The 53,667-nt window shown below is 68.4% G+C and carries 60 protein-coding genes, 1 tRNA gene and 1 pseudogene (1 of these 62 only partly in view); 22 read left to right on the top strand and 40 right to left on the bottom strand.

The genetic code is table 11. From position 1 onward, the window contains the following. Positions 1-604: the 3' portion of a LysE family translocator gene (locus tag FFK22_RS19460; protein WP_138889061.1), read on the top strand. Its footprint begins 29 nt before the window's first position; the window shows 604 of its 633 coding nt (coding positions 30-633); the start codon falls outside the window, past its left edge; its stop codon occupies positions 602-604. Between the two features lie 224 nt (positions 605-828). After that, positions 829-1,122 (top strand): hypothetical protein, encoded by a 294-nt coding sequence (locus FFK22_RS19455; RefSeq protein WP_138889062.1) that lies wholly within the window; start codon positions 829-831, stop codon positions 1,120-1,122. Between the two features lie 10 nt (positions 1,123-1,132). Here FFK22_RS19455 and FFK22_RS19450 read toward each other — a convergent pair whose 3' ends face one another. After that, positions 1,133-2,173, bottom strand: coding sequence for a zinc-dependent alcohol dehydrogenase family protein (locus FFK22_RS19450; RefSeq protein ID WP_138889063.1), 1,041 nt, complete (start codon positions 2,171-2,173; stop codon positions 1,133-1,135). 173 nt (positions 2,174-2,346) lie between these two features. Next, on the bottom strand, positions 2,347-3,561 hold the full coding sequence (locus FFK22_RS19445) for an adenylate/guanylate cyclase domain-containing protein (protein ID WP_186002545.1): 1,215 nt from the start codon (positions 3,559-3,561) through the stop codon (positions 2,347-2,349). Positions 3,562-3,769: 208 nt separating this feature from the next. On the opposite strand from FFK22_RS19445, the gene FFK22_RS19440 reads away from it, so the two are divergent. The 3 genes from FFK22_RS19440 to FFK22_RS19430 all read left to right on the top strand — a co-directional run bounded on the left by FFK22_RS19440 (position 3,770) and on the right by FFK22_RS19430 (position 6,795). Then, positions 3,770-5,437 carry an acetolactate synthase large subunit gene (locus FFK22_RS19440; RefSeq protein ID WP_138889065.1) on the top strand — a complete coding sequence of 556 codons (1,668 nt, stop codon included), beginning with the start codon at positions 3,770-3,772 and terminating at the stop codon, positions 5,435-5,437. Between the two features lie 405 nt (positions 5,438-5,842). Further along, positions 5,843-6,361, top strand: a complete 519-nt coding sequence (locus FFK22_RS19435; protein WP_138889066.1) for a hypothetical protein — start codon at positions 5,843-5,845, stop codon at positions 6,359-6,361. A gap of 122 nt (positions 6,362-6,483) precedes the next feature. After that, positions 6,484-6,795 carry a hypothetical protein gene (locus FFK22_RS19430; RefSeq protein WP_138889067.1) on the top strand — a complete coding sequence of 104 codons (312 nt, stop codon included), beginning with the start codon at positions 6,484-6,486 and terminating at the stop codon, positions 6,793-6,795. Positions 6,796-6,809: 14 nt separating this feature from the next. On the opposite strand, the gene FFK22_RS19425 is transcribed toward FFK22_RS19430, so the two are convergent. From FFK22_RS19425 to hisS, 4 genes are all read right to left on the bottom strand, one after another. Next, entirely contained in the window at positions 6,810-7,076 is a 267-nt protein-coding gene (locus FFK22_RS19425) for a toxin-antitoxin system HicB family antitoxin (RefSeq protein ID WP_138889068.1), read from the bottom strand. Then, complete coding sequence (locus FFK22_RS19420) at positions 7,073-7,492, bottom strand: putative toxin-antitoxin system toxin component, PIN family (RefSeq protein WP_221938703.1); 420 nt, start codon at positions 7,490-7,492, stop codon at positions 7,073-7,075. The genes FFK22_RS19425 and FFK22_RS19420 overlap by 4 nt, the downstream gene beginning before the upstream one ends. Positions 7,493-7,545: 53 nt before the next feature. Next, positions 7,546-8,517: a small ribosomal subunit Rsm22 family protein gene (locus FFK22_RS19415; protein WP_138889070.1), complete on the bottom strand. Its 972-nt coding sequence runs from the start codon at positions 8,515-8,517 to the stop codon at positions 7,546-7,548. A gap of 251 nt (positions 8,518-8,768) precedes the next feature. Further along, positions 8,769-10,112 carry a histidine--tRNA ligase gene (gene hisS / locus FFK22_RS19410; protein ID WP_138889071.1) on the bottom strand — a complete coding sequence of 448 codons (1,344 nt, stop codon included), beginning with the start codon at positions 10,110-10,112 and terminating at the stop codon, positions 8,769-8,771. Positions 10,113-10,241: 129 nt separating this feature from the next. Between hisS and FFK22_RS19405 the strand changes: the two genes are divergently transcribed. Continuing rightward, on the top strand, positions 10,242-11,345 hold the full coding sequence (locus tag FFK22_RS19405) for a peptidoglycan-binding protein (RefSeq protein ID WP_138889072.1): 1,104 nt from the start codon (positions 10,242-10,244) through the stop codon (positions 11,343-11,345). Here FFK22_RS19405 and FFK22_RS19400 read toward each other — a convergent pair. The 3 genes from FFK22_RS19400 to FFK22_RS19390 are packed head-to-tail and all read right to left on the bottom strand — an operon-like array spanning position 11,342 to position 13,366. Beyond that, the gene (locus FFK22_RS19400) at positions 11,342-11,950 is read right to left on the bottom strand and encodes a 2-hydroxychromene-2-carboxylate isomerase (protein ID WP_138889073.1); all 609 of its coding nucleotides are present in this window, start codon (positions 11,948-11,950) and stop codon (positions 11,342-11,344) included. The two genes, FFK22_RS19405 and FFK22_RS19400, sit on opposite strands and share 4 nt — an antisense overlap. A 59-nt stretch (positions 11,951-12,009) precedes the next feature. Further along, positions 12,010-12,912: an NAD(P)/FAD-dependent oxidoreductase gene (locus tag FFK22_RS19395; protein WP_138889074.1), complete on the bottom strand. Its 903-nt coding sequence runs from the start codon at positions 12,910-12,912 to the stop codon at positions 12,010-12,012. Then, a complete protein-coding gene (locus tag FFK22_RS19390; protein ID WP_138889075.1) occupies positions 12,902-13,366 on the bottom strand; it encodes an Rrf2 family transcriptional regulator in 465 nt (154 codons plus the stop codon). The genes FFK22_RS19395 and FFK22_RS19390 overlap by 11 nt, the downstream gene beginning before the upstream one ends. A 101-nt stretch (positions 13,367-13,467) precedes the next feature. Between FFK22_RS19390 and FFK22_RS19385 the strand changes: the two genes are divergently transcribed. Continuing rightward, positions 13,468-15,276 (top strand): ABC transporter ATP-binding protein/permease, encoded by a 1,809-nt coding sequence (locus FFK22_RS19385; protein WP_221938702.1) that lies wholly within the window; start codon positions 13,468-13,470, stop codon positions 15,274-15,276. A 4-nt stretch (positions 15,277-15,280) separates the two neighbouring features. Here the strand turns inward: FFK22_RS19385 and FFK22_RS19380 are convergent, their stop codons facing one another. Further along, on the bottom strand, positions 15,281-16,177 hold the full coding sequence (locus FFK22_RS19380) for an NAD(P)-dependent oxidoreductase (RefSeq protein WP_138889076.1): 897 nt from the start codon (positions 16,175-16,177) through the stop codon (positions 15,281-15,283). Positions 16,178-16,210: 33 nt separating this feature from the next. Next, positions 16,211-17,404, bottom strand: coding sequence for an acetyl-CoA C-acyltransferase (locus FFK22_RS19375; protein ID WP_138889077.1), 1,194 nt, complete (start codon positions 17,402-17,404; stop codon positions 16,211-16,213). A gap of 114 nt (positions 17,405-17,518) precedes the next feature. Here FFK22_RS19375 and FFK22_RS19370 point away from each other — a divergent pair, with 114 nt between their 5' ends. Both FFK22_RS19370 and FFK22_RS19365 read left to right on the top strand, forming a co-directional pair. Beyond that, positions 17,519-18,652 (top strand): cupin domain-containing protein, encoded by a 1,134-nt coding sequence (locus tag FFK22_RS19370; protein WP_138889078.1) that lies wholly within the window; start codon positions 17,519-17,521, stop codon positions 18,650-18,652. A 95-nt stretch (positions 18,653-18,747) separates the two neighbouring features. After that, on the top strand, positions 18,748-19,143 hold the full coding sequence (locus FFK22_RS19365) for an OmpA family protein (RefSeq protein ID WP_138889079.1): 396 nt from the start codon (positions 18,748-18,750) through the stop codon (positions 19,141-19,143). 62 nt (positions 19,144-19,205) lie between these two features. Here the strand turns inward: FFK22_RS19365 and mscL are convergent, their stop codons facing one another. Next, on the bottom strand, positions 19,206-19,625 hold the full coding sequence (gene mscL, locus FFK22_RS19360) for a large conductance mechanosensitive channel protein MscL (RefSeq protein WP_138889080.1): 420 nt from the start codon (positions 19,623-19,625) through the stop codon (positions 19,206-19,208). Positions 19,626-19,884: 259 nt separating this feature from the next. Here mscL and FFK22_RS19355 point away from each other — a divergent pair, with 259 nt between their 5' ends. Continuing rightward, positions 19,885-20,418: a gamma-glutamylcyclotransferase family protein gene (locus FFK22_RS19355; protein ID WP_186002544.1), complete on the top strand. Its 534-nt coding sequence runs from the start codon at positions 19,885-19,887 to the stop codon at positions 20,416-20,418. A gap of 1 nt (position 20,419) precedes the next feature. Here the strand turns inward: FFK22_RS19355 and FFK22_RS19350 are convergent, their stop codons facing one another. Further along, the gene (locus FFK22_RS19350) at positions 20,420-20,917 is read right to left on the bottom strand and encodes a DUF1003 domain-containing protein (RefSeq protein ID WP_138889082.1); all 498 of its coding nucleotides are present in this window, start codon (positions 20,915-20,917) and stop codon (positions 20,420-20,422) included. A gap of 142 nt (positions 20,918-21,059) precedes the next feature. Here FFK22_RS19350 and FFK22_RS19345 point away from each other — a divergent pair, with 142 nt between their 5' ends. Together FFK22_RS19345 and FFK22_RS19340 are read left to right on the top strand one after the other, a co-directional pair. Next, positions 21,060-21,326, top strand: coding sequence for a hypothetical protein (locus FFK22_RS19345; protein WP_138889083.1), 267 nt, complete (start codon positions 21,060-21,062; stop codon positions 21,324-21,326). 36 nt (positions 21,327-21,362) lie between these two features. Beyond that, positions 21,363-22,232: a metallophosphoesterase gene (locus FFK22_RS19340; RefSeq protein ID WP_138889084.1), complete on the top strand. Its 870-nt coding sequence runs from the start codon at positions 21,363-21,365 to the stop codon at positions 22,230-22,232. On the opposite strand, the gene FFK22_RS19335 is transcribed toward FFK22_RS19340, so the two are convergent. From FFK22_RS19335 to tsaD, 7 genes and pseudogenes are all read right to left on the bottom strand, one after another. Continuing rightward, a complete protein-coding gene (locus FFK22_RS19335; RefSeq protein WP_138889085.1) occupies positions 22,198-22,908 on the bottom strand; it encodes a 4'-phosphopantetheinyl transferase superfamily protein in 711 nt (236 codons plus the stop codon). The genes FFK22_RS19340 and FFK22_RS19335 overlap by 35 nt on opposite strands. 13 nt (positions 22,909-22,921) lie before the next feature. Continuing rightward, on the bottom strand, positions 22,922-23,338 hold the full coding sequence (locus FFK22_RS19330) for an EVE domain-containing protein (RefSeq protein WP_138889086.1): 417 nt from the start codon (positions 23,336-23,338) through the stop codon (positions 22,922-22,924). Positions 23,339-23,435: 97 nt separating this feature from the next. Continuing rightward, entirely contained in the window at positions 23,436-23,759 is a 324-nt protein-coding gene (locus tag FFK22_RS19325; RefSeq protein ID WP_138889087.1) for a BrnA antitoxin family protein, read from the bottom strand. Then, on the bottom strand, positions 23,740-23,922 hold the full coding sequence (locus FFK22_RS44800) for a BrnT family toxin (protein WP_373683754.1): 183 nt from the start codon (positions 23,920-23,922) through the stop codon (positions 23,740-23,742). Before FFK22_RS44800 ends, FFK22_RS19325 begins: the two co-directional genes overlap by 20 nt. A 7-nt stretch (positions 23,923-23,929) precedes the next feature. Further along, a pseudogene (locus FFK22_RS44795) lies at positions 23,930-24,040 on the bottom strand (BrnT family toxin); the annotation flags it as partial. Between the two features lie 60 nt (positions 24,041-24,100). Beyond that, positions 24,101-25,078: an NAD(P)H-dependent glycerol-3-phosphate dehydrogenase gene (locus FFK22_RS19315; RefSeq protein ID WP_138889088.1), complete on the bottom strand. Its 978-nt coding sequence runs from the start codon at positions 25,076-25,078 to the stop codon at positions 24,101-24,103. Further along, on the bottom strand, positions 25,075-26,130 hold the full coding sequence (tsaD, locus tag FFK22_RS19310; RefSeq protein WP_138889089.1) for a tRNA (adenosine(37)-N6)-threonylcarbamoyltransferase complex transferase subunit TsaD: 1,056 nt from the start codon (positions 26,128-26,130) through the stop codon (positions 25,075-25,077). Before tsaD ends, FFK22_RS19315 begins: the two co-directional genes overlap by 4 nt. Positions 26,131-26,506: 376 nt before the next feature. Between tsaD and hemC the strand changes: the two genes are divergently transcribed. The 3 genes from hemC to FFK22_RS19295 are packed head-to-tail and all read left to right on the top strand — an operon-like array spanning position 26,507 to position 31,258. Then, entirely contained in the window at positions 26,507-27,451 is a 945-nt protein-coding gene (gene hemC / locus FFK22_RS19305) for a hydroxymethylbilane synthase (protein WP_138889090.1), read from the top strand. A gap of 25 nt (positions 27,452-27,476) precedes the next feature. Continuing rightward, entirely contained in the window at positions 27,477-29,864 is a 2,388-nt protein-coding gene (locus tag FFK22_RS19300) for a uroporphyrinogen-III synthase (protein ID WP_138889091.1), read from the top strand. After that, positions 29,861-31,258: a heme biosynthesis protein HemY gene (locus tag FFK22_RS19295; protein ID WP_138889092.1), complete on the top strand. Its 1,398-nt coding sequence runs from the start codon at positions 29,861-29,863 to the stop codon at positions 31,256-31,258. Before FFK22_RS19300 ends, FFK22_RS19295 begins: the two co-directional genes overlap by 4 nt. A gap of 54 nt (positions 31,259-31,312) precedes the next feature. Here the strand turns inward: FFK22_RS19295 and FFK22_RS19290 are convergent, their stop codons facing one another. Next, a complete protein-coding gene (locus FFK22_RS19290; RefSeq protein WP_306770136.1) occupies positions 31,313-32,332 on the bottom strand; it encodes an RICIN domain-containing protein in 1,020 nt (339 codons plus the stop codon). Between the two features lie 390 nt (positions 32,333-32,722). On the opposite strand from FFK22_RS19290, the gene FFK22_RS19285 reads away from it, so the two are divergent. After that, positions 32,723-32,797, top strand: a tRNA-Thr gene (locus FFK22_RS19285). Here the strand turns inward: FFK22_RS19285 and FFK22_RS19280 are convergent. The 19 genes from FFK22_RS19280 to FFK22_RS44470 form a co-directional block, all read right to left on the bottom strand. Beyond that, a complete protein-coding gene (locus FFK22_RS19280; RefSeq protein ID WP_186002543.1) occupies positions 32,776-33,870 on the bottom strand; it encodes a tyrosine-type recombinase/integrase in 1,095 nt (364 codons plus the stop codon). The genes FFK22_RS19285 and FFK22_RS19280 overlap by 22 nt on opposite strands. Positions 33,871-33,916: 46 nt before the next feature. After that, positions 33,917-34,183, bottom strand: coding sequence for an AlpA family transcriptional regulator (locus FFK22_RS19275; RefSeq protein ID WP_138889095.1), 267 nt, complete (start codon positions 34,181-34,183; stop codon positions 33,917-33,919). Continuing rightward, positions 34,183-34,401, bottom strand: a complete 219-nt coding sequence (locus FFK22_RS19270) for a hypothetical protein (RefSeq protein WP_138889096.1) — start codon at positions 34,399-34,401, stop codon at positions 34,183-34,185. The genes FFK22_RS19275 and FFK22_RS19270 overlap by 1 nt, the downstream gene beginning before the upstream one ends. A gap of 680 nt (positions 34,402-35,081) precedes the next feature. Then, positions 35,082-35,417 carry a DUF736 domain-containing protein gene (locus FFK22_RS19265; protein WP_186002542.1) on the bottom strand — a complete coding sequence of 112 codons (336 nt, stop codon included), beginning with the start codon at positions 35,415-35,417 and terminating at the stop codon, positions 35,082-35,084. A gap of 273 nt (positions 35,418-35,690) precedes the next feature. Further along, a complete protein-coding gene (locus FFK22_RS19260) occupies positions 35,691-36,266 on the bottom strand; it encodes a hypothetical protein (protein ID WP_138889098.1) in 576 nt (191 codons plus the stop codon). A gap of 1 nt (position 36,267) precedes the next feature. Next, positions 36,268-36,549 carry a hypothetical protein gene (locus tag FFK22_RS19255; protein ID WP_138889099.1) on the bottom strand — a complete coding sequence of 94 codons (282 nt, stop codon included), beginning with the start codon at positions 36,547-36,549 and terminating at the stop codon, positions 36,268-36,270. Then, positions 36,546-36,947 carry a hypothetical protein gene (locus tag FFK22_RS19250; protein ID WP_138889100.1) on the bottom strand — a complete coding sequence of 134 codons (402 nt, stop codon included), beginning with the start codon at positions 36,945-36,947 and terminating at the stop codon, positions 36,546-36,548. Before FFK22_RS19250 ends, FFK22_RS19255 begins: the two co-directional genes overlap by 4 nt. Next, positions 36,944-37,831 (bottom strand): TrbI/VirB10 family protein, encoded by an 888-nt coding sequence (locus FFK22_RS43070; protein ID WP_186002541.1) that lies wholly within the window; start codon positions 37,829-37,831, stop codon positions 36,944-36,946. Before FFK22_RS43070 ends, FFK22_RS19250 begins: the two co-directional genes overlap by 4 nt. After that, the gene (locus FFK22_RS43065) at positions 37,828-38,295 is read right to left on the bottom strand and encodes a hypothetical protein (RefSeq protein ID WP_186002540.1); all 468 of its coding nucleotides are present in this window, start codon (positions 38,293-38,295) and stop codon (positions 37,828-37,830) included. Before FFK22_RS43065 ends, FFK22_RS43070 begins: the two co-directional genes overlap by 4 nt. A gap of 2 nt (positions 38,296-38,297) precedes the next feature. Then, a complete protein-coding gene (locus FFK22_RS19240) occupies positions 38,298-39,188 on the bottom strand; it encodes a TrbG/VirB9 family P-type conjugative transfer protein (RefSeq protein ID WP_138889102.1) in 891 nt (296 codons plus the stop codon). Further along, complete coding sequence (locus FFK22_RS19235; protein WP_138889103.1) at positions 39,188-39,904, bottom strand: hypothetical protein; 717 nt, start codon at positions 39,902-39,904, stop codon at positions 39,188-39,190. The genes FFK22_RS19240 and FFK22_RS19235 overlap by 1 nt, the downstream gene beginning before the upstream one ends. Continuing rightward, the gene (locus tag FFK22_RS19230; protein WP_138889104.1) at positions 39,901-41,427 is read right to left on the bottom strand and encodes a hypothetical protein; all 1,527 of its coding nucleotides are present in this window, start codon (positions 41,425-41,427) and stop codon (positions 39,901-39,903) included. The genes FFK22_RS19235 and FFK22_RS19230 overlap by 4 nt, the downstream gene beginning before the upstream one ends. Before the next feature lie 9 nt (positions 41,428-41,436). Continuing rightward, positions 41,437-41,865, bottom strand: a complete 429-nt coding sequence (locus tag FFK22_RS19225) for a hypothetical protein (protein ID WP_138889105.1) — start codon at positions 41,863-41,865, stop codon at positions 41,437-41,439. Continuing rightward, positions 41,862-42,866 (bottom strand): hypothetical protein, encoded by a 1,005-nt coding sequence (locus FFK22_RS19220; RefSeq protein ID WP_138889106.1) that lies wholly within the window; start codon positions 42,864-42,866, stop codon positions 41,862-41,864. Before FFK22_RS19220 ends, FFK22_RS19225 begins: the two co-directional genes overlap by 4 nt. A gap of 28 nt (positions 42,867-42,894) precedes the next feature. Then, a complete protein-coding gene (locus FFK22_RS19215) occupies positions 42,895-43,518 on the bottom strand; it encodes a hypothetical protein (RefSeq protein ID WP_138889107.1) in 624 nt (207 codons plus the stop codon). Continuing rightward, positions 43,484-44,314, bottom strand: coding sequence for a hypothetical protein (locus FFK22_RS19210; protein WP_138889108.1), 831 nt, complete (start codon positions 44,312-44,314; stop codon positions 43,484-43,486). The genes FFK22_RS19215 and FFK22_RS19210 overlap by 35 nt, the downstream gene beginning before the upstream one ends. Next, entirely contained in the window at positions 44,311-46,767 is a 2,457-nt protein-coding gene (locus tag FFK22_RS19205; RefSeq protein ID WP_138889109.1) for a VirB4 family type IV secretion system protein, read from the bottom strand. Before FFK22_RS19205 ends, FFK22_RS19210 begins: the two co-directional genes overlap by 4 nt. Positions 46,768-46,844: 77 nt before the next feature. Continuing rightward, positions 46,845-47,180 carry a hypothetical protein gene (locus FFK22_RS19200; RefSeq protein WP_138889110.1) on the bottom strand — a complete coding sequence of 112 codons (336 nt, stop codon included), beginning with the start codon at positions 47,178-47,180 and terminating at the stop codon, positions 46,845-46,847. A 13-nt stretch (positions 47,181-47,193) separates the two neighbouring features. After that, positions 47,194-47,499 carry a VirB3 family type IV secretion system protein gene (locus FFK22_RS44470; RefSeq protein WP_138889111.1) on the bottom strand — a complete coding sequence of 102 codons (306 nt, stop codon included), beginning with the start codon at positions 47,497-47,499 and terminating at the stop codon, positions 47,194-47,196. 405 nt (positions 47,500-47,904) lie between these two features. On the opposite strand from FFK22_RS44470, the gene FFK22_RS19190 reads away from it, so the two are divergent. The 6 genes from FFK22_RS19190 to FFK22_RS19165 all read left to right on the top strand — a co-directional run bounded on the left by FFK22_RS19190 (position 47,905) and on the right by FFK22_RS19165 (position 53,529). Next, a complete protein-coding gene (locus FFK22_RS19190; RefSeq protein ID WP_138889112.1) occupies positions 47,905-48,276 on the top strand; it encodes a hypothetical protein in 372 nt (123 codons plus the stop codon). A gap of 197 nt (positions 48,277-48,473) precedes the next feature. After that, on the top strand, positions 48,474-49,121 hold the full coding sequence (locus tag FFK22_RS19185) for a response regulator (protein WP_186002538.1): 648 nt from the start codon (positions 48,474-48,476) through the stop codon (positions 49,119-49,121). Then, positions 49,122-49,823, top strand: a complete 702-nt coding sequence (locus FFK22_RS19180; RefSeq protein WP_138889114.1) for an FkbM family methyltransferase — start codon at positions 49,122-49,124, stop codon at positions 49,821-49,823. Next, positions 49,816-50,361 carry a hypothetical protein gene (locus tag FFK22_RS19175; RefSeq protein ID WP_138889115.1) on the top strand — a complete coding sequence of 182 codons (546 nt, stop codon included), beginning with the start codon at positions 49,816-49,818 and terminating at the stop codon, positions 50,359-50,361. The genes FFK22_RS19180 and FFK22_RS19175 overlap by 8 nt, the downstream gene beginning before the upstream one ends. Before the next feature lie 2 nt (positions 50,362-50,363). Then, positions 50,364-51,698, top strand: coding sequence for a sensor histidine kinase KdpD (locus FFK22_RS19170; protein WP_138889116.1), 1,335 nt, complete (start codon positions 50,364-50,366; stop codon positions 51,696-51,698). 13 nt (positions 51,699-51,711) lie between these two features. After that, entirely contained in the window at positions 51,712-53,529 is a 1,818-nt protein-coding gene (locus FFK22_RS19165) for a diguanylate cyclase domain-containing protein (RefSeq protein ID WP_138889117.1), read from the top strand. The last annotated feature ends 138 nt before the right edge of the window (positions 53,530-53,667 follow it).

Genomic DNA, 53,667 nt, shown 5'->3' with positions numbered 1-53,667 from the left:
TCTCGGCGCCATCGTGGTCGGCGCGGCCAGCCCGGGGCCTAGCTTCGTCTTCGTCACCCGCACCGCCATCGCCCTGTCGCGCCGCGACGGGCTGGCCGCCGCGCTGGGCATGGGCGTGGGCGGGGTGGTCTATGGCGGGCTCGGCCTGTTCGGCCTGCAGGCGATCCTGGCCCAGGTGGAATGGCTGTACCTGATCCTGAAGGTGCTGGGCGGCCTGTACCTGCTGTGGCTCGCTGTCGCCCTGTGGCGCACCGCGGCCCAGCCGATCACGGTGCCGAAGACGGCGGAGGGCCGGCCGCGCAGCGTCCGGCGGTCCTTCACCCTGGCCGCCGTCACCCAGCTGAGCAACCCCAAGGCCGCGGTCGTCTATGGCAGCATCTTCGCCGCCTTCCTGCCGCCGCAGGTGCCGGGCTGGACCTTCGCCGTGCTGCTGCCGGCGATCTTCGCCATCGAGGCCGGCTGGTACACCATCGTCGCCCTGGTGTTCTCCGCCGACCGGCCGCGCGCCGTCTATCTGCGCTGGAAGCGCTGGTTCGACCGCGCCGCCGGCTCGGTCATGGGCGCGCTGGGCATCCGCCTGATCCTGGGGGCGGGGCGGGTGTGATACCAACAGCCGAAATAGCGCCCCGTCATGGCGAGTTTAGCACCGGCCGGAGGCCGACCCGCCCTTGATGTAACGAGCCGCCTGAGCGGTCAGTTACTTGTTAGCGAAGCGTGGCCATCCAGTCCCTCAGCCACCGCGCTCGATGGCGATAGGCTGGATGGCCACGTCGCTTCGCTCCTCGCCATGACGGAAGAACTGGAGCGTCGATCTGGCATGAGAGGAAGATGAGCGAAGCGCAGCCGGACAGCGATGGATCGATCCCCCTGTCACTCACGCGGGATGAAGCCGTCGTGCTGTTCGAGTTTCTGGCACGGACGCTGGACGACGAGAACGGCGAGCGGCTTCGCGAAGCAGCCCAGCATGATGGCGAGCTCTGGGGTCTGACACGGCTGCTGGGCTACCTCGATCGCACCCTTTCCGAGCCCTTCCTCCCGGATTACCAAGCCCGGGTCGAGGCTGCACGGCAACGCTTGGTCGAGAAATGCGGTCCATGGCCCTGGGATGAGAGCAAGGCCTGATCCCCCCTCCTCAGAACCGCGTCACCACGCTGATGCCGGTGCCGTCGAAGCGGTCCATCTGGGTCAGCGCCACCGCCGCTTCATCGAGGCTGATGCGGCTGCCGATCAGCTGCTGCGGCGCCAGGGTGCCGGCGGCGATCATGTCCAGCATCGCCTGGTAGCGGAACGCCTGCATGCCGTGGCTGCCCAGGATCTCCAGCTCATAGGCGATCACCCGGTCCATCGGCACCGGCGACCGGGCGTGGTCGTCCAGCATCAGCCCGACCTGGATGTGCCGGCCGCGCCGACGCAGGCAGCGGATTGAGTTCATGCAGGTCGCCGGGTGGCCCAGCGCGTCGACCGAGACATGGGCGCCGCCCCCGGTCAGGTCGCGGATCGCGTGCACCACATTGGCCGAGCCGCCGGCATTGACTGTCGCCGTGGCGCCGAGCCGGCGGGCGAGGTCGAGCTTCTGCTCGGTCAGGTCGACGGCCACGACATTGGCCCCGAGCGCGCGGGCGATCATGATCGCCGACAAGCCGACGCCACCGCAGCCATGCACCGCCACCCACTCCCCGCCCCGCACCCGGCCCTGGTCGACGATGGCGCGGAACGAGGTGGCGAAGCGGCAGCCCAGGCTGGCCGCCGTGGCCGAATCGATCTCGTCTGGCAGGGCGACGAGATTGGCGTCGGCAAAGTCGAGCGCAACGTATTCGGCGAAGGAGCCCCAGGCGGTGAAGCCGGGCTGGAACTGCCGCTCGCACACCTGCTGGTTGCCGCTGGCGCATTCCGGGCAATGGCCGCAGCCGGCGACGAAGGGCACCGTCACCCGCTGGCCAGTGCGCCAGCGCCGGACCTGCGCCCCGACCGCGACGATGGTGCCGGCCAGCTCGTGCCCGGGCACATGCGGCAGCACGATGTCGGCGTCGTGCCCGACCCAGCCATGCCAGTCGCTGCGGCACAGCCCGGTCGCCTCGACCTTGACCACCACGCCCTCGGCGGACGGCGTCGGATCCGGCACGGTCTGCACGGTCGGCATCTGGCGGAACTGTTCGAAAACGACGGCTTTCATCGGGGTCGGCCTGTGGCTGTTGTCGGCGAGACCTTATCGGAACGATCGAAGGGTCCCAACACCGTCATGGCGAGCGAAGCGTGGCCATCCAGTCCTTCAGCCGCCGCTGTCGGTGGCAACAGGCTGGATGGCCACGCCCCTTCGGGGCTCGCCATGACGACAAGGGACTGCCTCTACCCGATCCCAAAGATCCGGTGCGTGCCTTCGACGTCGCGCAGGACGTGGCGGCCGAGGTCGAGCAGCGGGCGGCCGCAGGCGTCGCGGAATGGCTCGGACACCAGCACCCGGCGGCGCAGGGACTTGGTCAGCTCCTCCAGCCGGCTGGCGCGGTTCACCGCCGGGCCGATCACGGTGAAGTCCAGCCGCCGGGCGGCGCCGATATTGCCGTAGGCGATCTCGCCGAGATGCAGGCCGATGCCGAAATCGACCGCATCCGGCCCGGCCAGCCCACGTTCGGCATTGGTGGCGTCGACCTTGGCGCAGAACGCCTCGGCCGCGGCCAAAGCGGCGGCGCAGGCGGTGCCGCGGTCGGTCTCCGGCGTCACCGGGAAGATCGCCAGCACGGCGTCGCCGATGAATTTCAAGATCTCGCCGCCCTCGGCCTCGATCGCCACGCCCATGTCGCCGAACCAGCCGTTCAGCATCGCCACCACATCGCGGATGGCGTTGGTCTCGCTGCGCCGGGTGAAGGCGCGCATGTCGGCCAGCCAGATCGCCGCCTCGATCCAGTCGACCTCGCCGCGCTCGATCTGGCCCTCGACGATGCGCTGGCTGGTGCGGGCACCGACATAAGTGTCGAGCAGGTCGAGCGCGATGCGCTTCCACACCTGGCGCTCGGCATAGGGGCTGAACAGCCGGGATGCAGTGTCCAGCGCCTTCAGATCGTCATCATCGAAGCCGCCCGGCTGGCGCGTGGCGAAGGACAGGAAGCGGGTGCGGCTGGTGTCGAGGAAGGGCAGTGGCGTGATGAAATAATCGGTGGAGCCCATCTGCTGCAGCTCCTGCAGCAGCGGCATGTCGCTGACATCGCCGTCGAGCTTCCGGCGATAGGCCCGCTCGGTGTCGTCGACGATCTTGGTCGGGCTGTTGAGATAGCCCGGGCTCTGCAGCACGCCCTGCCGGGCGCGCTCCCCGAACTCGATGGTCTCGTCGCTCCACACCAGCATGGTGCCGCTGATCTCGGGATGCAGCACCTCGAGCCCGATATGGATCCGCCAGGCCGGGACGATGGTCTGCGCCACCCGCTCGCAGAAGCCCGGGAACAGGCCCTTGAGCGGCACCGGCTGCCGCGTCGCGTCGACCAGCCAGAGGCCGAGCGCCTGCAGCCCGGCACGATGCCGTTCGGCGATCGGTCGGCAGTCCCAGTCCGGCGGCAATCCGTCTTGCATGGCGGGAGAAGACCCTTTCGGCGGGTCGCGGTCAATGCGGCGCTTGGCGCGGACAGCATCGCATTGCCGGGGCGGCCATGGCCACCGCCGCGGCCATGCCGTGCTTGCGCGGGGTGTCCGTCTGCCCTGCGGCACGATCATGTCATCGGCGCCGCTTCCAGCCTATCTTTGCAGGGCACAACGCACCGCCCAGCAGGAGAGGACCATCATGGCTGCGCAACGGACCGGCTCCGACCTTCTCGTCGAGGCCCTGGTCAATGAGGGCGTGGACCGCGTCTTCGGCGTGCCCGGCGAGGAGAATCTCGACATCGTCGAATCGCTCCGCCGCTCCGGCATCGACCTCGTCGTCACCCGGCACGAGCAGTCGGCCGCCTTCATGGCCGCGACCTATGGCAGGCTGACCGGCAAGGCCGGCGTGTGCCTGACCACGCTCGGGCCTGGCGCGCTCAACCTGACCACCGGCGCGGCCTATGCCCTGCTGGGCGCCATGCCGATGGTGATGATCACCGGGCAGAAGCCGATCCTGAAGAGCCGCCAGGCGCAGTTCCAGATCGTCGACATCGTCGCCACCATGCGGCCGCTGACCAAGTCGTCGCGCCAGATCGTCAGCACCGGCGCGATCCCGACTTTGGTGCGCAACGCCTTCCGCATCGCCCAGGAGGAGCGGCCGGGCCCGGTGCATCTGGAGCTGCCGGAGGACATCGCCGCCGCCCCGGCGCCCGACGGACTGGGGCCGGTGCCGCTGCACCCGCTGGAGCTGCCGGTGGCCAATGACGAGGCCGTGGCCAAGGCCGCCGCGATGCTGCGCGCGGCCGAGCGCCCGCTGGTGATGATCGGCGCCGCCGGCAATCGCCGCCACCTGGTGCCGGCACTGTCCGACTTCGTGCGGCGGATGGGCATCCCGTTCTTCAACACGCAGATGGGCAAGGGCGCGGTCGACGGCAATTCCGGCCTCTATATCGGCACCGCCGCCCTGTCCGAGGGCGACTATCTGCACGACGCGGTGACAAGCGCCGACGTGATCCTGGCGATCGGCCACGACGTGGTCGAGAAGCCGCCCTTCATCATGGAGCAGGCGGGGCAGACCGTGATCCATGTCGGCTACCAGCCGGCCGACATCGCCGAGGTGTATTTCCCGGACCATGAGGTGGTGGGCGACATCGGCGCCTCGCTGGCCCGCATCGCCGAGGCGGTCGGCGGGCCGCATCCGACCGCGACCGAGGCCTTTGCCGGGCTGCGCCGCAAGATCCTGGAAAAGGTGGCGGCGGACGGGACCAGCGAGAAATTCCCGCTGCTGCCGCAGCGCATCGTCCACGACGTGCGCGCGGTGATGCCGGAGGACGGCGTCGTCGCCCTCGACAACGGCATGTACAAGATCTGGTTCGCCCGCAGCTACCGCACCCACATCGCCAACACCATCCTGCTGGACAACGCGCTGGCGACGATGGGCGCCGGCCTGCCCTCGGCCATGGTGGCGGCGATGCTGCATCCGGACCGCCGGGTGATGGCGGTGTGCGGCGACGGCGGCTTCATGATGAACTCGCAGGAGCTGGAGACGGCGATCCGGCTGAAGCTGAACCTCGTCGTGGTGATCCTGGTCGACAACGCCTACGGCATGATCCGCTGGAAGCAGGAGGCGCAGGGCTTCGCCGATTGGGGCCTGACCTTCGGCAACCCGGATTTCGTGACCTACGCCCAGGCCTATGGCGCCACCGGCTGGAAGGTGGAGTCGGCCGAGGATTTCGCGCCGACGCTGGAGAAGGCCTACGCCCAGGGCGGCGTGCACCTGGTCAGCGTGCCGGTCGACTACGCCGAGAACAGCCGGGTGTTCATCGAGGAGCTGCGTTCCCACGCCTCGGCGGTGGAGGCGGATTGAGGCAAGGGGCGCTGCAAGATTCGGCGCCAGAGCCGACATTCATGCGACGGCTGGCGCCATAACACCGATGCATTGGGCAGCCCGCGGTCGGCGCGGCAGGATGGGGCGTGTCTCAGACTCGGACGACCTGCCTGACGATGCCCTGATACGGCATACGTTCGCCGCCGCCGCAGATCGGGCTTGGTCCCGCGGGTTGCGACGCCGGCGGCGTCGCGGCGCCGGCCTGAGGCTTTGGACTCGGATGTTCGACTGCGAGAGGTCCGATCGATGAATCTCACCGAGTGGCTGGCCCGGGCCTGTGGATGCAGTCCATCGGAATTGGAGTCGGACCATGTGGACGCACCCCGACTCACACAGCAGACGGCACCCCAAGACGAGCCGCCGCCAACCCATCACGAACCGCCGATGCCGCTCGCCGACCTGCCGGGCCCGAGCCGTCAGGCCCGGTCGCACGTCAACTTTGAGCGCAAGGAGCTGGGGTCGAAGGCATATCAGCTGAGTCATCGCCGATATGGCACGGTCACGATCCAGCGAGGGGAGAAGTCTGCGGACAGACGCGAGATCCCCTTCACCATCACGCTGACGCCTCCGAGTGGCGCCTCGATCGAATACACACACAGGATGTACGTGCAGGATCAGGACAACCTGACTCCTGGCTCGTCTCTCGGCTACGGCTTCATCGATTTTCCGGATGAGCTTGGCGGGATCGGAATTGGATACATCTATCACCGTGTGGCTGCAGCAGCTGCGCAGGAGCTGGGTGTCGCTAATCTGGTGATCGACAGTGTGGGCGTCGACGGTCCGATGGAGCGGCTGTGCCAGGGTCTCGGCATGACCCCTGTGCGCGGTGGATATGCTTTTCCGCCGGCGGGCATCATTGCTGCGGCAGGGGCAAAGAGCGTCAGCAGGGGTTGGACGCGGTAACCCGACCTCGGGGTGATGGCTGTCCGCGGGAGGCCCTTGAATGGCGAAGACGGCGATGAGCCGAAATCGGGAGCCAGGGTGTTGTCCCCATAGGACTGCCCCAGCAACCAGGAGGGACCGGCATGTATATCGCCCGCTTCTCGTACGATGTTCAGCCCGTCAACCGCGAGAGCGCGATCGACTTCATCCACCGCGAGGTCGAGGCGGCCCGGCGCAACCGGCTCAAGGCGCGGCTGCTGGTGCCGTTGACCCGCGGCCAGGGCGGGGCGGCGCTGCAGTTCGAGGTCGAGCTGACCAGCCTGGATCAGTTCGACCAGTTCCGCGAACGCGGGGTGGGCGATGACGAGGAGACGGGCCGCTGGATGCATGCCTTCAGCGATATCCTGACATCACCGCCAGTGGTCGAGTTGCTGCGCGTCGAGGACGCCCGGTAGTCACGGCAAGCGGATCATTGGCGTTTCCGGCCCGGAGGCAGGGCATCGCCTTTCATTGGAGGATTGCCGACGCCGGCACGATCGAGGATGCCCAGCGCCTTCGGAATGTCCGCCCGCGCCGCGCGCTCGGCGAAGTAGCTCTCGGTGCGAAGCGCCGAGAGCTTTTCCGCCACCGCAACGTTGATGAACTGGTTCAAGGCCACGCCTTCCGTCTCGGCCACCTTGCGCGCCTCGTCCAACAGCGACGGCTGCAGGCGCAGAGCGAAGTTGCTTTTCCTCATTTCCGTTCCTCCAGTCGCCGGAGGGCATCTCCGGGAGTCAGGACCGCCAGCCCAAACGCCTTTGCTCCCTGGGCGAAATCTCGGCGGTTGAATGTCACCACTGCGTCTGCGGCGCCGTTCACGGCCACTTCAAGAACCATGTCGTCGTCCGGATCACGAAGGGCGGGCCGCCACAGAAAGGCCAGACGAACCGGTTCCGCAATCGCAACGACCGCATCCAGAACCGCGTTGACGTCCGCGGCAGTCAGGCCCGATGCCTGCAGATGCTCCGGCCTCGTCAAGACCGCCTCGTATTCGATCACAAGCGGCACCGAGACCAGCAGCCCGATGCGCCGCTGCAGCGACGCGACGAGGAGACGGCGGGATGCGCCGACATCGCTGCGGATTGCGGCGACCATGACGTCCGTATCGAGCACCCATCTCATATCGTGAGTTAGATATCACATGCGATATTGCAAGATCGAGATCCTTAGAAGTCCTCGACGCCCAGCGCATCGCCCCAGCGCAGCCGACGCGCCGTCTTGAGCAGGGCCCCGTCGCGCCTGGTCACGGTGCGCTCGACCAGCCCCTCCGGCGCGCAGAGCCTGAGGTCGATGCGGGAGCCGGCGCCACGCGGCGGGACGATGACGCGGCCGATGATTGGTGCGGCCGGACGGCGCGAGACCGCGACATAGGCGAACTTCTCGTCCTCCCACGGCACCTCGCCGCCCTTGGCCTGGCGGTGCAGGCGCGAGCGGGCGACGCGCCGGGCGAAATGGCACCAGTCGGGATCGACCAGCGGGCAGGCGCCGTCATGCGGGCACGGCGCCACGACATGGCCGCCGGCGGCGATCAGCCGGGCCCGGGCGTCGAGGATGCGGCGATACCCGGCCGGGGTGCCGGGCTCGATGATCAGCAGCAGGTCACCGGTGGCCGCCCACAGCCCATCGACCAGGGCGCCGCGCCGGTCGGGCGCCAGCTCGTCCAGCACATAGGATAGGATCACGAGGTCGTGCGCCGGCAGCTCCGGCAGCGGCTTCGCCAGGTCGGCGGTCCGCCAATCCGCCGGCGGCAGCGCGTCGCCGGCCAGCCGGGCACCCCAGTCGCGGAAGGCGGCGCTGCCCTCCAGCAGGGTGGCGGCGGCAAGCCCGGGCCAGGTCTCGGCCGCGGCCCAGAGCGCGGTGCCCGGCCCGGCACCGGCATCGAGCAGGCTGGCGGGGGCGAAGTCCGGGCGACGCTCGGCCATCGCCTCGAGGCAGGCGCGGATCGCGGCATAGGTGGCGGGCAGCCGGGTGGCGAGATAGGCCTGCACCGCCCGGTCGTCCGCGACATGGAAGCGGCCGTCGCGCAGCTCGGCCCGGTAGCGCTGCGACAACCGCGACGCCGCGGCCGACAGCTCGGCCAGGGCAACGCCCTCCAGCGCCCGGTCGACCGCGACGCGCAGGGCGGCCGGCAGCTCCATGGGTCAGGGTCCTCGCTTGGTCGGCCAAGCCTTGCTTTCCCTCTCCTCGGGGAGAGGGAGGGGCCCGACCGCGAAGCGGGCGGGAGGGTGAGGGGGTAGCGCAGGCCTGGACGTTGAATCAGACCGTTCCCATCGGCTCGACACCGGATGGGCCGGGGCTACCCCCTCACCCGAAATCGCCAGGGCGATTTCGACCTCTCCCCTGGGGAGAGGTGAAGAGGTGCCCTCCCAGGCCAGAGCGCTCACCCGGACTACCCCGCCAGCGCCTGCCGCACGGCGTCGGCCAGGCCGGACTGCGGGTGGGTGGATTGGTCGCCCGAGGCCAGGTGCTTCAGCACCGCCATCCCCGCCGCGATCTCGGTCTCTCCGGCGATCACGGCCAGGCGGAAGCCCTTCTTGTCGGCGTATTTCAGCTGGTCGCCGACCTTCTTGCCCTCGGTGAACAGCTCGGTGGCGATGCCGGCGGCGCGCAGGGTCGTGGCCAGGCCGAGATAATAGGGCAGCTGCGCCCGGTCCATCACCGTCACCAGCACCGCAGCCGGCGTGGCGGCGCCGGGCTTCAAGAGACCGGCATCGAACAGGCGGGACAGCAGGCGGGTGACGCCGATCGAGATGCCGACGCCCGGCAGCTTCGCCTTGGTGTAGTTGCTGGCCAGATCCTCGTAGCGGCCGCCGGAGCAGATGCTGCCGACCTCCGGATTGGCCACCAGCTGGGTCTCGTAGACCGTGCCGGTGTAGTAGTCGAGGCCGCGGACGATGGCGAGGTCGATGCGCCAGCGATGCGCCGGCACCTGGAAGGCGGCGAGGCCGTCGGCCACCTGGCCCAGCTCGTCCAGCCCCTCGCGATACAGCGCGCCGCCCTCGATCGCGCGCAGCTCGGCGATGGTCACCGGCCGGGTGACGAGGTCGACGATCCGTGCGGCCGTCGCCGCGTCGATCCCGGCATGGGTGGCGAGGTCGGCGAGGGTGCGCTCGCGGCTGACCTTCTCGATCGCGTCGATCACCTTCAACGCCGCGCCGACGCCCTCGGCCGTCAGCCCCTGGTCGAGCAGATAGCCCTGCAGCAGCTTGCGGTTGTTGATGCGGATGACGAATTCGCCGATGCCGATGCGGGCGAAGATGGCGTTGATGACGCAAGGGATCTCGGCGTCGTTCAGCAGGCCCAGCGAGCCGTTGCCGATGACGTCGATATCGGCCTGGTAGAACTCCCGGAACCGGCCGGCCTGGGGCCGCTCGCCGCGCCACACCTTCTGGATCTGGTAGCGCCGGAACGGGAAGGTCAGCCGCGCCGCGTTCTGCGCCACGTAGCGCGCCGTCGGCACGGTCAGGTCGAAATGCAGCGCCATGTCGGTCGAGGGATCCTCCCCCTCCCCCGCCGCCAGGCGGGACAGGGCGTAGATCTCCTTCTCGACGATGCCCTTGGCGGTCAGGATCTCGCGCCGCTCCACCGCCGCCGTCTCGATCGGGGTGAAGCCGTAGCGCTCATACTCCTCGCGGATGATGCGCAGGACGTGGTCCTCGACCAGCTTCTCCTCCGGCAGCCATTCCGGGAAGCCGCTGATCGGCTGGGGCTTGATGATTCGGGTCTCGGACATGACGGTCATCTTCCTAGGGAGTGTGGCGGTTTAGCCGATCGCGCCGCCGCCGTCACCCGCGGGGAATCGGAACCGGATCTGCGCCCCGGACGTTTCGCTGAGCGACCGAGACGACACGGAGAACCCCGGATGCGTTCCTTCCTTGCCCTGGCCTGCCTGGCCGCGACTGCCGGCTGGGCGGGCTCCGCTTTTGCCGCCAACATCGAGGGCGGCACCTATGTCGCCGGCGGCGGCGCGCCGATCCGGCTTCTGGTCCAGCCGACGCAGGACGGCAACGTCGCCTTCCTGCTGCACCGCTCCAGCCGCGGCGGCATCTGCCTGATGTCCGGCATGGCGAAGCCGGTGGGCGACACCATCACCTGGACCAGCAACAGCGGCGCCGCCCTGGCGATCCGCTTCGACGGCCGCGGGGCATCGGTCGACACGGCGAACGCCCTGCCGCAGAACTGCGACGGCGCGCCCCGCATCGCCGGGTCCTATGTCTATGACAGCCCGACGGTCGAATTCGACCGGGCCGAGATCGGCGCGGTGCAGAGCGCCCTGAACGGGGCGGGCTACCGGCTGGGCACGGTCGACGGCATCCTGGGCCAGCGCAGCCTGGCGGCGGTGCAGGACTACCAGCAGAAGTACAACCTGGCCTCGACCAATGACGGGCTGACGGTGGAGACCGTGGCCCATCTCGCCAGCGGCGGCCGGGCTGTCGAAGCGACTCCGGGCGCGCCGACCCCGATCGCGCCGTCCACGGCGCCGGCCACGGGCGCCGCCCCGCCGGTCGCTCCCGCCGACACCGCCGAGGCGACGCCGCCGAGCGTGCCCACCCCGGGGAGCCCGCCGCCGCCCCTGCGCTGGCTGAGCCCGGTCCCCGACCGGCTGATTCCGATGCTGGAGGCGCGCTATGCGCCGATGGTGGCGCCGGCGGTGATCAACTGGCGCGACGCGCCGTTCCAGATCGCCGAGATGGAACTGGACGAGAAGCCCGGCCAGCTGACCCCGGACGTGATCGTGTTCTGGAACGACGCCAAGCACTGCGACACCAATGGCTGCCCCTGGGAGATCCTGGCCGAAGGCTCGCAGTCGCTGACCCCGGTCGCCGACGGCAAGGCCCACGACCTGGGCCTGGCGCCGAGCTACAGCGCCGGCAAGCGCGACCTGCTGATCGACGGCAGCCGGCTGTTCCGCTGGACCGGCAAGGGCTGGGCGCCGGAGTATTACAAGCCGGAGAAGGTTCGCTAACCCGAGCGCGGGCTGCCCTGGAGGCGCCATGCCAGCTGGTCCAGCCGGTCGGCGCCCCAGAAGCCCTCGCCGTCGAGCAGGAAGAAGGGCGAGCCGAACACGCCTTTCGCCGCCGCCGCCTCGGTCTCGGCCCGCAGCCGGTCCTTGACCTCCGGCCGCTGTATCGCCGCCGCGGTCTGCGCCGGGTCGAGTCCGAGCCCGGCGGCGATGCGCAGCACCGCCTCGGGCGCCGCGATGTCCTCGCCGCGGCCCCAATGCGCTGCGTAGAGCGCGACGGCGAGGTCGTGGGCCAGCGCCGGCCGGTCGTCGGCCAGCCACCACACCGCGCGCGACGGCGCCAAAGCCGCGATCGGCCATTGCGCCGGCAGGGTGAAGGGCACACCGAGGAAGGCCGCGAAGCGCTCCGCATCCTGTTCCAGATAGGGCCCGCGCACCGGCAGGTCGCGGATCGGCCGGGTGCCGATCTGCTTCATGATCGGGCCCAGCAGCACCGGCTTCCATCGCACCTCGCGGCCGTGCCGCGCGGCCAGCGCGTCGATCCGCGTGGCGCCGAGATAGCCATAGGGGCTGGCGAAGTCGAAATAGAACTCGATCGGCGATGGCATCCTGGTCTCCTCCCGGCCGGGCGACAGCCTCGCCCAGCCGGGGTCGCTCTGTCGATATCTCAGGCAGCCATACCCATCAGCGCGCGGTGCGCACACACCCCGGCCATCACCCCGGAAGCCGAGGCCAGAGTAGCGTTGTGCATCGGGGTCGCCGCGTCGCCGGCGGCGAAGACGCCTGGAATCGTCGTCTGCTTGAAGTCGTCGACCCGCAGGCGCGGACCGAGCGGGCCCTCGTCGAAGGCGCAGCCCAGCTGCTCCGCCAGCGGGCTGGCCATGCGAATCCGGGCCGCGGTGAACAGCGCGGCGACCGGCACCACCCGGCCATCGGCCAGCCGCACCGCCTCGAGATCCGGGGCGGTGCCCAGCAGCTCCACCACCGGGCTGCGCTCGACCGTGACGCCGCGGCTGGCCAGATATGCCGCCTGTGCGGCATCGGGCTCGAACACGCCCTGGGTGAAATAGGTGGTCGGCCCCCAATCGGGCAGCATCCCGCCCTGATGGGCGGAGAGCGTGTGGTTGGCCAGCACGCCGAGGGGGCGGCCAGCGACCTCGTAGCCATGGCAGTATGGGCAATGCAGCACGGTGGCGCCCCAGCGCTCCTGCAGCCCCGGGATCGGCGGCGGCTCGTCGGCCACGCCGGTGGCCAGGATCAGGTAGGACGCTGCCTCCTCGCCGCCATCGGCCAGCGCCACCGCGAAGCCGCTGTCGGTGCGGCGGGCCGACACCACCTCGTCCTCGATCAACGCCACGGTCGGATAGGCGAGCAGCTGCCGCAGGCCCTCCTGCCGGATTGCCAACGGCGCCTTGCCGTCCTGGCCGAGGAAGCCGTGCGACGCGGCGGCGAAGCGGTTGCGCGGCCGGCCGGCGTCGATCACCAGCACCCGGCGGCGGGCGCGGGCCAGCTGCATCGCCGCGGACAGGCCGGCGAAGCTGCCGCCGACCACGATGACGTCATGAGCCATGATGGGAGTCTCCGTAAGGCAGGCCGCGGCCGCCATTCAGCCGCCGGGCATCGGCCGCGAGGTCGGCCAGGGTCAGGGTGGCGAGGCGCCGGTCCAGCGCGCGTTCGGCGTCCTGCATCGCCTCGTCCAGCGCGGCGGTGACCGCCCGCAGGATCAGGCAAGTCGGCTGGCCCACCTCGAAGGCGGTGAGCGAGACCACCCGCTCGCCCAGGGCGTGCTGGATCTCGGCCAGGGTGACCGCTTCCGCCGGCCGCGCCAGGCGCCAGCCGCCGCCATGGCCCTTGACCGAGGTGACGATGCCGGCCTGGCGCAGCCCGGCGAAGCCGCGCCGGATCACCACGGGGTTGGTGCCGACGAAGGCCGCCATCTCGGCCGAGGTCAGAGCCGCGTCGGGCCGCTCGGCCATGTGCACCAGCACATGGAGGGCGGCGGAAAGGCGTTCGCTGTGTTTCATGTAACTTTGAAAGTTACATGATTCGGTCCGCGAGGCAAGTGCGACGGGATGCCGGCCCCGGCCGTGTATTAGGATGGGAGACTGACGATGCGAGTCCGGCCATGTCGATGACACCGCCCCGGGGGGACCACAGCGCGCGCGGCGACCTGGCCACGCTGGGCCGGGTCATGCCCTATCTGTGGCGCGGCGAGAGCTGGGGCGTGCGGCTGCGCATCCTGGCCTGCGTCGCCCTGGTGTTCCTGTCCTCCTTCGCCGTGGCGCTGGTGCCGCTGCTGTTCTCGCTGGCGATCGATGCCTATGCCGGCAAGGCCAATGCCTGGGCGATCGGGGCGATGGGCGTGATCACCGCCTATGCCGTCGCCTCCTGGGTCGGGCGCATCTTGGGCGAGCTGCAATACGCCGCCTACGGCCCGATCGAGCATCGCCTCGTCAGGCGGCTGAGCCGCACCTTCTTCACCCATCTGCACGGGCTGTCGCTGCGCTTCCATCTCGGCCGCCGCACCGGCGCGGTCAGCGAGGATCTCGGCCGCGGCCTGGCCGGCATCCGCGAGCTGATCTACGACGTCGCCTTCCGCATCCTGCCGCTGCTGATCGAGATCGCCGCCACCTGCGCCATCCTGCTGGCGCATCTGCCGCCCTTCTACGCCCTGGTCACCGCCGCCACTCTTGCCGCCTTCGCCTGGGCCATGACGCTGGGCGCCGACAGCCTGCGCAGCACGATCCGGACCATGAACCGGGAGAGCAGCAGCGCCCATGCCGTCGCCATCGACAGCCTGATCAACTACGAGACGGTGAAGTATTTCGGCGCCGAGGGCGCGATCGGCCGCCGCTACGACGAGCGGCTGGAGGAGGTCGAGCGGCTGGCCGCGCGCGGCCTGGCCCTGCGCAGCCTGAACGGCATCGCCCAGATGACGGTGCTGAGCCTGGGCCTCGCCATCCTGCTGATCCTCGGCGGCCAGGCGGTGCAGGCCGGCACCATGTCGGTCGGCGACCTGGTGCTGCTGAACACCTATTTCGTCCGCCTGGCCCGGCCGCTGGAGCAGCTGAGCCGGCTGTACCGGGTGATCCGCAACTCGCTGGGGTCGGTCGAGCAGATGTTCGCGCTGCTGGACGAGGCGCCGGAGGTGACGGATGCGCCGGGCGCGATGCCGCTGCCGCCCGGCCGTGGCGACCTGGTGTTCGAGCACGTCTCCTTCGCCTATGATCCGCGCCGGCCGATCCTGCGCGACGTCTCCTTCACCCTGCCGGCCGGGCGGACCGTGGCGGTGGTCGGCGCCTCGGGCGCCGGCAAGTCGACCATCGCCCGGCTGCTGTTCCGCTTCTACGACCCGTCCGCCGGCCGGATCCTGATGGACGGCCAGGATCTGCGCGCCATCACCCAGGCTTCGCTGCGCGGCGCCATTGCGGTGGTGCCGCAGGACACGGTGCTGTTGAACGAGACGCTGTTCGACAACCTCGTCTTCGGCCGGCCGGAGGCGACGCGCGAGGAGGTCGAGGCGGCGGCGCGGATCGCCCAGCTCGACCGTTTCGTCGCCGGGCTGCCGGATGGCTGGGACACCCGGGTCGGCGAGCGCGGGCTGAAGCTGTCGGGCGGCGAGAAGCAGCGCGTCGCCATCGCCCGCGCCGTCCTGAAGCAGCCGCGGCTGTTCATCTTCGACGAGGCGACCTCGTCGCTGGACAGCGCCACCGAGCAGGCGATCCAGGAGCGCTTGGCCGAGGCCTCGCGCGGCACCTCGACGCTGATCATCGCCCACCGCCTGTCGACCGTGGTCAATGCCGACGAGATCCTGGTGCTGGACCGCGGCCGGGTGGCGGAGCGCGGCAGCCACGCGGCCCTGCTGGCCCGGGATGGACTCTACGCCGCGCTATGGCAGCGCCAGCACCGGGTGGCCGAGCCCGCCGCGGAATAGCGCCTCAATCCACCTTCAGCCCTGCCGCCTCGGCGGCATCGAGGGCTATGGCGGTCCAGTCGAGGTCGCCGCGGCCGCGGGCGATCGAGCCGATGAAGCGCTCGCGCAGCACCGCGGCGAAGGGCAGCGGCACGCCCGCCTTCTCTCCCGCCGCCATGGCCAGGCCGACATCCTTGAGGCCGAGAGGCATGCGGAAGCCCGGCGGCGAGAACTTCCGGTCGACGATGAAGCCGCCGTAGTTCTTGTAGATCGGCGCCGCGAAGATCGAGCTGGAATACAGCTCATGCGCCTGGCGGGCGGAGACGCCGTGCTTCTCCAGCAGGGTGAAGGTCTCGGCCATTGCCTCGATCGCTGCCGCGATCATGAAGTTGCCGCCGATCTTGACGACGTTCGCCGCCTCCGGCGCCTCGCCGAAATCATGCACCGACTGGCCCAGCGCCTCCAGCACCGGCCGGGCCTTGTCCTTGGCCGCGGCCGGGCCGGAGACGGCGATCCAGAGCTGGCCGGAGCCCGCCGCAGGCGGCCGGCCGAACACCGGCGACCCGACATAGGCCGAGCCGGCCTCCGCATGCGCCTTCGCGAGATCGGCGGCGATCGACGGGCTGACCGTGCTCATCGACAGGTGCACGCCGCCCTGGCCGAGGCCGGACAGGATGCCGCTGTCGCCCGTGGTCACGCTCTTCAGCGCCGAATCGTCGGCCACCATGGACAGGACGATGCCGCCGGCCGCGGCCTCGGCCGGGGTCGCCGCCCGGACCGCGCCCTTGGCCAGCAGCGGCTCCTCCGCCCCGGCGCTGCGGTTCCACACCGCGACCGGCCAGCCCTGGTCGAGCAGGCGCCCGGCCATCGCCGCGCCCATGCTGCCGAGGCCGACCACGCCGATCTGCGTCTTGTCCGTCATCGTCCTGTCCTCTCGTTCCGACGGGGCTGGCCGCTAGGCCGCCGCCCGCTCGATCGCCACCGCCGTGGCTTCGCCGCCGCCGATGCAGAGCGCCGCGACGCCGCGCTTGAGGCCGTGGGTCTGCAATGCATTCAACAGGGTGACGATGATCCGTGCTCCCGACGCGCCGACCGGATGGCCGAGGGCGCAGGCGCCGCCATGGACATTGACCTTGTCATGCGGCAGGTCGAGGTCGCGCATGGCCGCCATGGTGACCACGGCGAAGGCCTCGTTGATCTCGAACAGGTCGACATCCTTCGCCGCCCAGCCGGTCCGCTGGAACAACGTCTCCATCGCCCCGATCGGCGCGGTGGTGAACCAGGCCGGCGCCCGGGCGTGGCTGGCATGGCCGATGATCTGCGCCAGCACCGGCAGGCTGCGCCGCTCCGCCTCCGACCGGCGCAGCAGCACCAGTGCCGCGCCGCCGTCGGAGATCGAGCTGGAATTCGCCGCCGTCACCGTGCCGTCCGGGCGGAAGGCGGGCTTCAGCGTCGGGATCTTCTCGGGCCTCGCATTGCGCGGCTGCTCGTCGGTCGCAATGCTGACGTCGCCGCCGCGGCCCTTCACCGTCACCGCCGCGATCTCGCGGGCGAAGGTACCGTCCTCCGACGCCTTGCGCGCCCGGTCCAGGCTGGCCAGAGCGAAGCTGTCCTGCTGTTCGCGGGTGAACTGGTAGTGCTGCGCCGTGTCCTCGGCATAAGTGCCCATCAGCCGGCCCGGCTCATAGGCGTCCTCCAGCCCGTCGAGGAACATGTGGTCCAGCACCCTTCCGTGGCCCATGCGGTAGCCGCCGCGGGCGCGGTCCAGCAGGTAAGGGGCGTTGGTCATGCTCTCCAGCCCGCCGGCGACGCCGATGCCGATCGACCCGGCAGCGATCGCGTCATGGATCTGCATCACCGCCTTCATGCCGGAGCCGCACATCTTGTTGACCGTGGTGCAGGGCACCGCGTCGGGCAGGCCGGCGCCGCGGGCGGCCTGGCGCGCCGGGGCCTGGCCCAGGCCGGCCGGCAGCACGCAGCCCATCACCACCTCGTCCACCGCGTCGGCGGCGAGGCCGGCGCGCTGCAGCGCCGCGGCGATGGCGACGGCGCCGAGCTGCGGCGCCTTCACATCCTTCAGCTCGCCCTGGAAGCCGCCCATCGGGGTGCGGGCCGCGCCCGCGATGACGACGGGATCATTCGCGCTCATGACATCCTCCGGTGTCTCGTTGGGCAGATGCTAGCACGGGCAGGCGGCCCCTGGGCGAGGACGGATCGACCCGGTAGAGTGCGCCGTCATTCCCTGGGCAACACCGCGGCCTCCATGACCGATCCCCTGCTCGGCGGCCTGTCCGCAGCCGATTTCCTGGCCCGCCACTGGCAGAAGGCGCCGCTCTTGATCCGCCAGGCGATCCCGGGCTGGGCCAGCCCGGTCACGCCGGACGAGCTGGCCGGCCTGGCCTGCGAGGACGGGGTGGAGAGCCGCCTCGTGACCCGCCGCCGAGGCAAATGGGCGGTGCGGCACGGGCCGTTCGACGAGGCCGATTTCGGCAAGCTGCCAGCCACGGACTGGACGTTGCTGGTGCAGGGTGTCGACCTGTGGGAGCCGGACGTGGCGGCACTGCGCGACCGCTTCCGCTTCGTGCCGGACTGGCGGCTGGACGACGTCATGGTCAGCTATGCCCCGGCGGGCGGCGGCGTCGGCGCCCATGTCGACCAGTACGACGTGTTCCTGCTGCAGGGCCTGGGCCACCGGCGTTGGCGGATCGGCAGCGCGGCCGAGATCCGGCCGGCCTGGGTGCCCGACCAGCCCCTGAAGCTGCTGGCCGATTTCCAGCCCGCCGAGGAATGGGTGCTGGAGCCGGGCGACATGCTGTACCTGCCGCCGGGCTGGGCCCATGACGGCGTCGCCGAGGATGACTGCCTGACCTTCTCGATCGGCTTCCGCGCCCCGAGCGTGGCCGAGCTGGCCGGCCGCTTCGCCGCTGCCGTGGCCGATGCCGAGGATGAGGAGCGACGCTATGCCGACCCCGACCTGGCACCGCCGGCCAACCCCGGCGAGATCCCTGAGGCGGCGATCGAGCGGGTGCGCGCGTATCTGGCCGAGAAGCTGGACGACCGTGGCTTCCTGGCCGGTTGGCTGGGCGGCCTCTTGACCGAGCCGAAGGAGGAGCGCGAGGCGCCGCCGCCGCGCAAGCGCCGTCCGGCCGGAGCGCTGCGCCGGGCGATCGGCAGCCGCCTGGCCTTCGCCCGCGACGGAGACGGGCTGGTGCTGTTCGCCGATGGCGAGGCGCATCCGGCGCCGGCCGGTGCCGCCGCCGAGGCGGCGCTGCGCCTGTGCGGCGACGGTCGGCTGACGGCTGAGGAGGCCAAGTCGGCCTGGGCCGATCCGGCGGCGGCGGCGCTGCTGGATGCGCTGCTGGCCCAGGGCGGGATCGAGCCGGCCGGCAAGAGGTGAGCGCTTTCGGCAACGCAGCGAAGCGGAAGCGCTTCTATCGGCCGTGCCGGTCAGGTAAGGATTCCCGACCAACAACAAACCCGAACAGGTCGATCATGCCGATTGCAAGCCGTCGTGCGCTCCTGGCCCTGGTTCCCGTCCTGGCAATCGCCGCCTGCGCCCCCAAGGCCGGCGGCGCCTACGACATCTTCTTCACGGATGAGAGCGCCACGCTGACGCCGGATGCGCGGGCGCTGGTCGCCAAGGCGGCGTCGGAGGCCAAGAACTGGGGCGCGAAGTCGATCAGCGTCGACGGCTTTGCCGGCAAGGCCGGCCCGCGCGACACCCATGAGGCGTTGTCGGTCAAGCGGGCCGAGGCCGTCGCCGGGGCGCTGGTGGCGGACGGCGTCCCGCCGACCCTGATCCACCGCGTCGAGGGCCATGGCGACGCCGGCGCCTTGCCGGACGTCACCGTCGGCGAGCGCCGGGTCGAGATCCGGCTCGCCTACTGAACCAGGGGCTGGACAAGGTTGGGTTCGCCCTTGCGAACCCAACCTACGAAGCTTTTCCTGCCTCAGCGCTGCGCGCGCAGCGTGTCGCGGATTTCCTCCAGCAGCACCTCGCTGCGCGGCGGCGCGGCCGGGGCGGCGGGAGCGGGCTCGGGCTTCTTCATGAAGCGGTTGACCTGCTTCACCAGCAGGAACACGGCGAAGGCGATGATCAGGAAGTTGATGATCGCATTGATGAAGACGCCGTAGTTGATCGTCGCGGCACCGGCCGCCTTGGCCGCGGCCAGACTGTCGTAATGGGTCCCCGACAGGTTGATGTAGTAGTTCGAGAAGTCGACACCGCCCAGCATCACGCCGATCGGCGGCATGATGATGTCGTTGACCAGCGAATTCACGATCGTGGTGAAGGCCACGCCCATGATGATGCCGACCGCCAAGTCGATCACATTGCCGCGGGCAATGAAGGCCTTGAACTCCTGTAACATCCGCTGCCCCCACATCTCTGTTGGTGGCCGATGCCGGCCGCGACATAAAAATATACATCTGATTTGCACCGGATCACAGAAAAACCTGCAAACATCCTGACAAAGCAGGGAAATGGCCGGATCCGCAGCTTCAAGAAATGCCGGTGAATCGACTTGACTTTCGGCGCGGCAGGATCAAATTGCGCCGCCTCGCACCACCACAATGACGGGCGGCCGACCCCGCCGTCGGAACCGCCCGGGCCGGGAAGGAAAACGACCGATGCGCCTGTTCTTCTTCGGCACGCTGCAGGATCCCGACCTGTTCGCGCTGGTGATCGGCCGGCCGATGGCGGCCCTGGCGACGCAGCCGGCGACCCTGCTGGGCCGGCAGAGCCGCAAGGTGAAGGGCGAGAGCTATCCGATCCTGCTGCCGCATCCCGACGGCCGGGTCGACGGGCTGCTGGTCGAGGGCTTCACCGGTGACGAGTTGGACCGGATGCAGTTCTTCGAGAGCGACGACTACGCGCTGCAGCCGGTGGACGTGGCGCTGGCCAACGGCAGCCGAGCCGAGGCGCAGATCTACGCCTCGACCGGCGCGCTCGAGGATGCCGGCGAGCCCTGGCATCTCGAGGCCTGGCAGGCCACCGAGAAGCCGCGCACCCTGATGCACCACGAAGCCTATATGTCGCTGTACGGCAAGATGAGCAGCGCCGAGGCCGCCCTGCGCTGGCCCGAGGTCAAGGCCCAGGCAGACCGCCGCTATGCCGAAGCCCGCGCCGAGCGGCATTTCGCCGAGCGCCGCCGTCCTCGGTAGGTCAAGTCGCGCCCTTCCCCTCGGCCGCATCCAGCCGCTGAAGCAGCAGTTCCACCGCCCGGGTCAGGCGCACCACCTCCTGCTCCCGCAGCAGGTCGATCTTCTGGTGCAGCTGCTCGATCTCCAGCTCCGCCTTGATGTTGATCTTGTAGTCACTGTCGGCGTTGTGGCGGTCGATCTCGGCCTGGCGGTTCTGGCTCATCATCAGGATCGGCGCGGTGTAGGCCGCCTGGAACGACAGCGCCAGGTTCAGCAGGATGAAAGGATACGGGTCCCAGGCCTGGATCCAGCCGACCACGTTCAAGACGATCCAGAGGGCCAGCAGCCCGCTCTGCACGATGATGAAGCGCCAGGAGCCGACCGTCGCCGCCACGCCGTCGGCCAGGCGCTGGCCGAAGCTGAGGTCGCCGTGATGCTTGGCCCGATGGTGCCGCCGCTGCTGCCGCAGCTCGTGCAGCAGTTGCTCGTCCTCGGGCGTCAGGCTGGGGGCGTGGGTCATGGACTGTCTCCTGGCGCAGGGCGGCGAGCCGGACGCCTGAACGTTACACCGGCAACCATTTCGCCCGATTCCGCCATCGTCCGGTAGCGGCGCGCTGCGAGCCTCACCCGTCGAGCCTGCGGGTCGCGGCGTCGAGCGAAGGGTGAGCGTGATGAGACCGGACTGGCCGATCGCGGCGGACCGGGCCGAGCCCGGACTCCTGCACCGGACCGTCTCGAAGATCGCGCAGGCCGTCATCGACGGCTTCGCCTTCTGCGCCCAGGGCATGTATCCGGAGCTGTTCTGCCGACAGGACGAGCCGCACCGCCCCGACCTGGACGCCCTGGCCGACGACGCGCCGCGCAGCTGGCGCTCCGATCTCGATGTCGAGCTGCACCGGGTCGTGTCGCTGCACCGATTCAGGGGATAGCTGGCCAGATCGGCCCGGACCGGCCAAGCTGCCCCCATGCGCCTCTATGCCATCAGCGACCTGCATCTCGCCTCCGACGCCAGCTTCGAACGGCTGGACGCCCTGCCCGGCCATCCCGAGGACTGGCTGATCCTGGCCGGCGACATCGCCGAGACCGCGGACGGGCTGGACCGCGCCTTCACCGCGCTGGCCGGAAAATTCGCCAGGCTGATCTGGGTACCGGGCAATCACGAGCTGTGGACCCGGGCGCGCAGCCCGACCGCTCCGCGCGGGGCGGGGCGCTACGAATCGCTGGTCGCATTGGCCCGGCGGCACGGCGTGACCACGCCCGAGGATCCCTATCCGATCTGGACAGGGCCAGGCGACGAGCATGCGATCGCGCCGCTGTTCCTGCTGTACGACTACAGCTTCCGGCCGCCCGGCCTGCCGATCGAGGAGGTGGTGGCCTGGGCGGCAGAGGAAAGCGCCGTCTGCGCCGACGAGCTGCTGCTGTATCCCGACCCCTACCCGACCCGGCAGGACTGGTGCCGCGCCCGGATCGAGGCCACCGCCCGGCGCCTGGCGGCACTGCCGGCGGGGTTGCCGACGGTGCTGGTGAACCACTACCCGCTGCGCCGCGACCTGGTGCGGATCCCCCGCATCCCACGCTTCAGCCCCTGGTGCGGCACGGTGCTCACCGAAGATTGGCACCGCCGCTTCCGCGCCACCGTCGCAGTCAGCGGCCATCTACATGTCCGCCATACCGACTGGCGCGACGGCACCCGGTTCGAGGAGGTGTCGCTGGGCTATCCCTACCAGTGGGAGCAGGGCTACGGCATCGGCGCCTATCTGCGCGAGATCCTGCCCGGCCCGCCCGAGCCGACGCCGAGCGTCAGGGTGTCAGGGCAACGGGCCGGACCGCGATGACCGGGTCGCCCTCAGGCTTGCGCAATGCCAGTCCCAGCAGATGCCGGGGTGAGGGCCGCCATTGCCGGAAATGCCAGGCGGCCCCATCGACGGCCGGGTCGAGGAAGCGCACCGCCGGCCGCTCCGACAGCGTCTCGACCACGAAGCCGTCCAGCGCGATGGTCAGGCCGCCGCCCAGCGCCTTCACATAGGCCTCCTTGACCGTCCAGATCTGCAGGAAGGCCTCGCGGCGGCGATCGGCCGGCACCGCCCGCAGCGCCGCCGCCTCTGCCGCAGCGAAGCGGCGGTCGGCGATGCGGGGCTCGACCACCCGGCCGAGCCATTCCAAATCGACCCCGATGACGCTGTCCGGCGCCGCGGCGCAGGCGACCATGCCCTCGGCATGGGAGATGTTGATGCCGATCGACCGCCCCGCCTCCGGCCGGCAGACCAGCGGCTTGCCGTGGTCGCCGATGGCGAAGTCCCAGTCGCCCGCCGGCAACCCGGTGATCTCCTGCAGCAGCCGGCGCATCAGCGACCGGGCGGCGGCGAAGCGGCGGCGGTCGCCGGGCATCAGGAAGCGCGCGGCCCGCGCCCGCTCGGCCTCGGTCAGGAACGGCAGGCAGGCCTCGAACACGGCGTCGTCCTCGGGGACCTCAGCCGTCCAGACATGAGCGTCGGCAGGGGCGTCGCTCATGTCTCCGCCCCGCTCACTTCGGGTCGACGCCGCCGAGCTTGCAGATGTGCTTCCATTCGGCGTCGCTCACGGGGCTGACCGACAGCCGGCCCTGGCGGATCAGGACGAGGTCGGACAGGGCCGGGTCGGCCTTCATCTGCTTCAGCGTGACGAAGGTCTTCAGCGGCCGGGAGGCCTGCACGTCGACCATGCCGAAGCGGCCGCTCTCGTCGCTCGGGTCCGGGTAGTATTCGCGCACGATCTCGACGATGCCGACGATCTCCAGCCCCTCGTTGGAATGGTAGAAGAACGCCTCGTCGCCGAGCTTCATCGCCTTCAGGTTGTTCGAGGCCGCATAGTTCCGGACCCCGTCCCAATGAGTGCGCTTGGCCTTGACCATCTGCTCCCAGCCCCATTTGACGGGTTCGGACTTCACCAGCCAGTGCTTCACGACTCAGCCTCTCGGATCGACGATGCGCCTCTGGGCGGACGCTAGCGGAAAGACGAACGCTTGGGGAAGGGTGCAGAACGCATCGCGCCACCTGCCGCTAGCCCGCGTTTCGAGATCGGAGCGCAGCCAGCATCTCGCGTCGCAGAATCGCGTTGATCCGCGACTGGTATCCCTTCCCCTGCGACCGCAGCCACGCCAGGACGTCGGCATCGATGCGCAGGGTGGTCGAGGTCTTGACCGGCCGATAGAACCGGCCGCGCTCGGCGTTTTGCCAGAACGACTCGGTCAGCGGGGGATTATCGCTGAAGTCGATCTCGCTGTCCGGGCGGGCGGCCAGCGCCGCGAGCTCGGCCTCCTGCTCCTCGGTCAGGGGTGGCAGATGGGCGAGATCGACATCGTGCCTAACGGGCTTCCTGCTCATATCGTCTTCTCTCTTTCCGGTCGGCCGCCCTGGCCGAGATGATGCGAATGATCTCAATCGGCCGGCCGTCCTCATCCTCGTCCCGGATCGTGTGCGCCACCAGCAACAAGACGCGCCCTTCGACCATGCCGAGGGTCTGCCAGCGCTGCTCCCTCGATGCGATCCTGATCCGTCAGGGCAAACGGGTCGGCAAAGGCACGCATGGCCGTCTCGAAGCTGACTCCATGCTTGCGCAGGTTGCCGGCGGCTTTGATCGGATCCCACTCGAACCGGATTCTCATACAAATTTGTTACTACAAATCCGCCATTCAAGATAGCGGCCGATCAAAGTTGGCCAATCCTCAAGTCTCGCGTTTCGCCGGACGCAGCAGCAGGCCGGCGACGGCGGTGTCGATCGCGGCGCCGCGGTTCAGCACCGCGTCGACCGCGGCGATCACCGGCGCCTCGACGCCCGCCTGCGTCGCCAGCCGGGCCGCGGCCGCCGCGGTCCAGACCCCTTCGGTGACCGACCGGCGCTCGCCCAGGATCTCGGCCAGCAGCCGCCCCTGCCCCAGCGCGATGCCGAGCGAGGTGTTGCGGCTGGTGGCGCTGCAGGCGGTCAGCAGCAGGTCGCCGAGGCCGGACAGGCCCATCAGCGTCTCCGGCCGCGCCCCAAGCCCGGCACCGAGCCGCGTCATCTCAGCCAGGCCGCGGGTGACCAGCGCCGCCCGGGCGTTCTCGCCCAGGCCCCGTCCGGTGACGATGCCGGCGGCGATCGCCAGCACGTTCTTCAGCGCGCCGCCGAGGGCGACACCGCGCAGATCTTCGCTCCAATACAGCCGCAGCGTCCTGTGGCCGAGATTGCGGGCCAAAGCGGCACCGGTCTCGGCATCGGCGCAGGCCAGGGTCAGGGCGGTGGGCAGGCCGCGCGCCACCTCGGCGGCGAAGCTGGGGCCGGACAGCAGCACCGGCGCCGCCTCCGGCCGCGCCTCGGCCGCGACCTCGTGCATGAACCGGCCGGTCGCGGTCTCGATGCCCTTGGCGGTGATCAGCAGCGGCCCGGGCCGCGGCGCCAGCTGCCCCAGGATCGCGCGCAGATGCTGCGCCGGCACGGCGAGCACCCGCAGCCCATCGGCCGCACCGAGGTCGGCGGTGACCGCGATCCCCGGATGCAGCGCGATGCCGGGCAGGTAGGCGGCGTTCTCGCGGCTGCCCTGCATCGCCGCGGCGCGCTCCGGATCGCGGGCCCACAGCAGCACCTTGTGGCCGGCTCCGGCGAAGCTCTGCGCCAGGGCCGTGCCCCAGGCGCCGGCGCCGATCACTGAGATCCGGCGCGTCAAGCCTTCACCCCGGCGCCGATCGCCGCCCTGGCGGTGGGGTCGAGCGGCCAGCGCGGCCGCGGCGCGCAGTCCAGCCCGTCGACCAGGCCGAGGCGAAGCCGCTCCAGCCCGGCCCAGGCGATCATGGCGCCGTTGTCGGTGCACAGCTTGAGAGGCGGCGCGACGAAGGGCAGCCCGGCGGCCGCCGACACCTCGGACAGGCGGGCGCGCAGCCGCTGGTTGGCGGCGACGCCGCCGGCCACCACGAAGGCGCCGCCGGCCGGATGCTCAGCCCGGAACCGGGCGATCGCGCGCTTCGCCCGGTCGGCCAGCGAGGCCGCGACCGACTCCTGGAAGGCGGCGCAGAGATCGGCGATGTCCTGCTCGGCCGGCGGCTGCGTCAGCCCGGCCACGGCGCGGCGCACCGCGGTCTTGAGGCCTGAGAAGGAGAAGTCGCAATCCGGCCGCCCGACCATCGGCCGCGGCAGGGCGAAACGCTTCGGGTCGCCATTCTTCGCCGCGGCCTCGACCAGCGGCCCGCCGGGATGGCCGAGGCCGAGCATCTTGGCGACCTTGTCGAAGGCCTCGCCGACCGCGTCGTCGATGGTGGTGCCCCAGCGCCGGTAGCGCCCGACACCCTCGACGCAGAGCAACTGGCAATGGCCGCCGGAGACCAGCAGCAGCAGATAGGGGAAGTCGACGCCGTCGGTCAGCCGCGCCGTCAGGGCGTGGCCTTCGAGATGATTCACGCCGAGAAAGGGCAAGCCGCGCGCGGCGGCGATGCCCTTGGCGGTCATCACCCCGACGGCGACGCCGCCGATCAGCCCCGGCCCGGCGGTGGCGGCGATGCCGTCGACGGCATCGAGGCCGAGGCCGGCCTCGGCCAGCGCCCGGCGGACCACGCCGTCGAGATGGGCGAGATGGGCACGCGCCGCCACCTCGGGCACCACGCCGCCATAGGGGGCATGCTCCTCGATCTGGCTGAGCACGACATTGGCCAGGATGCGTCGCTGGTCGTCGACCAGCGCCGCCGCCGTCTCGTCGCAGGAGGTCTCGATGCCGAGCACGATCATGATCGGCCCGATATAGGCGGTCTGCCGGCGCGGCGAAAGGACCGCTCGGCCTTTACTCCCGATCGCGACGCTCCGCTGCCCTGCGGATCCGGTCGCGCAGAGACTCGAAATAGGCGGCGTCGACCGGAGAGGTCAGCGGCGACCTCGCCCCTAGAAGCAATGCCTCTCGAAGCGTCCGGCGATCCTGATCCTTCCGGGCCGGGTCGTCGACGTCAGGCGGGAGATCACTGGTCGTGCCCATCCTTGATGTTACGCCGCCTTGGCGAGCGTTGACGAGCCCGATCCTGGCGTCGGTGACGGGCGCCCACCGGCCACGTCGCCGCAACCGTCCCACACAGCTTGCCCCCCGGCCCCCGGCCTTCTAGAAGTCGGGGCCATGGACACCGTTCTCCGCATCGGCACGCGCGGCAGCGCCCTTGCCCTCGCCCAGGCCGAGGAGACGCGGCGGCGTCTGATCGCGGCGCATCCGGCCCTCGCCACGCCCGGCGCGGTCGAGATCCAGGCCATCCGCACCACCGGCGACCGGGTGCAGGACCGCGCCCTGTCGGAGATCGGCGGCAAGGGGCTGTTCACCAAGGAGATCGAGGACGGCCTCCTGGACGGCAGCCTGGACATCGCCGTCCATTCGATGAAGGACATGCCGACCCGGCTGCCGGACGGGCTGATCATCGGCGCCCTGCTGCCGCGCGAGGACCCGCGCGACGCCCTGTTCGCCCGCGACGAGGCCCTGGCCGGCCCGGCCAGCCTGGCGGCGCTGAAGCCCGGCGCGGTGGTCGGCACCTCCGGCCTGCGGCGGCAGGCGCAGCTGCTGGCGCTGCGGCCCGACCTGCGGGTCGTGCCGTTCCGCGGCAATGTCGACACCCGCCTGGCCAAGCTCGACGCCGGCACGGTCGACGCCACCCTGCTGGCCCTGGCCGGGCTGAAGCGCCTGGGCAAGGCCGACCGGGTCTCCGCCGTGCTCGACCCGCAGGAGATGCTGCCGGCCGTGGCCCAGGGTGCCATCGGCATCGAATGCCGCGAGGGCGACGACCGGGTGCGCGCCCTGCTGGCCGCGATCCATGACCGCGACACCGGCGACCGGGTGGCGGCCGAGCGCGCCCTGCTGGCGGCGCTGGACGGCAGTTGCCGCACCCCGATCGCGGCGCTGGCCGAGCTGGGGCCCGGCGATGCGCTGACCCTGGTCTCCCGCGTCGCCCTGCCGGACGGCACGGAGATGCATGAGGATCGCCGCCAAGGCCACCGGTCCGAGGCGGCGCGGCTGGGCAGCGAGGCCGGCGAAGCCCTGCGCCGCCGCATCGGCCCGCGCTTCCTAGCCGGATGAGGCGCCGCTGGATGGACGCGACCGGATGACGCGCTGGCTGGTCACCCGGCCGCGGGAAGAGGCCGAGCGCTTCGCCGACGCGATGCGCGACCGCGGCCTCGACCCGGTGGTCGCCCCGATCCTGGAGATCGAGCCGGTCGATCCCGGCCCGATCGACCTCGGCGGCGTGCAGGCGGTGCTGGCCACCAGCCGCAACGGCATCGACGCCTTCGCCCGGCGGGTGAAGCGGCGCGACCTGCCGGTGCTGGCGGTCGGCGACGCCACCGCCGAACTGGCCCGGTCGCTGGGCTTCCGCGACGTGGCCAGCGCTGCCGGCGACGGCGACGATCTGGCCGAACTGGCCCGCGCCCGGCTGGACCCCGCGGCCGGGGTGGTGCTGCACCCTTCGGGCGAGGAGATCGCGCGAGACCACGCCGCTCTGCTGGCGCCCGCCGGCTTCACCGTGCGGCGAATGGTGCTGTACCGCGCCCGGCCCGCGGCAGCGCTGCCTTCGGCGGCGATGGCTGCCCTGGCCGACCCCGGGCTGGCGGGGGTGGTGTTTTTCTCTCCCCGCACCGCGAAGGTCTTTGCTACCCTCGCGGCCCGGGTCGAACTGACCCATCGCCTCGCCGGGCTGACGGCGGTCTGCCTGAGCCCGGCCGTCGCCCAGGCGCTGGATCCGTCGCCCTGGCGGGCGGTGCGAATCGCGGACAGGCCGGATTCGCCGTCGCTGCTGGCGCGGCTTTCCGATTTTCCCGCTGAGCAAGAGACGAGGACGGCGAACGGTATGGACCCGACCCCCGACAAGCCAGGCGAAGCAGCGGCCCCCGGCCCTGATTCCCAGCGGCCGGACGACGCCACCTCTCAGGCTCAGCCGGGGTCCGCCGACGAGACGGCCGGCACCCCCGCCGCGCCGCTTTCCGACGACGCCCTGGCCCTGCCGAGCGAGGGGCCGCTGACCCCGACCGAGCGGGTGATCGACGCCTTCGGCGGCATCCGGCCGATGGCGGCGAAGCTGACCGTGCCGGTGACCACGGTGCAGGGCTGGAAACGGCGCAACGCCATCCCGGAGCAGCGCCACGCCGACATCCTGGCCGCGGCCAGGACCCACGGCATCGCGCTCGACCCGGCCGAGCTGGCCCGCACCCGCCCGGCGACGCCGGAGGAAGGCGCGCCCGAGCCGGTCGATCTGTCCGAGCCCGAGACCCCGCCCGGCCCGCCGCGCGTCGGCCCGCCGACCATCCCGCCGCCGCCCCCGGCCGAGCCGCCGGGCAATGTCGCGAAATCGGCCTGGACCGCGGCGATCGTCGCCATCGTCGCCGCCGCGATCTCGGCCACCGCGCCGGTCTGGTCGCCGAAGATCTTCGGCGCCTCCACCCCCACCCCCGCGCCGCAGGGATCGCCGACGCTGGGCGACCGCGTCGCCTTCATCGAGAAGCGCCTCGCCGACTTCCCGTCCGGCATCTCCGAAGCGATCGATGGGCTGGGCAAGCGGGTCGAGGCTCTGGAGAAGCCGGCCGGCGGCCCGGTCGATCCCGCCGCGATCGAGAAGGGCCGCGCCGACCTGGCCGCCCGGGTCGACGCGATCCAGCAGAAGCTGGACCAGCTGGCCGGCACGGCGCCGCAGCAGGGCCAGCCGCAACCGCAGCAGCCCGCCCCGGCGACCCCTGCCCCGGCTGCGCCGGCCCCCGAGGCCGTGGCAGCGCTGGAGGCCCGGGTCGCGGCGCTGGAATCGGCCCAGGCTGCGGTCAAGACGCTGGGCGACACCGTTGCCACCCTGTCGTCCGGATCGCAGGCCAATGGCAGCACCCTGGCGGCGCTGCAGCAGCAGGTCGACGCGGTCAAGGCGACGGTCGAGCGGCTGCGCAACAGCGACACCGGCGCCCAGGCACTGAGCCTGGCCGCCGGCCAGCTGCGCAGCGCCCTGGACACCGGCGCACCGCTGGACGAGACGCTGGGCCTGCTGCGCGGCCTGGCGCAGAACGACCCCGGCCTGGCCAACGCCGTGGCGGCGCTGGAGCCGGCGGCGAAGGGCGTGCCGAGCCGCGCCGCCCTGGCCACCGGCTTCGCCCAGGCGGCCGAGGCGGCGCGCAAGGCCGACCAGCCGGAGGGCGGCGACTGGGTCGACCGCAGCCTGTCGGTGGTGCAGGACCTGGTCACGGTCCGCCCGGCCCCGGGCGAGGTCGAGGGCTCCGGCACCGACGCCGTGTTGGCCCGCGCCGAGGGCCGGCTGCAGCGCGGCGACCTGGCCGGCGCGGTCGAGGCGGTCAAGGGCCTGAGCGGTCCCGCGGCCTCGGCGATGGCGCCCTGGCGCGGCCAGGCCGAGGCCCGGCTTTCGGCCGAATCGGCGCTGCAAAGCCTGTCCGCCCTGGCGGTTCAGCGACTGGCGGCGGCGACCGCTTCCGGTGACACCCAGCCCCCGAAGGCGCCATGAAGCGTCTGCTGACCTACGCCCTCAAGCTTGCCATCCTGATCGCGGTCGCGGTCTGGCTGGCGGACCGGCCGGGCCATGTCGAGATCCAGTGGCAAGGCCGGGTGATCGAGACCTCGGTCGCGGTGCTGGTGGCGGCCGCGGCGGCGCTGATGCTGCTGGCGGCCTGGCTGTACCGCTTCTGGCGCTCGCTGCGCCGGGCCCCCGGCCGCTTCGTCGAGGGGCGCCGCTTCGCCCGACGCGAGAAGGGCTATCGCGCCCTGACCCGCGGCATGGTCGCGGTCGCGGCCGGCGATGCCGAGGCGGCGCGGCGCTTCGCCCGCAAGGCCGATGTGCTGCTGGACGAGCCGCCGCTGACCCTGCTGCTGTCCGCCCAGGCGGCGCAGCTGGCGGGCGACGACACCGCCGCCACCCGCTATTTCGAGGCGATGCTGCGCCGGCCGGACATGGAGTTCCTGGGCCTGCGCGGCCTGTTGAACCAGTCGCTGCGCCACAAGCAATCCGGCCAGGCGCTGGAGATGGCGCAGCGCGCCCGGTCGCTGCGGCCGGACGCGGCCTGGACCCACCGCGCCTGCTTCGACCTCGAGGTGGCGCAGCACCGCTGGGCCGACGCCCAGCTCAGCCTCGCCCATTCCGTGCGGGTCAAGGCGATCTCGGCCGAGGACGGGCGCCGCTTCAAGACCCGCATCCTGGTCGAGCGCAGCCGCGAGGCCGAGACCGCGGGCGACCTGTCCCAGGCGCTGGACTTCGCCCACAAGGCGGTGGGGCTGGAGCCGGATTTCGTGCCGGCGGCGCTGCAGGAGAGCGCGCTGCTGCAGCGCACCGGCCGCGACAGCCAGGCCGCGCGCCTCCTGGAGAAGAGCTGGGGCCGCGCGGCGCATCCGGAGATCGCCCGCGCCTATGCCGCGCTGGGCCCGGCCGACGAGGGCACGCTCCTCAAGGTCAAGCGGCTGGAGAAGCTGGTGCGGCTGCGGCCGGATTCGGCGACCGGCCTCCTGACCCTGGCCGAGGCCGAGCTGTCGGCGCAGCTCTGGGGCAGCGCCCGCTCGCATCTGCTGAAGGCCGAGCAGGTGGGGCCGTCGCGGCGCGTCTACCGCCTGCTGGCCGATCTGGAGACCGCCGAGCGCAACGACCCGATCGCGGCGCGCAGTTGGCTGGCCAAGGCGCAGACCGCGGCGCCGGACGAGGCCTGGGACTGCGATGCCTGCGGCGCCCAGGCCGGGCGCTGGTCGGCGCTGTGCGACCATTGCCACGGCTTCGACACGCTGGCCTGGCGCATCCCCGGCCCGGCCCGCGGCCTGGCGCCCGCGCCGGTCGAGATCGACGCCTTCCTGCCCGCGCCGGTGCCGCCCGCCGGCGGCACCGCGGTGGCCCCGGTCCCGGCCGCCACGGCCTGATCCCGGTCATGCCGCAGGCCGGCGCGCTGGGCGCCGGCCTGCGGTCACCTTCCTTCAGTGCGATGCGGAGTGGCCGTTGCCGGCCCGGGCCTCGGCCGTCGCAGCCGCGCCGGGCTGCCAGGCCGCGCCCAGCACCACCTGGCGGGATTCGGCCGCCGCCACGGTCTGCCAGACCTCGTTCGCCTGGCCGCCGCCCCAGTTCCAGGTCCCCATCCCCAGAGGTCCCTTCGGGATCGGATGCGGGTTGCCGAAAACGTTCCAGTTCTGATCGCTGTCGGCCCAGGGCCGGATGGCCTGGAAGGTGCCGCTGGCGCCATAGGTCCAGACCGCGTCCGTGTTCATCTGGCTGGCCGGCCGCTGCAGCAGGCGGGCGCCGTTGCCGTAGCCGTTGACATAGGCCAGCAGGCCGCTGGTCTTGTTCACGATCGAGAAGCCGGACATCCAGCTGGTCACGGTGAAGGCGAAGTTGCCGAACGGCGCGCCCGACGAGAAGTTGTCATCGACCACCAGTGCCCCGGCGATGTCGCCCGGATGGACCGAGAGCTGGAGATAGGCCGCCATGCCGCTGACGAAGGACTGCATCCGGGTCGGGCGCGGCCAGACCGAGGCGACGCTGGAGATCGTCCAGACCTCGTTGCCGTCGCCGCCGCTCCAGCCCCAGGTGCCGATCGCCGTGCCGACGACCGCATGCGCGCCCAGGGCGTTCAGGTTCTGGCTGGTGTTGAGGGCCAGGCGGATGGCGGTGAACTTGTCGTCGGGCCCGGTCTTCTGCCAGACATCGCCATGGGCGTTGAGGATGACCCGGCTGTCGCTGCCGGTCGCGGCCAGATAGGTGCCGGTCGCCGCGTTGCGCAGATAGAAGCCGCCATTGGCGGATTCCATCGTCCATTGCTGGTTCGGGTCGTTGCCGTTCAGCCACTGCAGGCTGACGAAGCCGTCGCCCGAGGGATTGGCCGAGACGACCAGATCCGGCAGCATGCCGGATTGGATGACGATGGTTCCATTGCTCATCGAGAATCTCCATTGGAATGGGTTGATTGAATGGCATCGGGCGGCCGAAACGGCCGCGGTCACGTCACTGTGGAACTGCCCGCGCGAGGTCACGGTCACGGCCACCGCCGGCCCGTTCGATCACGGAATGCTCACAAGCCAAGCTTGACCCCGGCACGCTCCATACCGGACGCCGTCAGGAGGCAATATCGCGACGGCGATTGCTAAAACTATAAGTATATTTGACACTTTTCACAGAAATCGAGCAAACGGATATTAGGATGCAAAGCCTTTTGGAGTCAACAGACATCATATCGGCTCAGATGCTCGAAATCTTATCATAATATTATATTCAATATTTGGTGCCACGAGCGAGTTCGGCGGCGGTAGGGGGAGCGGTCTCGGCGGCCGCGCCGGGCGCCACGGCCGTTGACGCTGCGGCGTGCGCCCTGTATAGGGTGCCCGCCCTGCGGCGCCGAAGTAGCTCAGGGGTAGAGCAACTGATTCGTAATCAGTAGGTCCGGGGTTCAAATCCCCGCTTCGGCACCATTCCTTCCAACTCGGCTTCCCGTTTCTCCGTTCGGACTTCCAACTTTCGTTCTCTTTCGGTACTCCTCCAGCTTGGCGATGGCGTTGCGGGCCATCACCGAATTGCGCGGTAGATAGGTCTCCAGGATCGACACGCAGCGGGCCAAGCTGTGCCCCGTTATCGCGCTAATTTCCGGTATCTCGCAACCGGCTTCGGCCAGGGCGACCACCGCCGAGCGGCGCAGATCCCGATATTGCAGATGCCCCAGCCCGATCGCGTCGCGTATCTCCGCGAATAGATGGGTGAAGTTGTGGACCCTGTAGGGCCGCCCGGTCGACTCGGAAACCACCATGGTCGGTGACTTCTTCTCCGTCGCATCGAGCGCGTCCCGAAGCTCCGCGAGCACCGGAACGTCCAGCAGCACTTTCGTCTTGCTCTGGCGCAGCCGGATGACATCGCCGTCGTACTTCGACCACGGCATTGCCAGGACATCGGTCTCGCGCTGTCCCAGGTTGTAGGCCAGCAGGACAGCGAGCGCGATCGACCGGCGGCCGACGTCTGCGGCGCGGGTGCAGAAAGCCTGCACCTCGTCCATCGTCCAGACCTGCTGCCGGGGCTGAGTCCCGCGGAGGTGCTGCTTCTCTGCCGGGTTCTCTCCGACAAAGCCTTCATCCTTCGCGACGGACATCAGGATGCTCAGCATCCGCATGACGGCGTTCGCCTTCGATGGCGTCTTGTCCACCATCGACCGGTAGAAGGTACGGACGATTCTCCGAGTGATCGAGCGGAGCGGCGGATGCCCGGCGCGTTCGGACCACGCCTCAAGCACCTTCATGCACCAGTCGTAGCTCTGCTTCGTCTTTTCGGCGAGGTCGGTGTAGCGCGGGTCGGTCTGGTAGAGCCGCACCAGCCAGGGAATCGTCTCCGGCTTCAACGGCACGGGCAGGTTGCCGGTGCGCCAAGCGTCGAGTTGCGCATTCAGCCTCTCGGCCTCGGCGATGGCGTCGGCCAGAGCGTTGGTGGCTTCGGCGATCCGGCGCGGCAGAAAGCCTGCCGACCGAAGTGCCACCGCCGGCTGCCAATAGTAGAGCACGTGCCCGCCCTTCTGGAGCTTGGCGACAAGGTACCGGATTTTCGGCCTAGCCATGGCTCGCCCTCATCCACGCGTCGTCGTAGTCTTCGACGGCCGGATTATCGGGGATCATGCCGCTGTTTCGGTCAAGCCATTGGTCAATTGCGCGCTTGTCGAACCCTCCGATCAGCGGCAGCGGCGGCGGGAAGCCGGCAGCCTCCAACTCCGCGCGATGCTCGGAGAACCAGGTCAGTGAACGGCCAAGATAGGCCGCCACCTGCGCAGCGCTCAACACGCGCGGGAGAATGGAAGGTCTGGCGACCGCCTTCGTCATCACGCCAGCCCGAGCATCCGGTCCGGGTTCAGGAACTGCCGGATGAGCGTCATCTGCGCATGGATATCGCCGTCAATCAGAGCGGCAACGCAAAGCAGGGCGGCGGTCTTCACCAGCTGCGACGCGTTGTCGCGGAAGTGCTGGTCGGTGTTGCCCCGCGCGAACCACTTCGCTGTGCCGATCCGCCCCGGGTTCATGTCGTCCTGGGTGTCGTGCACCGCGGGTACACCGGCGCGCTCGCTCGGTCATGAGCTTCGGTTGCGCCGGCGAGGCATCCGACGATGTGCCCGACCATCACGCCGGACAGTGGCTTCGGGTTCGCACCGATGGTCGTGATGCAGGCGACGACAAACCCCGCGCCGCAGCCAAGGGCTGTGGCCCAGATGACGACAGCGGTGCGCTGGCGCATTAGTCAGTCTCCGATCGCGTGATGTGAAATTTGACGGCATAGGCCACAGGTCCCTGCGAGTTTGCGCTGCTGACCGCCAGATGGCCTCCTGTCGGCCGAGATGGCGCAAGCTCCGGCACCTCTCGCGAGGCGCCAGACATGAAAAACTCGGCCACAGCCGCATAGATCAGCAGTGCAAGGGTCATGGTGGTCCGGCGGAGGCGCGCGATCGCTTCTTCGTCGGCCGGTCCGTCGGGAATCGAGCGCGACTCAAAGGCCGCTGCCGAGGCCGCAGAGTGCCCCGACCTCGATGACCGCCGCGCCCTTGGCCAGGAGTTCGACACCGAGCGCGAGAGGCCGTTCGGTAAGGGACCACGTAGTTGAATATGCCGGTGCCGACGGCACAGCCGATTGCCGTCCAACTGACGATGACGACGGAGCGAAGCGTCATGGTGAATCCCGACTAGGCGTTGAACTGAGTTCGCTGCGGAGAAGGGACGGATCTGCCCATTAGGGGGCAGATCCGTCCCTTCCTGGATTGCGGGACCACACCATGTCGAAACGCTTGGCATCGAGTCGGTTCTGGAACAGGGCGGCGCTCAGCGGCGACGGCCAGCTCGGATCGTCGAGGCGAATCGTGTAGTAGGGCGGCCGCCCGTTCTCCTGCTTGGCCCAGGCGGCACCAACCTCGGCATCGCCGGAGAATGCCAGTAGGTCAGGAGCCCTGCCGTTGCCGTCATCCTGTTCCGGATTGGGGACCAGGCGAACCTCAAGCTTGACGGTGAGCGTGGTGATCTGGCCCTCGAAGATTTCGTCCCTACGGGTGAACGAGCCGATTCTCTGCATCTGAATTGTCCTCCATTCGAGATGAGTCATGCATGGAGGGACGGGAGCCCGGTTAGGCCCCCCTCCCCGTCTCGTGTCAGAACCGAAACCGGAACCCGCCGGCGCATGCGCCGGCCATTTCGCCGCCAGGTCGCGAGTACCTTTTGCGCCGACGTCGAGGGCTGAGCCTCGCGGGGCGACGGGCCGGCGCTGGCGGCATTGCTGGCAAGGGGCATCCGTCGGGGTTGCCCCCGACACCCCAAAGTTGGCCTGCAAGGTGGGCGACGGTCCGCATCAGTAGTAGATCCGGCCCGAGTTGTAGGCATCGCTCTGGCCCGGGGAGATGGTGATACTGATAAATCGACCACCCTTCGGCCCAGAAATGCGCGCGTATTTGTAGAGCGTCACCCACTGATAGCGGCAATTGCCTTCGCGCCCGTAGCTTCCGCGGCACACATATTCCTTGTGGGGGGTCTTCTGGTAGCAGGCAGCACTTCCGGCCACGCCGAACGGCCGCCGGTAGTTGTCCGGCAGGTCGCGATAGCCGTTCTCATTATCGCTGTCCGATGCAGCCATGGTCAGCCCGGCATCGCAGTAGAAGTGTGACCCCATGCTGTAGGTGAAGTCGTCGTAGTCCGTGCCGTCGGAGGTGCTGCACGTCCCGATCGGCGGCTTTGTGTCCCGGAGACGCTGGATCATGTAGCTGTAGGCGGCGGAGCAGATCCCCATGCCGTCGTTCGGGAAGCCGCCCGGGATGCAGAGGAGAAGCGCGCAATCGAGGTCGACGCCGTCCTTCTCCTGGGCATGGGCGTCGCCGGCGACGCCGAGGACGACGGTTAGAAGGGTCGCTAGCAGTATCCTGCAGATCACCTCAGCCTCCATTCTGGATGAGAGGAGTCGGTGCCGCCGTGGCGTTTGGCAGCGGCTGGACGACAATGGCCGAGTGCCGCCGGCGCGCACCCACGCGCGGCCGGTCGGTGGCCCCGATCCCGTCGAGCGACTGGAAGGAGACCCGAGATGGGGGCGAGCGCTGGAAGCTGTTGCGCATATTCGAGTAGTAGGGCTGGGTCTCCATGTCCTCGTAGTCGGGATATTTCGAGGAGCAGGCTCCGAGGGCGACGAGCGCCAGGCCGAGGAGCATGACGCGGATCATGAAGCTCCTCCGGTCCTGTCGAAGGTGACGAGGCGCAGCTGGTCGTCGACGATCAGCCGGCGGCCCTCACCGAGGATGAGAAGCAGCGCCCTGGTGGCGCTGGTGATCTCGTTGGGCTTCGCGAAAGCGAGGGGCGACACGGGCTCGGCGGCGAGCCGCGGCGCCTCCTTCGGGCACCGTTTGCAGAAGAGGACGAGGCTGTAGCCGCTGCCCTCGAGGAGGTATTCGGCCGCGTCGCCGATGGTGCGGGCATCGGGCGGCAAGGTCATGCGCACGGCCTGTGAGCGCAGATCTGGCCGGGCCGGCTTCACGGCCGCCGTGACAGGACGGGCGCCAGGCTGGGCAGCGCAGGCCCCGAGCGATAGGACGACCGCCGCGAGGGTGAATGCCTTCCTCATCGGCGCGCCTTCTGGAAGCTGTAGCGCTCCGGCGATCCCCAGACCGGCGCGATCGTCTCGCGCATGAAGAAGATGTTCACCGGGGCGCCGGGGCGGATCTCGACGGTCGGAACGAGCTGGGTGTAGCGCTCGATGATGGCCTTGCCGTTGTCGCTGAGCGCGTTGACGGTCGTGTCTCCAATCCGGGACGCGCTGTCGACGCCAAGCGCCTCGGCGATGACCGAGGGTAGAGCGTCGGCAATGGAGCTGCCGCCAACGGCCGCGGCCTGGATGTCGAAGTGATAGTCGACCTTGTCCTGCACGCCGGCGATGCCGGTGCCGTCGAGCTGGTACTGTCCGATCAGGGGGATGGTCCGGGAGTCCGGCAGCACGATCATCAGCGGCGTGAAGACGAGGCGATTGTTGATCGGCTCGTTGGGCCCGGCCGAGCGCTGGGTCATGCCGACGATTGTGGAGCCCATCGGCGCGATGACGGCGCTGCGATCGATGTTCATGAGCGGCTGGGTCAGCGTCGCGCGCCACGGGCCCGGGTAGTCGGAATTAGCGGTCATATTGACGACGGCCGAAGCGATGGTGCCGACAGCGATCTTGGCCGTCGGCCCGCTGTAGCCTTCCGGCATGGCAGTGACCGCCTCGAAGCCGGTCGGCTTGGTGCGGTCGATAGACGACTGGTCCTCGGTCCGGTACGGCTGACCCGGCGCCCGCTCCGTGGCGTCTCCATCGGGACGACTCGGAAGATTCCGCGGATCGACGGGCGGCCCCGCCTGGTCGCGCAGGGCGCCCTCGATCTCGCGGCGAAGCCCGTCGAGCTGGTCCTGTGCGGGCGCTCCCTTGCACGGCGCCAAGAGGGCCAGGCCGGCGACGAAGAGATGAATTGGCCTCATTTCCGCTGTCCCTCCTCCAGACGACGGTTCAGGTCCTGGATCTGCTGGTCGAGGTCCTCGGCGCGCTGCTGCGCAATCGGCGCGGAAGCCTGGCTCGCGCCGGCAGCCGACGGCTGGGATCGGGCGGGCGCGGACTTCACCGACATGCTCTTGCGAAGCTCCTGCATGGCGTCGACCTCGCCCTGGGCAAGGACCGGCGTCGGGGCCACGCTCGGGGCGGGTGACGCGTCCTTGGGCTTGTTGGCCTCGAGCTGCTGCAGGAAGGTGTTTTGCGGATCCGGGGCGGGAGCCTCGGGCTTGGTGGCTTGGTCGGTGGCGAACTGCTTCGGGGTCCGAAGTGCCATCTGCACCGCGACCGCCACGACGACGATGACCAGGAAGATGCCGAGCACGATCAAGCCGCGCTTGATGTGGTCGGGCCTGGCCTGGGTCGGGGTCGCCGCAGGAATGGGCTCGGCCGTCATGATCAGAGCTTCCGATCGACGCGGGCAAGGATCCCGGCGAATCGGAGCTCGATCCGCTCATGCAGGCCCTGGATCGTGTAGACGCCCGTCAGATCGTCATAGGCGTAGTTGAGCGCCATAGTCTCGTCGCCCTGGATGGCGACGACGGCCGGGGCGCCGGCGGCGTCGCTCAGGATCCGAACGTAGGTGTTCCGGCCATCGTCGAATGCGGCGCTGATCTCGAAGGGCGGGGGGACCTTGGAGTAGCCCCAGCTGTAGGAGGTGTTGACCGAGTATTTGAACGCCGAGATGGCGTCTCGCGCCTGCTTCGCTGCGGTGTCCGACAAGGCACTGATGGTCGCTTGCTGCTGGCGGTTCAGCGCGGCTGTGCGCCGTCGCTGGTCCTCCCGTTCGATCTGCAGTCGGCGCCGCTCGTTGGACAGCGCGACACGTTCGGTCTCCAGTTCCTGCAGGCGGTCCGCCGCACCCCGAATCGGGCGGGTGTCCGCCACAGCCCAGCAGGATGTCGCCGGTACATCCGGCGAGATCTCGAATACGAAATCATAGCTGCGGCCATCCTGGGTGAGCACCGACACGCCGGCGGTGGACCCGGCGATCGTGGTGGTCTTCGGGCGCACCCACAGCGATGTCTCCCCCGTCGGAGCGGTGAAGTCGTCCCACAGCGACGGCGCCGAGTTGGACACGTCGGCGATCGGCGAAGGGAAATTGACCCTGGTGGCCACCTGCGGATGCGCTGACAGCGTGATCCGAAGGTCTGCATCGACATTGAGCGTTCCGCAGGCGGCGTAGACGGGGGCTGCGGGCCTGGAAGTGGCCGTCTGCGCGTGGGCAGCGCCGGCGGCGGTGATCATCGAGAGGATCGTGGTGGTGGTGATGAGGGTAACGGCGCGCATCAGGCGTGGTCCTCCCTTTCGTCCTGGGAGATGATTTCGATGGAGAGCGGGTTGACGGCGAGACGTTCAAGGTTCGGACCCTGCGACGCCTGGCTGGCGGGTCGCAGGGTCCAGTCGAGCGAGATGATCTTGTTCGTGCGCGAGAGGACGCCCCCGGCGGCGTCGCGCTCCGTAACGGTGATGAAGGCGGCCGACTTGTAGATGGCCGCCTGCGAACCTTGGGCTGGCTTCAGGAGCGTGTTGTCGATGCCGCGCACCGTCACCTGAGCGCGGGGGCAGGAGACGCAGGTGACGGCGGCCCGGGCCTTGTCGGCTGCCTTAAATTCGCTGAGGAATTTGGCGGCCTCGGTCGGGCCGAGGAAGGTCGAGGCATTGCCGTAGTCGGTGTCGATGGTCTTCGGTTCGATCCGGAAGCGCCAGGTCAGGTAGTTCGTCAGGGAGCCGTAGACCGCCTTGTCGAAGTAGCGGTCGGCCTGGCCCCCATCGTCCAGGTATTCGGCGTAGCCGTCCCCATTGGGGCTGAGCTTGACCCAGGCGACCCGGACATTGTTGGCGTACTGGTCGACCATCCGGACATAAGCGAAGGCCAGGATCGCGACGGCGGAGGCGAGCAGCAGGACGAGAAGCAGCAGCGCGTTCCGGGTCCTGGTGCTGCGTGCGAGGGCGGTGATGGTGCGGGTGCGGGCCAGCTGGTCCTGATAGGTGCTGTCGATCACTTGATCCCCCTGGAAACGATGGTCGTGAGGGTCCTGGAGAAGCTGGTGGACAGGGCGGCGCCGGCGCCGGACCAGGCCGCGGCGATCCGCTGGGCCTGGAAAATGGCCATGGTCCCGAACAGGATGACGGCGACGATGAGGGCCCGGGCGAGCAGGCCGGACACGACGGTCTGGCCGACGGTGTCGGCCGAGAACTGGATGTCGAAGGCATAGGAGACCAACAGGACGTTGGCGATCATCACGGCGTTGACGATCAGGACGAAGATCGCCAGCGAGATGATCTGGCGGATCCAGCCGGCGAAGACGAACTCGAGCCGGCCCGCCATCATGAAGGGGATGGTGATCAAGCCAATCAGCTTGAGCGCGAAGAAGTAGACGATCGGCCAGATCGTCGCCCAGGCGATCGCAAGGAGATACAGGGTCTGGACGAACAGGAAGGCGACGGCGAACCCGGCCGAGGCGATCCCGCCCGTTCCACCAAGGGCGCTCCACCCGCCTTCCTCGTCCCGGAACTGTATATTGGTGACGACCTTGTAGAGATAGGCCATCGGGGCAAAGGCATCGTCCGAGCCCAACGCCGTCGACTGAAGAAGGCTGGCGATGGAATAGGGCGTCCAGCTGATTACGGTTGCCACCACGGCATAGGTGGCGAAGGCGGCGGCAACGAAGCCGGCATAGGCAACGCGGCCAAGTGTCTGGGCGCCGGTCGCCCGCTGGATGACGTAGAGCATGATGACGCCGACCAGGTAGAGGGCGCCGATCGCGGTCAGCAGCAGCACGCCGAGGCGGTAGAGGTCGCTGCCTTCCTGGACAAGGTCTATCAGCTTGCTGGCGATGTTCTGGTTGAAGCGGTTGATCGTGGCCGTCCAGGCCGCGATCGTCGCGAAGTTGCCGGTGGTCTCGTCCTGGCCAATGCCGGGATTACCGCCGCCGCCGGGGATCTCCGGGGAGCCAGTCTCTAGCGAGGCATTGCCGGTGATCGCCTCGATGTTGTGGCCGGCACCGCTGACCAGGTACTTGCAGATCGAGGTGCCGTTGCCGTCGGTCGTCTTGTTCGGACCATCGCAGCTGTAGCCGTTGCGAACGAAATTATCGAGCTTGCCGCCGGCGCCGCAGCCGAACTGGCAGGCCATCAGGATCGATGATTCCGTGAGAGTCGTGCAGACGCCGTTGTAGCAAACCTCATGTCCGACGGCCGAGGTGAGGCCGTTGCGCTGTGCCTTGCCCCATTCGTCTTGCGCGTACTCCATGTACGCGTCGACCTGAGCCTTCGGGTCGCTCAGGAAATTATCGACAGAGCCCTTGTAGTACTGTTCCAAGGTGCCCGGGCAGAACTGGAACGCGCCAGCGCAACCGAACTGGTTCTTCGACCCCCAGCTCCCCTCGTTGACCGTCACCGACGACAGGAAAGGGGCGACGCTCGACGGAGCGCCGACAGCGATCAGCTCGTCGACCGGCACGGCCGCCGCGGCGGTGCCGTGGAGCAGCAGCAGGCCGAGGAGCGCTTTCCAGAGGCTGCGCATCGCCGGCCCCTAGGGTAGCTCGACGACGCGATCGCAGGCGCGCAGCGCCTTCAGATCGAGCCGGATCGAGTAGAAGCTCGGCGAGGCGCAGAGCTGTTCACGCTCCAGCAGCACCCGACGCGTGCCGGCGGGATCCTGCAGGACGACACGGACAGGGCAATCCTGTGGGGTGTCACATAAGCCTCGGCCGACCAACTGGGAGACGACCACGGTTCCGCGGTTGGTGCGAAGGGAACCGGCGAAGATGTTGGGCGCGCCGGCGACAACCTCCGCGACCTCCTGGTCAGACCAGATCGCAAGCGGGTCGCCGCTGGTGGCGTCAGCGATCTTCTTCAGAGGGATCGGAGCGAACTCCTGATCTTGCGCGCAAGCCGGCGCCACGGCGGCCGCCAGCAACCCGGCCGCGACGACGGCGGGGAGGAGGTGTCTGCGGATCACTTCACGAGCCCCTTGGTGAAGGCCATGGCGGCGGTCCGCGCGAGGCCGGATGAGAGGGCATCCGAGCCCGTCCAGGCCGCGGCGATGCGTTGCGCCTGAAACAGGGCGACCGTGCCGAACACGATGATGGCAATGACCAGCGCACGGGCGAGCAGGCCAGAGACGATGGTCTGACCGATCGTGTCGGCCGCCGAGAACGGGAGGTTGAAGGCGAAGGCGACCAGCAGGACATTGGCGATCAGCACGCCGTTCACCAGGAGGATGAACAGCAACAGCATGAAGAACTGACGGAGCCAGCCGTAAAAGACGAACTCCAACTGGCCTGCGAACAGAAACGGGATCGTGATGAAGCCGATGATCTTCAGGGCGAACAGGTAAATAATCGGCCAGAGCGTCGCCCAGGCGATCGCCAGCAGGTAGACGGCCTGGACGAAGAGGAAGGCGACGGCGAAGAGCCCGCTGCTCAGCGCGGAATCGATCTGACCGACGATGTCGTACCAAGCCGTGTCGGTCTTGAACGTGACGTTGGTGACGACCTTGTAAAGGTAGACCATCGGGGCAAAGGCATCGTCGGTCCCGAGGGCCGCCGTTTGCAGTGTGGTCGCGATCGCGTAGGGGGCGGCGCTGAACGCCCGGACAACTTCGCCATAGGTGACGAAAATCGCCATGACGATAGCGGTGTAGACGATGCTGCCGAGCAGCTGCGGCCAGTTCTTGTCTTGGAACACGTAGCGCGTCACCGCGATGACCAGGTAGATCGCGGCCAGCGCTGTCATGAAGACCAAGCCGATGTTGTAGTAGTCGCTGCCCAGACTCGTGATCTCGTTGATCTTGCCGGCGATATCCCGATTGAACCGGTTGATCGTCGCGGTCCAGGCGCCGACAGTTTCGAAGTTGCCGGTCGTGTCGCCGTCGGCCGACCAGGCTGCCCGTGCCTGCCCGAAGGCGGCCAGGCCGAGGATCGCAACAGAGAATCGTCGAGCGTTCGCTGCCCAGGGCATGCGCAGAATCCCGTCGGTGGGGGTGGGGTCAATCGAAGAGGGAGTTGAACTCTCTCAGGGTGTCGGTGACGCCGTCGAGCGGCCCTCCTGATGGCGAGGGCGGCCGCTGGCCTGCCCTACAGTTGACCTGCTGGCACACCTCGTTGTCGGGGATGTGGGAGCCCTCGAGGTCGATGCCGGTTCGGACGCCGCGACGCGCGAGAATGTCGTGGACGCAGCGATATTCAAATTCGATGCCCTCGCGCGAAACCTCCCCGCGCGCAGCGGCTTCGCTGCCGCGCAGGCTGACCGCATAGCGGGCTTGCAGCCGGTCGCCGGCAAGCTGGTTTGCCGTGTCGCGAAGCGTGGCGTTGCCGAGCGTGGCGTAGTTGGCATCGCAATAGGCATTGGTGCCGCGCAGCCGCGGATTGTCACGCTGCAGCTCCTCCCGCTCCCGGTCGCGGCAGAAACCCCGCGCGGCGATGTTGCCGCGCCGGCAGGCCGCGGCCACAGCCCGCTCGATGCGCTGGCTCTCGGCCTGGTAGGCGGGGTCGTAGACGCCGCGCGGCTGTGCAGCGATTGCGGTGCCGATCATGGCAACGCCAGCGATCACGATGGCAATGGCGCACCGCATCGGCTCAGTTCCCGAACGAGGAGAGAGGAACAGGCGCATGGGTGCCGGACCGGATCCGGGCCAACTCCTGCTGGCGGGCCAGCTGCGCCTCCAGCTCTCGCTTCCGAGCCTCGAGGTCGACGAGGCGCTTCTGCACGTCCTCCGTCCGCATCGCTCGCAGTTCGCCCACCACCTGGTCGAGTTGGTAGCCCTGCTGGATCTGCACGCCGGCGCTGAGCTGCATGGTCGCCGCCATGTCGTTGTCGCCGAGGCCCGCGAGGTCGGCGGCACGATCGTCGAGAACCTGCCGGGCCTTCGCGCTCTGCTCCGCACTCTGGTTGAGGCTCTGCGTCGTCTTCAGGATGGCCTCCTGATCGTCGAGGAGGAGGCCGTTGCTGGTGGCGATGGAATCGACGACGCCGGGCGAGGCCCCGGCCTCGCCGAGGATCTGGCGGATATCCGTATCCGTCCGCGGCAGGTCGAACAGCTGGCCGAGCTTCTGCCGGGCCAGCTGCTGGAAGTTCTGGGCGTCCGATTGGATCCCATAGAACTCCGACAGCACCGTCTTCGCCGCGTCGCTGTTGAGGAGGTCGCTGTACTGCTTCAGCTCGTCGGTGAGCCAATCGAGGTTGCCCAGCCGCTTGGCGTTCTGGATCGCCTGGGTGGTCTGGCGGGCCAATTCGTCGAATTGCTGCTTCATCGCCTGTAGCTGCTTGAAATAATAGTCGGCGTCCTGGGCAATGGCCGACGGGTCTATCGTCGGCACGCCCCCCGCGTGCGCAGCACCGAGCGGCATGGCCGCGAGCGAGAGAGCGACGAGGGTGGTTGCGCTTCGCATGGCGATCCTCCGGTTCACGCTGCCTTGCCTTCGATCTGGGACGTCCCGAGAGCCGCGATCTCCACCGCGGCGCGGGCGATACCCTCGGTCAGACCGTGCTCCCGGATCAGCCGATCGCGGATTGCCGCTTCCCGTGGGTGCGAGGTGTTGATGACGTGCTGGGTCGGGTCGACTCGAAGGGTCAGCGTCTTGCGGACGTCGAGCTCGGGCTGGACGAGGTAGACCTGCTTGCGGGGCTCGAGCTGCCGGATCGCGGCGATATCGCCTTCGGTCAGGTTGAAGGTTTCGCGATACTGGTCGGCGTCCATGTGCCGGTCGGCCATGAAGAAGAAGCTGCCGGCGGCGCTGCGGATCGCCGTCCAATCGGGAATCCGGGCATATTCTGTCGGCGACTGGCTCCACAGGGTGATGCCGGCGCCCCACTTCCCCCAAGTCCGGACCTTCTGGACCAGATAGTCCCGGAAGGCTGGGATCGAGAGGGCATGGTGGGCCTCGTCGATCTGCAGCATCTTCGGGATCGACTGGTAGGCCGGATCCTCGAATGACCGCGTCACGCGGTAGAAGAGGTCGAACAGGACCGGCTTCAGCACATTAGGATAGTCGCGGTACTTGCCGAGATTCCAGGTCGAGATCGACTTGTCGAGTTCGCCTATGGCGTCGCTCTCGGCGTTCATCAGCCCTTCGAAAAGGCCGCGCCGCATCCAGCGCTCGAATTTGCGCCGTGTATTGTGGTTGAGGTGACCGAACAGCTGGGAGAGGCTGCGCATATCGGCCGGCATGTTCATGACGGCCCGGATCGACCGGTCGACATCCCTCTGCTCCTCCCGATCGAGGTGACGATCGCCTTCGGAATCGTTGGCCTGGAGGAGGAGCTGCAGCTGCTGTGCCAGGTAGGTGGCGAAGCCCGGGTCATCCTCGCCCTGCTGCGAGATGAAGGGGTTCAGGCCGCCGCTCTCGCCGAGCGCCAGGTAGCCGCGGCCGCCCTCGGAAAACACGTCGCAGACGCACTTGCCGCCAGGATCGATGTCGACGGACCGAATGAACCCGCCATATTTCAGGAAGTGGCTGGCGACCGTGTTCATCAAGAATGTCTTTCCCGACCTGACCGGGCCAACGCCAACGCTGAAGGCGCGGCCGTTGACGTAGGCCGAGAAGTGGAAGGGCTCGCCGGTCGAGGTCTCGAAGATAAAGGTCGACTCCTCGTCCCCGAGGTCGGCGATGACCGGCTGGCCGATCCGGCTCTTCAGCGCCAGGGACAGCACGCCATGGCGGGATGATGCGATGGTGCTGAGCCGCTTTGAGGCGCTGGCGCCGCCGGGCTGGACCGATCGGAAGGCGAAGGGCAGGCCGACGTTCTCCCACACCAGGCCGACGCTACGGTTGGTCATGGCCGCGTTCATAGAGCGGACGAGGCCCGCGATCGCGGCAGGGTCCTCATGCGGGACGACGAGAGCTGAGAAAGCGGTTCCCCATCGGTCGGTGCGGGCATCCGCCGCCTCGATGGCCGCGAGCTTGTCCTTGTGTTTCGGTCGTCGTTCCTCGGTCGTGGTGGTCGTCTCGCCCTTAACGATGTTGACGAGATTGATGCGCGTGCGCTCAACGGCGTTTCGCGCCGCGGCAAACTTGGCGGTCTTCGCCAGCTCGCCCAGCGGCTCGAAGTGATGGACGATCGTGTAGTCGCCCTTCTGCCGCAGTGGCGCGTCGGCGCCGTTCGCGAGCCAGCCGAGAGGATCGGTTGGGGTTCCCGTGACGGATCCGATGCGCGCGTATCGCGTGACGGCCCCGTGGAGCTTCAGATGAGCCGCGCCGCGGATCTCGATCGTCTCGATGTCGCCGGCCGGCAGCTGAATGTCCAGCTCGTCATCCGGCATCGGCAGACGCCCGTGCCGCTCCTCGGCGAGGTGCGCCGGGTCGAATGTCGCCAGATAGCGCAGCAGCGACCAGAATTCGCTTCGGTCGACGATACGTGCCTGGCCGAGCTTGCCCCAGAGGCCGACGATCTTGTCCAGGCTGTCGCTCGAGCGCTTCGCCAGGTGGCTCATGCCTTCCCGGCTGAAGATGGTCGCCGACGGATTGCGCAAGCGCTTTGTGAGCTTGTCGCGGCGGCGCGGGTCGAAGAGGCCGCCGCCGAGGATATCCCGCAGGTCGCCGAACAACGACGTGGTCGCAGCCCCGTCATCGGCGAACTCATAGACGTGATACAGCCACGATCGGGCGAGGCCGCGATCGTTCAGAAAGGTCTCCCGGGCCCGAGACACCGCTTCGTTGAGCGGATTCGGCCGCTGGCGGAGCCGCACTGGCACCCGGTCGAGGTGGATGTAGTACTGGGTCACGCCGGCGCCGTGAGGCAGCTGCTCGGCGATCTGGGCGGCGACGAGGGCGACATGCGAGAGATCGCCGCGGGTGAGGGCGTCGAAATCCGCGCCTTCGACGGCTACCGCCGTCAGCAACGTCCCACGCTTGGTGACCACGAACCGGTCGCCGAACGGGGCGAAGACGGGAAAGGCTTCGGTGATGTCCTGCTCTGCTCGCATGTCGCCGATCCCGCCTAGCCGCCAGTCCCGGCGGTGAGGCCGAGGTCGGCCATCCAGGTCGCCATGTTGAGGAGGAAGATCCCGCCGATGGCGCCGCGCGCGACCCACCCCATGGGCCCCTCTCGCGGCATGAAGACCCAGATCGCGATGCCGATCGCGACCGACGCCGCGATCACGGCGATCGCCCACGGGCCGGTGGCGAAGGTCACCCAGGCCTGCAGGAAGGTGGTCAGAAGCGTCGTTCCCTGGTTGCCAGTGGCAACTGTGCCGATGCTGACCTGCTGTTGAGCGACGGCCCGGCCCGCCATCGCGGCGAGTGCCAGGGCCGAGGCCGCAGACTTTCTCATCATCTGCCGTGCTCCGTCATTCGATCCAAAGGATGGGGCGGCGCTTCGCGCCGATGGTCCAAGCCGCGCACCAGGGCGGCCGAAGCCGCGCGATCCAGATGTCGAGGGCGTCCGGGTCGTCTCGGTGCATGACCAGGAGGCCGCCGACGCTGAGGATCCCGAGAACGATTCCGGCGATGGTGTTGACGCCGATGGCGAGCAGGAAGCTGGCCATGACGAAGGTCATGAGGTGCTTGGCCGGAGCGCCGAGAATGGAGCTGCCGCTCCGCAGCTCGTCGTTGCCGGCGATGTTCCCCGATGAGGAATGAGTGCCGTCAGCCATGGACGCGGCCCGTCAAGGCCAGGATCCGGCTGAGGCGTTGCAGGTGAGTACCCACAATTTGTGCGGACATGTTACAGTCCGCCGTCTTCAGACGTGCCATTGCTAAACCCGGTGGTCGATTTGGAGACTGGCCGGGCGGGTGCTGGAATCACCCGTCCGGCCGCCTTCGGACGTCGGGGTGCTAGAATCACCCTCCCGTCCAAAATTGCGTGTGCTGCGTCTTTCCCTTTCGTTTTCCTCCTTCTGTTGCCGATCAATCCGTCGTGACCGCGCCGGGACTCGTGTGTCGGGCTCCTGCAGCCTCGCTCACACCGGCCCGCCCCTTTGTGTGCTCGAAATTGAGTGTTACATCACATTTGATCCTACGCCTAATCGTGTCAAGCGCGGGTTGGGAGCAATGGACGAATGAGGGCGATTTCGATACCGGATGCGGCCATGGAAAATTACCCATGGCAGATTCGTGCAAAGAAGGCCGGGCTGACGCAGCGCCTGCTCGCACGCTTGCTTGGGCACCACGAACGAACCGTGTCGAGCCAGCTCCGCGGCCATTGGCAAAGCGGCGTTCCCCAGCACGTGAAGGCGGCGATCATTGTCTGGGAAATGCTCGCGCCCGAGCAGCGCCAGCAGTGGCTTGCGGCCGTCGAACATGAGCGTGCCGTCTCCGACAGCACGACGGCGGACGATGGCGCTGATACCGTTTCCATCAAACAATATCGAATTTTAGAGAAAAAGTTGGCAAAGCTGCAGGAACTCAATAAGAAGCTAGCCAAACCGTAAGGTGAGTAGCCGTAAAGCAGTGTGGCCGACATCCCTTTCATCTGCTCCTCTCGTCTTCAAAAGCCCAGCGGTTGTGTAGAATCAACTGTCGGTATGACTGCTTCCCTATGAAACTCATTCCGGAACTCGAAAAAAGGGGCGCGCTCCACCCTATTAGGAGTACGGTGCAGGTGGTCCTATGAGGCATGGACAAACCTATGATGATCTCCGACGAGCAGACGGTTCGTGCACTCGTTATCGAGGACCACGATCTCATGCGCCTGAGCTTAATCAACGAACTCAAGCGGTATTTCCGCAGTTGCATCGTCTTGGGCGCTGCGACCTGGGAGACCGCCGCCGCGCTCATGGCGGAAAGCGATTTCGATCTGGTCATCACCGACCCTGGCCTACCTGGATTCGACCCCACAGCCCCCTCGCACCGGCTCGCAGTGATCAGAGAGGCTGTCGAAGCTTGTCCACGGGCCCTTCACGTGGTGATCACCGGCTCGGACAAGATGGAGGAGGGCCTGGCCGCCCAGAAGCTCGGCGCCAATGCCTATATCGCGAAGACGGGCCTTGACGGCGATCGCCTCGTTGCGGCCCTGCAAAGAATTTCCGAGGAGGGTTTCTATATTTCATTGTCGGAAATTCCAAATAGGCCACCAGAGTACCACTACTCTGCGCTCACACCTCGCGAGCAGGATATAATTGACTACATGCGCCGGCGCTCAAGCGGAGTTAAGCGCAAGGACATATATGAATCAATGGGAGAACGCTTCGGCATTGACCCGTATACGGTGGAGAAATACTACAAGCAAGCTCGTGCCAAGCTGTTGAGAAACGGCGTCTATCCAAAAGGAGCTTGAATGAAGCCAGTGCTCGTACACGGTTTGCGGGTGCCGGTTGACCGAGGGGAAGTTTCGCCGACGATTTGGTCCGCCCTCGTGGAAGGAACCTACGAGGCGAAGGAAGCCCGATGGGCGCCCAAGGCAGCCCGGCCAGGTGATCGCATTCTCGAGCTAGGCGCGGGGATCGGAGTGATCACGTCTCTTCTGGCGTCAGTGCCTGATGTGACGGTCTGGGCCTTCGAGGCCGACCCTGACTCCGCCGACCTCGCACGTCGGGTGCTCAAGGCGAACGGCCTGAGCAACGTCGAACTGCATCAAGGTCTCCTGGCCGCCGGCGAGCCGCGGGAATTCACATTCTACAAGCGCCGTGATCTCTGGATGTCCTCTCTGGTGGAGCACCAGGGCAGCTATGACGACGTGATCGGTCTGGTCTCGCAGGATATCGACGCCGTCGTGCGGCGCCACGCGATCAGTCTGCTCGTCATGGACATCGAGGGGGCCGAGCTGGAGCTTCTCTCCCGCGCGGAGCTCCCGGGAGTCGAACGCATCTTCTGCGAGCTGCATGACCACCTGTACGGACTCGAGGGTATCCAGGAGATCACGGTTCAGCTGGCACGGAAGGGCTGGGCCTATGATCCCCGAGGGTCCCGCGGGCCTTGTGTGCTCTTCAATCGGGATCGATCACCGCGAGAATATTGCCCGGAGGACACGGATGCGTAGTTGGCCCAAGCTTTTCTGCGCGGCCATCACACTCCTGGCAGCCTCAGCCGCCGAGGGAGCCGATGACGACGCTCAAAGCATCGTCGTCTATGGCGCTGACAAACAGGTCCTCCGGACCTTCACCTACGAACAGCTTCGGACCACATTTCCACAGCACGAAATGGAAACAATCACGCCATGGAGCAAAGGCGGTGCCGCCCTCCGCTACCGGGGCCCGGCCATGACGGATGTTCTCGCTCAGAGCCGATTGCCGAGCATGGTGACCATCAAGTTTGGTGCCTATGACGGATTCAAAGCCTACGTTAAGATGGAAGAAATAGATACCTACAAGCCTATCTTGGCCCTGGAGATCGCGTGCTCGCCAAAGGTAATCGCTCAGAACGCCTGCTTGGAACCCGGCGATTATCGCCCACTAACACTGGAAGAACATGGCCCCTTTCTGTTGATGTGGCCACTAGATCAGATGCCTGCATACTACTCTCCGCAGCGTAACTCCATTTGGGTTTGGTTCGTCACCTCGATACAGCCTCCGGACTGATCATGCGCAACGCAGTCGAATTCCTGCAGAGAACCTATCGTTTCCTCGCGGCCCGCGGTACGGCGATCGGCCTGCTTGTGATCGCCGTTGCCCTGGTCCTGACCGTCTATGCCTTCAAGCGGTCCGAAGAATATCGCCAGGCTACGGAAACGATCATGTCGCAGACGTTCGAGGTCCAGGACCGGGCCAGCCAAGTACGGGAAAGGCTGGCAAACGCTATCGCCGATATCAAGGTGGTGCGCGCGACCGGCAAAGACGAAGTCGGCTTGGAAAAGGAACTTCGTCTCCTGAAGACAAATTTGATCACCCTGCGGAACCTGGATTATTCCCCTCGGTTCCTGCAAGAGCACGACATGGCGGCCCTCGACCGATCGATAGCGGTCGTCGACGAGATTCTGGCCAGTGCCCGGGGAAACGATCCCATCACATCGTATGGCGCGGCCATGAGCAGGCTCGAGGCGATGCAAGAGGATGTTTGGAGTGTCGCCGGCTCGTCCACGGCCCATAGCCAAACTCTCAGCGAGACGGCCTGGATCTCATCGAGCGCTGCGCGCAATGCCGCGCTGTTCGCTGTCGCTGCGCTGCTCGTGCTCGTAATGTTGGCGATGTTCGTCCATGCGGCGACGCTGTCGAAGCGCCAGGATCAACGCAGCCGTAGTTTCACGTCGCTTTTCGCCCACCAGACCCGCACCCGAATCGCAGCGCTCGTGCTGTTTTTCAAAGCCATCGACCTCAATACACTGCCCGACCCTGAGCTAGTCTCAGCTGCGGAGAGGGCGGCCAAGGAACTCGATTCCATCAACAACAGCATTCTCCTGATGTCGGGCACGACGAGGCCGACTTCGGATAAAGAATCGCTGGCGTCGGTCTTGGTCGCCCTGCAAATCGAGCACGGCCACGCCGTCTCGATCAACGATGTCTCGGAGGCCGAGGAGATTCTTGTCCCTACGCCGCATCTGCGCCTGATCCTCAGCGAGCTAGCCCAGAATGCAAAGCATGCGATCGCAGCGCGCGTCGGGAGTGCCGATGAACCACGCATCATTGTGTCACACAGGATTCAACGCCAATGGTTCTTCTGGCGTCAACTCGTGATCGAAGTTGCGGACAACGGCATTGGCATGAACCGGGCGGCTCGGCGCAAAGCGACGACGCCGTTCTTCTCGACGAGGGCGGGCAGACACGTGGGGCTTGGCCTTACCGGCTGCCTGCAGCTGGTCCAGACCCTAAAGGGACATCTCAGGATCATCTCAAAGCCCGGTGTCGGCACCACCATCCGTATCCGTGTGCCTGTGGGCAAGGCACAGCCAGCGGCCGTGGTTACCCGCCAGACAGCTTGATGCGACATTTCTGATGCGCGCTTATCCTCGCGACGTGCTGGAGGCGACGGGCCTTACCTTCGTCCTGGCGGTGGTCGGCATTGCCACCAAGGGGGTCGAGCCCCTGGCCTTGTTCTGGCCGGCGAATGCCGCGCTGATCGGCTGGTTCCTACGTCGACCAAACCGCCCTCATCCGCTGTGCTGGGCTGGTGTTATTGTGGCCTTCGTCGCAGCGGATCTCTGCTATGGGCGCAGCATCCAATTGGCGCTGGTACTGCTTCTCGCCAATCTCGCCGAGATCGTGACCGGCGTACTGTTCCTCGCGCCTATGGGGCCCGACGACCGCGAGCTGGCACACCCTCAGGCGGTCCTGCGCGTCACCGTGGGCTGCGTTCTGCTGTCGCTGGCCGGCGGCATCGCCTCTGCACTCGGCTTCGCCTGGCTCGGTGATCCGGCGATTCTGTTGAACACCGCGACCTGGTGGATGTCAGGAATGGCCAGCGTGGCGGCGATCCTTCCCGTCGCGCTCACAATCCCGGCCAGGCCCTGGCGGCTAGAACAATTTGTCAGCGCGGTCCGCCAAGAGGGGCCGGAATTGATCGGGCCAATGGTCCTGCTGGTCATCATGGCCGTCGTCGGCGCGGTCACCGGTGGGATCGGCACAACTGGCTTCCTGTTGCTGCCGCTGATCTGGTCCGCTATGCGCTGCGGCATTTTCGTGACGACGGTTCTGGCTGCGCTAGCCGGGCTTTGGATCTTCGCTGCCCTCGGCCTCGGCCTCGACCGGCTGCCCTCACACACACTCAACGAAGATCCGCTCCGAGTCCTTCTGACGGTCCGCTTGTCGGTCGCACTGGTCGCGCTCGCTGCAGTCCTGGTTGCCAGCATCATGGCCGGGCGACGGAGGGTCGAGGCGCGCCTGGCCGAAAGCGAGCGGCGCTTGGCGCTTGTCTTCGAGGGGACCAACGACGGGATCTGGGACCTGGATGTGCCGTCGGGCCAGCTCGCCGCCCTCAATGCCTCATCTCTCGTAACCCGGAGCCAATCGGCGCCCCGACGCCCATTTGAAGAGTGGCTCAGTCGGATGCACCCGGAAGATCGTGATCGCGTCGCGGCGGAACTGGATCGTCACCTGGCTGGTGGTTCGCCAGGATGCGTGGTCGAATATCGCTGGCCGAGCCCCGATGACGGGTGGATCTGGCTTCTGGCTCGCGGGCGAGCAGTGGAGCGCGATCACACCGGCCGGCCTGTGCGGCTTGTCGGATCGTTCATGGATGTGACCGCGCGCAAAGCGCTCGAGCAGCGGATCGAGCACATGGCGAACCACGATGCGCTCACCGAGCTGGCGAACCGGCATGCCCTGGATGCTGCCCTGCGGGAGCGGATCGCGGCATATCAAAAGGACGGGTCCAGAACATTGTTGATGGTGCTCGACCTGGACGGCTTCAAGGCCGTGAACGATGGTCACGGGCATCTGGCTGGCGACACTGTTCTGCGCGTGCTGGCGCGGCGCCTGAGGGACGAAGTTCCCGGAGCGATGGTGGCCGCCCGCATCGGCGGCGACGAGTTCGCTATCGTCGGACCGGATCCTGGCGCGGGCGGTGCCGAAGCTCTCGCACGCCAGATCGGGGAAGCTCTTGCAGCCCCGATCCAGGTCGGGGATGCGATGGTTTCTGTCGGCGCCAGCTTCGGGTGGGCTTTCCTGCCCGACGACGCCAAGGATGACGGCGGTCTATCGGCTATCGCCGACACCCGCCTCTACGCGGCGAAGGAACGGGATCTGCGGCCTGGATTGGCGATCGCGGGGCGCCCCTTGGTCTCCTGGCGGCGCCCGCCGAATGCCGCCGTTTAGCCGGCGAGACACCCTAGTGGTCACAGTCTGACACTTGGTACCCGCCTGGTGAGTCGGCTAGGGGCGGAAAGCGGACCTCCGATAACGCCCGGACTTCTGCCCCTGATGGACCTATACCGCCAGGCATCGGCAGCCAAA

The sequence above is a fragment of the Mycobacterium sp. KBS0706 genome, assembly GCF_005938675.2.
Taxonomy (GTDB): domain Bacteria; phylum Pseudomonadota; class Alphaproteobacteria; order DSM-16000; family Inquilinaceae; genus Inquilinus.
Note: the sequence above shows the minus strand (reverse complement) of the source record. Positions and strands in the feature narration are given on the sequence as shown.

What these genes read in the sequence shown, in the direction of transcription:
- FFK22_RS43065 (WP_186002540.1), bottom strand. Translation starts at nt 38,295, where the DNA reads ATGACGGCCGAGCCCATTCCTGCGGCGACCCCGACCCAGGCCAGGCCC.
- FFK22_RS19300 (WP_138889091.1), top strand. Translation starts at nt 27,477, where the DNA reads ATGACGCGCTGGCTGGTCACCCGGCCGCGGGAAGAGGCCGAGCGCTTC.
- FFK22_RS19440 (WP_138889065.1), top strand. Translation starts at nt 3,770, where the DNA reads ATGGCTGCGCAACGGACCGGCTCCGACCTTCTCGTCGAGGCCCTGGTC.
- FFK22_RS19355 (WP_186002544.1), top strand. Translation starts at nt 19,885, where the DNA reads ATGCGCCTGTTCTTCTTCGGCACGCTGCAGGATCCCGACCTGTTCGCG.
- FFK22_RS19400 (WP_138889073.1), bottom strand. Translation starts at nt 11,950, where the DNA reads ATGCCATCGCCGATCGAGTTCTATTTCGACTTCGCCAGCCCCTATGGC.
- FFK22_RS19390 (WP_138889075.1), bottom strand. Translation starts at nt 13,366, where the DNA reads ATGAAACACAGCGAACGCCTTTCCGCCGCCCTCCATGTGCTGGTGCAC.
- FFK22_RS19215 (WP_138889107.1), bottom strand. Translation starts at nt 43,518, where the DNA reads ATGCGCCTGTTCCTCTCTCCTCGTTCGGGAACTGAGCCGATGCGGTGC.
- hemC (WP_138889090.1), top strand. Translation starts at nt 26,507, where the DNA reads ATGGACACCGTTCTCCGCATCGGCACGCGCGGCAGCGCCCTTGCCCTC.
- FFK22_RS19220 (WP_138889106.1), bottom strand. Translation starts at nt 42,866, where the DNA reads ATGCCCTGGGCAGCGAACGCTCGACGATTCTCTGTTGCGATCCTCGGC.
- FFK22_RS19175 (WP_138889115.1), top strand. Translation starts at nt 49,816, where the DNA reads ATGCGTAGTTGGCCCAAGCTTTTCTGCGCGGCCATCACACTCCTGGCA.
- FFK22_RS43070 (WP_186002541.1), bottom strand. Translation starts at nt 37,831, where the DNA reads ATGAGGCCAATTCATCTCTTCGTCGCCGGCCTGGCCCTCTTGGCGCCG.
- FFK22_RS19370 (WP_138889078.1), top strand. Translation starts at nt 17,519, where the DNA reads ATGACCGATCCCCTGCTCGGCGGCCTGTCCGCAGCCGATTTCCTGGCC.
- FFK22_RS19335 (WP_138889085.1), bottom strand. Translation starts at nt 22,908, where the DNA reads ATGAGCGACGCCCCTGCCGACGCTCATGTCTGGACGGCTGAGGTCCCC.
- mscL (WP_138889080.1), bottom strand. Translation starts at nt 19,625, where the DNA reads ATGTTACAGGAGTTCAAGGCCTTCATTGCCCGCGGCAATGTGATCGAC.
- FFK22_RS19385 (WP_221938702.1), top strand. Translation starts at nt 13,468, where the DNA reads ATGTCGATGACACCGCCCCGGGGGGACCACAGCGCGCGCGGCGACCTG.
- FFK22_RS19450 (WP_138889063.1), bottom strand. Translation starts at nt 2,173, where the DNA reads ATGAAAGCCGTCGTTTTCGAACAGTTCCGCCAGATGCCGACCGTGCAG.
- FFK22_RS19445 (WP_186002545.1), bottom strand. Translation starts at nt 3,561, where the DNA reads ATGCAAGACGGATTGCCGCCGGACTGGGACTGCCGACCGATCGCCGAA.
- hisS (WP_138889071.1), bottom strand. Translation starts at nt 10,112, where the DNA reads ATGTCCGAGACCCGAATCATCAAGCCCCAGCCGATCAGCGGCTTCCCG.
- FFK22_RS19405 (WP_138889072.1), top strand. Translation starts at nt 10,242, where the DNA reads ATGCGTTCCTTCCTTGCCCTGGCCTGCCTGGCCGCGACTGCCGGCTGG.
- FFK22_RS19170 (WP_138889116.1), top strand. Translation starts at nt 50,364, where the DNA reads ATGCGCAACGCAGTCGAATTCCTGCAGAGAACCTATCGTTTCCTCGCG.
- FFK22_RS19190 (WP_138889112.1), top strand. Translation starts at nt 47,905, where the DNA reads ATGAGGGCGATTTCGATACCGGATGCGGCCATGGAAAATTACCCATGG.
- FFK22_RS19350 (WP_138889082.1), bottom strand. Translation starts at nt 20,917, where the DNA reads ATGACCCACGCCCCCAGCCTGACGCCCGAGGACGAGCAACTGCTGCAC.
- FFK22_RS19340 (WP_138889084.1), top strand. Translation starts at nt 21,363, where the DNA reads ATGCGCCTCTATGCCATCAGCGACCTGCATCTCGCCTCCGACGCCAGC.
- FFK22_RS19240 (WP_138889102.1), bottom strand. Translation starts at nt 39,188, where the DNA reads ATGCGCGCCGTTACCCTCATCACCACCACCACGATCCTCTCGATGATC.
- FFK22_RS19295 (WP_138889092.1), top strand. Translation starts at nt 29,861, where the DNA reads ATGAAGCGTCTGCTGACCTACGCCCTCAAGCTTGCCATCCTGATCGCG.
- FFK22_RS19395 (WP_138889074.1), bottom strand. Translation starts at nt 12,912, where the DNA reads ATGGCTCATGACGTCATCGTGGTCGGCGGCAGCTTCGCCGGCCTGTCC.
- FFK22_RS19265 (WP_186002542.1), bottom strand. Translation starts at nt 35,417, where the DNA reads ATGCAGAGAATCGGCTCGTTCACCCGTAGGGACGAAATCTTCGAGGGC.
- FFK22_RS44470 (WP_138889111.1), bottom strand. Translation starts at nt 47,499, where the DNA reads ATGGCTGACGGCACTCATTCCTCATCGGGGAACATCGCCGGCAACGAC.
- FFK22_RS19165 (WP_138889117.1), top strand. Translation starts at nt 51,712, where the DNA reads ATGCGCGCTTATCCTCGCGACGTGCTGGAGGCGACGGGCCTTACCTTC.
- FFK22_RS19250 (WP_138889100.1), bottom strand. Translation starts at nt 36,947, where the DNA reads ATGAGGAAGGCATTCACCCTCGCGGCGGTCGTCCTATCGCTCGGGGCC.
- FFK22_RS19275 (WP_138889095.1), bottom strand. Translation starts at nt 34,183, where the DNA reads ATGACGAAGGCGGTCGCCAGACCTTCCATTCTCCCGCGCGTGTTGAGC.
- FFK22_RS19430 (WP_138889067.1), top strand. Translation starts at nt 6,484, where the DNA reads ATGTATATCGCCCGCTTCTCGTACGATGTTCAGCCCGTCAACCGCGAG.
- FFK22_RS19375 (WP_138889077.1), bottom strand. Translation starts at nt 17,404, where the DNA reads ATGAGCGCGAATGATCCCGTCGTCATCGCGGGCGCGGCCCGCACCCCG.
- tsaD (WP_138889089.1), bottom strand. Translation starts at nt 26,130, where the DNA reads ATGATCGTGCTCGGCATCGAGACCTCCTGCGACGAGACGGCGGCGGCG.
- FFK22_RS19325 (WP_138889087.1), bottom strand. Translation starts at nt 23,759, where the DNA reads ATGAGCAGGAAGCCCGTTAGGCACGATGTCGATCTCGCCCATCTGCCA.
- FFK22_RS19200 (WP_138889110.1), bottom strand. Translation starts at nt 47,180, where the DNA reads ATGATGAGAAAGTCTGCGGCCTCGGCCCTGGCACTCGCCGCGATGGCG.
- FFK22_RS19425 (WP_138889068.1), bottom strand. Translation starts at nt 7,076, where the DNA reads ATGAGGAAAAGCAACTTCGCTCTGCGCCTGCAGCCGTCGCTGTTGGAC.
- FFK22_RS19415 (WP_138889070.1), bottom strand. Translation starts at nt 8,517, where the DNA reads ATGGAGCTGCCGGCCGCCCTGCGCGTCGCGGTCGACCGGGCGCTGGAG.
- FFK22_RS19455 (WP_138889062.1), top strand. Translation starts at nt 829, where the DNA reads ATGAGCGAAGCGCAGCCGGACAGCGATGGATCGATCCCCCTGTCACTC.
- FFK22_RS19380 (WP_138889076.1), bottom strand. Translation starts at nt 16,177, where the DNA reads ATGACGGACAAGACGCAGATCGGCGTGGTCGGCCTCGGCAGCATGGGC.
- FFK22_RS19185 (WP_186002538.1), top strand. Translation starts at nt 48,474, where the DNA reads ATGATGATCTCCGACGAGCAGACGGTTCGTGCACTCGTTATCGAGGAC.
- FFK22_RS19230 (WP_138889104.1), bottom strand. Translation starts at nt 41,427, where the DNA reads ATGCGCAGCCTCTGGAAAGCGCTCCTCGGCCTGCTGCTGCTCCACGGC.
- FFK22_RS19435 (WP_138889066.1), top strand. Translation starts at nt 5,843, where the DNA reads ATGCCGCTCGCCGACCTGCCGGGCCCGAGCCGTCAGGCCCGGTCGCAC.
- FFK22_RS19365 (WP_138889079.1), top strand. Translation starts at nt 18,748, where the DNA reads ATGCCGATTGCAAGCCGTCGTGCGCTCCTGGCCCTGGTTCCCGTCCTG.
- FFK22_RS19180 (WP_138889114.1), top strand. Translation starts at nt 49,122, where the DNA reads ATGAAGCCAGTGCTCGTACACGGTTTGCGGGTGCCGGTTGACCGAGGG.
- FFK22_RS19255 (WP_138889099.1), bottom strand. Translation starts at nt 36,549, where the DNA reads ATGATCCGCGTCATGCTCCTCGGCCTGGCGCTCGTCGCCCTCGGAGCC.